Annotated in this window: 55 protein-coding genes and 2 pseudogenes (2 of these 57 cut by a window edge); 26 read left to right on the top strand and 31 right to left on the bottom strand. The window is 40.6% G+C overall.

What is annotated here, in order from left to right; translation table 11 throughout:
* The 7 genes from ACFO6W_RS12530 to glpA form a co-directional block, all read right to left on the bottom strand.
* Nucleotides 1–624: the 5' portion of a M28 family metallopeptidase gene (locus ACFO6W_RS12530; protein ID WP_379996905.1), read on the bottom strand. It extends 378 nt beyond the left edge of the window; 624 of the gene's 1,002 nt are visible here — the first part of the coding sequence; it begins with the start codon at nt 622–624; its stop codon lies off the left edge, out of view.
* 56 nt (nt 625–680) lie between these two features.
* The gene (locus ACFO6W_RS12525) at nt 681–1,094 is read right to left on the bottom strand and encodes a DUF1634 domain-containing protein (protein ID WP_379996903.1); all 414 of its coding nucleotides are present in this window, start codon (nt 1,092–1,094) and stop codon (nt 681–683) included.
* Between the two features lie 5 nt (nt 1,095–1,099).
* Nucleotides 1,100–1,948 carry a sulfite exporter TauE/SafE family protein gene (locus tag ACFO6W_RS12520; protein ID WP_379996901.1) on the bottom strand — a complete coding sequence of 283 codons (849 nt, stop codon included), beginning with the start codon at nt 1,946–1,948 and terminating at the stop codon, nt 1,100–1,102.
* A gap of 969 nt (nt 1,949–2,917) precedes the next feature.
* Entirely contained in the window at nt 2,918–3,094 is a 177-nt protein-coding gene (locus ACFO6W_RS12515; RefSeq protein WP_379996899.1) for a hypothetical protein, read from the bottom strand.
* A gap of 342 nt (nt 3,095–3,436) precedes the next feature.
* Nucleotides 3,437–4,651 carry an anaerobic glycerol-3-phosphate dehydrogenase subunit GlpC gene (glpC, locus tag ACFO6W_RS12510; RefSeq protein ID WP_379996897.1) on the bottom strand — a complete coding sequence of 405 codons (1,215 nt, stop codon included), beginning with the start codon at nt 4,649–4,651 and terminating at the stop codon, nt 3,437–3,439.
* A gap of 32 nt (nt 4,652–4,683) precedes the next feature.
* On the bottom strand, nt 4,684–5,940 hold the full coding sequence (gene glpB / locus ACFO6W_RS12505) for a glycerol-3-phosphate dehydrogenase subunit GlpB (protein WP_379996895.1): 1,257 nt from the start codon (nt 5,938–5,940) through the stop codon (nt 4,684–4,686).
* Nucleotides 5,930–7,579: an anaerobic glycerol-3-phosphate dehydrogenase subunit A gene (gene glpA / locus ACFO6W_RS12500; protein ID WP_379996893.1), complete on the bottom strand. Its 1,650-nt coding sequence runs from the start codon at nt 7,577–7,579 to the stop codon at nt 5,930–5,932. Before glpA ends, glpB begins: the two co-directional genes overlap by 11 nt.
* Before the next feature lie 183 nt (nt 7,580–7,762).
* Here glpA and ACFO6W_RS12495 point away from each other — a divergent pair, with 183 nt between their 5' ends.
* The gene (locus ACFO6W_RS12495) at nt 7,763–8,305 is read left to right on the top strand and encodes a glutathione peroxidase (protein ID WP_379996891.1); all 543 of its coding nucleotides are present in this window, start codon (nt 7,763–7,765) and stop codon (nt 8,303–8,305) included.
* A gap of 221 nt (nt 8,306–8,526) precedes the next feature.
* Here ACFO6W_RS12495 and ACFO6W_RS12490 read toward each other — a convergent pair whose 3' ends face one another.
* From ACFO6W_RS12490 to folB, 5 genes are all read right to left on the bottom strand, one after another.
* Nucleotides 8,527–8,907: a hypothetical protein gene (locus tag ACFO6W_RS12490; RefSeq protein ID WP_379996889.1), complete on the bottom strand. Its 381-nt coding sequence runs from the start codon at nt 8,905–8,907 to the stop codon at nt 8,527–8,529.
* A gap of 51 nt (nt 8,908–8,958) precedes the next feature.
* Complete coding sequence (locus ACFO6W_RS12485; protein WP_379996887.1) at nt 8,959–11,613, bottom strand: T9SS type A sorting domain-containing protein; 2,655 nt, start codon at nt 11,611–11,613, stop codon at nt 8,959–8,961.
* 411 nt (nt 11,614–12,024) lie between these two features.
* Nucleotides 12,025–13,542, bottom strand: a complete 1,518-nt coding sequence (locus tag ACFO6W_RS12480) for a DUF4301 family protein (protein WP_379996885.1) — start codon at nt 13,540–13,542, stop codon at nt 12,025–12,027.
* Between the two features lie 64 nt (nt 13,543–13,606).
* On the bottom strand, nt 13,607–14,134 hold the full coding sequence (locus ACFO6W_RS12475) for an RNA methyltransferase (RefSeq protein WP_379996883.1): 528 nt from the start codon (nt 14,132–14,134) through the stop codon (nt 13,607–13,609).
* 5 nt (nt 14,135–14,139) lie between these two features.
* Complete coding sequence (gene folB / locus ACFO6W_RS12470) at nt 14,140–14,493, bottom strand: dihydroneopterin aldolase (RefSeq protein WP_379996881.1); 354 nt, start codon at nt 14,491–14,493, stop codon at nt 14,140–14,142.
* 198 nt (nt 14,494–14,691) lie between these two features.
* On the opposite strand from folB, the gene ACFO6W_RS12465 reads away from it, so the two are divergent.
* The 6 genes from ACFO6W_RS12465 to ACFO6W_RS12440 all read left to right on the top strand — a co-directional run bounded on the left by ACFO6W_RS12465 (nt 14,692) and on the right by ACFO6W_RS12440 (nt 20,484).
* Nucleotides 14,692–15,036, top strand: coding sequence for a bactofilin family protein (locus ACFO6W_RS12465; protein ID WP_379996879.1), 345 nt, complete (start codon nt 14,692–14,694; stop codon nt 15,034–15,036).
* A 140-nt stretch (nt 15,037–15,176) separates the two neighbouring features.
* Nucleotides 15,177–16,955, top strand: a complete 1,779-nt coding sequence (locus tag ACFO6W_RS12460) for an aminopeptidase P family protein (protein ID WP_379996877.1) — start codon at nt 15,177–15,179, stop codon at nt 16,953–16,955.
* Nucleotides 16,945–18,372 (top strand): TlpA family protein disulfide reductase, encoded by a 1,428-nt coding sequence (locus ACFO6W_RS12455; RefSeq protein ID WP_379996875.1) that lies wholly within the window; start codon nt 16,945–16,947, stop codon nt 18,370–18,372. The genes ACFO6W_RS12460 and ACFO6W_RS12455 overlap by 11 nt, the downstream gene beginning before the upstream one ends.
* Complete coding sequence (locus ACFO6W_RS12450) at nt 18,359–18,877, top strand: gamma carbonic anhydrase family protein (RefSeq protein ID WP_291109108.1); 519 nt, start codon at nt 18,359–18,361, stop codon at nt 18,875–18,877. Before ACFO6W_RS12455 ends, ACFO6W_RS12450 begins: the two co-directional genes overlap by 14 nt.
* A 58-nt stretch (nt 18,878–18,935) precedes the next feature.
* On the top strand, nt 18,936–19,373 hold the full coding sequence (locus ACFO6W_RS12445) for a GNAT family N-acetyltransferase (protein WP_379996873.1): 438 nt from the start codon (nt 18,936–18,938) through the stop codon (nt 19,371–19,373).
* Nucleotides 19,374–19,491: 118 nt separating this feature from the next.
* A complete protein-coding gene (locus ACFO6W_RS12440; RefSeq protein WP_379996871.1) occupies nt 19,492–20,484 on the top strand; it encodes a polyphosphate kinase 2 family protein in 993 nt (330 codons plus the stop codon).
* A 237-nt stretch (nt 20,485–20,721) separates the two neighbouring features.
* Here ACFO6W_RS12440 and corA read toward each other — a convergent pair whose 3' ends face one another.
* Together corA and rsmA are read right to left on the bottom strand one after the other, a co-directional pair.
* Complete coding sequence (gene corA / locus ACFO6W_RS12435; protein WP_379996869.1) at nt 20,722–21,666, bottom strand: magnesium/cobalt transporter CorA; 945 nt, start codon at nt 21,664–21,666, stop codon at nt 20,722–20,724.
* Nucleotides 21,667–21,694: 28 nt separating this feature from the next.
* Nucleotides 21,695–22,495 (bottom strand): 16S rRNA (adenine(1518)-N(6)/adenine(1519)-N(6))-dimethyltransferase RsmA, encoded by an 801-nt coding sequence (gene rsmA / locus ACFO6W_RS12430; protein ID WP_379996867.1) that lies wholly within the window; start codon nt 22,493–22,495, stop codon nt 21,695–21,697.
* A gap of 232 nt (nt 22,496–22,727) precedes the next feature.
* On the opposite strand from rsmA, the gene ACFO6W_RS12425 reads away from it, so the two are divergent.
* The 5 genes from ACFO6W_RS12425 (at nt 22,728) to ACFO6W_RS12405 (ending at nt 27,961) form a co-directional block, all read left to right on the top strand.
* Nucleotides 22,728–23,741, top strand: a complete 1,014-nt coding sequence (locus tag ACFO6W_RS12425) for a lysylphosphatidylglycerol synthase transmembrane domain-containing protein (RefSeq protein ID WP_379996865.1) — start codon at nt 22,728–22,730, stop codon at nt 23,739–23,741.
* Between the two features lie 30 nt (nt 23,742–23,771).
* Nucleotides 23,772–24,098 carry an HTH domain-containing protein gene (locus tag ACFO6W_RS12420; RefSeq protein ID WP_379996863.1) on the top strand — a complete coding sequence of 109 codons (327 nt, stop codon included), beginning with the start codon at nt 23,772–23,774 and terminating at the stop codon, nt 24,096–24,098.
* A 60-nt stretch (nt 24,099–24,158) separates the two neighbouring features.
* On the top strand, nt 24,159–24,338 hold the full coding sequence (locus ACFO6W_RS12415; protein ID WP_379996861.1) for a hypothetical protein: 180 nt from the start codon (nt 24,159–24,161) through the stop codon (nt 24,336–24,338).
* 853 nt (nt 24,339–25,191) lie between these two features.
* Entirely contained in the window at nt 25,192–25,512 is a 321-nt protein-coding gene (locus tag ACFO6W_RS12410; RefSeq protein WP_379996859.1) for a hypothetical protein, read from the top strand.
* A 994-nt stretch (nt 25,513–26,506) separates the two neighbouring features.
* Nucleotides 26,507–27,961: an aminoacyl-histidine dipeptidase gene (locus ACFO6W_RS12405; protein ID WP_379996857.1), complete on the top strand. Its 1,455-nt coding sequence runs from the start codon at nt 26,507–26,509 to the stop codon at nt 27,959–27,961.
* A gap of 68 nt (nt 27,962–28,029) precedes the next feature.
* Here ACFO6W_RS12405 and ACFO6W_RS12400 read toward each other — a convergent pair whose 3' ends face one another.
* Both ACFO6W_RS12400 and ACFO6W_RS12395 read right to left on the bottom strand, forming a co-directional pair.
* Complete coding sequence (locus ACFO6W_RS12400; RefSeq protein ID WP_379996855.1) at nt 28,030–29,106, bottom strand: family 10 glycosylhydrolase; 1,077 nt, start codon at nt 29,104–29,106, stop codon at nt 28,030–28,032.
* 52 nt (nt 29,107–29,158) lie between these two features.
* Nucleotides 29,159–29,842 carry an SIR2 family NAD-dependent protein deacylase gene (locus ACFO6W_RS12395; RefSeq protein ID WP_379996853.1) on the bottom strand — a complete coding sequence of 228 codons (684 nt, stop codon included), beginning with the start codon at nt 29,840–29,842 and terminating at the stop codon, nt 29,159–29,161.
* Nucleotides 29,843–30,014: 172 nt separating this feature from the next.
* On the opposite strand from ACFO6W_RS12395, the gene ACFO6W_RS12390 reads away from it, so the two are divergent.
* From ACFO6W_RS12390 to ACFO6W_RS12355, 8 genes are all read left to right on the top strand, one after another.
* Entirely contained in the window at nt 30,015–30,599 is a 585-nt protein-coding gene (locus tag ACFO6W_RS12390; RefSeq protein WP_379996851.1) for an FKBP-type peptidyl-prolyl cis-trans isomerase, read from the top strand.
* Between the two features lie 21 nt (nt 30,600–30,620).
* Complete coding sequence (locus ACFO6W_RS12385; RefSeq protein ID WP_379996849.1) at nt 30,621–31,637, top strand: FKBP-type peptidyl-prolyl cis-trans isomerase; 1,017 nt, start codon at nt 30,621–30,623, stop codon at nt 31,635–31,637.
* Between the two features lie 121 nt (nt 31,638–31,758).
* Nucleotides 31,759–32,223: an Lrp/AsnC family transcriptional regulator gene (locus ACFO6W_RS12380; RefSeq protein ID WP_006799740.1), complete on the top strand. Its 465-nt coding sequence runs from the start codon at nt 31,759–31,761 to the stop codon at nt 32,221–32,223.
* A 182-nt stretch (nt 32,224–32,405) separates the two neighbouring features.
* On the top strand, nt 32,406–33,020 hold the full coding sequence (locus ACFO6W_RS12375) for a PASTA domain-containing protein (RefSeq protein WP_379996847.1): 615 nt from the start codon (nt 32,406–32,408) through the stop codon (nt 33,018–33,020).
* A 2-nt stretch (nt 33,021–33,022) separates the two neighbouring features.
* Nucleotides 33,023–34,090: an RluA family pseudouridine synthase gene (locus ACFO6W_RS12370; protein WP_379996845.1), complete on the top strand. Its 1,068-nt coding sequence runs from the start codon at nt 33,023–33,025 to the stop codon at nt 34,088–34,090.
* Nucleotides 34,091–34,203: 113 nt separating this feature from the next.
* Nucleotides 34,204–35,187 (top strand): D-alanine--D-alanine ligase, encoded by a 984-nt coding sequence (locus ACFO6W_RS12365; protein ID WP_379996843.1) that lies wholly within the window; start codon nt 34,204–34,206, stop codon nt 35,185–35,187.
* Nucleotides 35,188–35,198: 11 nt separating this feature from the next.
* Nucleotides 35,199–36,347 carry a hypothetical protein gene (locus ACFO6W_RS12360; RefSeq protein ID WP_379996841.1) on the top strand — a complete coding sequence of 383 codons (1,149 nt, stop codon included), beginning with the start codon at nt 35,199–35,201 and terminating at the stop codon, nt 36,345–36,347.
* 76 nt (nt 36,348–36,423) lie between these two features.
* Nucleotides 36,424–36,996, top strand: a complete 573-nt coding sequence (locus tag ACFO6W_RS12355; RefSeq protein ID WP_379996839.1) for a hypothetical protein — start codon at nt 36,424–36,426, stop codon at nt 36,994–36,996.
* Here the strand turns inward: ACFO6W_RS12355 and ACFO6W_RS12350 are convergent.
* Together ACFO6W_RS12350 and ACFO6W_RS12345 are read right to left on the bottom strand one after the other, a co-directional pair.
* Nucleotides 36,993–37,592 (bottom strand): ribonuclease HII, encoded by a 600-nt coding sequence (locus ACFO6W_RS12350; protein ID WP_379996837.1) that lies wholly within the window; start codon nt 37,590–37,592, stop codon nt 36,993–36,995. The genes ACFO6W_RS12355 and ACFO6W_RS12350 overlap by 4 nt on opposite strands.
* Before the next feature lie 28 nt (nt 37,593–37,620).
* On the bottom strand, nt 37,621–38,865 hold the full coding sequence (locus tag ACFO6W_RS12345; RefSeq protein ID WP_379996835.1) for a metallophosphoesterase family protein: 1,245 nt from the start codon (nt 38,863–38,865) through the stop codon (nt 37,621–37,623).
* Between the two features lie 1,672 nt (nt 38,866–40,537).
* Here ACFO6W_RS12345 and ACFO6W_RS12340 point away from each other — a divergent pair.
* The 4 genes and pseudogenes from ACFO6W_RS12340 to ACFO6W_RS12325 all read left to right on the top strand — a co-directional run bounded on the left by ACFO6W_RS12340 (nt 40,538) and on the right by ACFO6W_RS12325 (nt 44,522).
* Complete coding sequence (locus tag ACFO6W_RS12340) at nt 40,538–41,455, top strand: endonuclease/exonuclease/phosphatase family protein (protein ID WP_379996833.1); 918 nt, start codon at nt 40,538–40,540, stop codon at nt 41,453–41,455.
* A gap of 22 nt (nt 41,456–41,477) precedes the next feature.
* The gene (locus tag ACFO6W_RS12335; protein WP_379996831.1) at nt 41,478–43,028 is read left to right on the top strand and encodes a glycoside hydrolase family 10-like protein; all 1,551 of its coding nucleotides are present in this window, start codon (nt 41,478–41,480) and stop codon (nt 43,026–43,028) included.
* A gap of 36 nt (nt 43,029–43,064) precedes the next feature.
* A pseudogene (locus ACFO6W_RS12330) lies at nt 43,065–44,210 on the top strand (THUMP domain-containing class I SAM-dependent RNA methyltransferase); the annotation flags it as partial.
* Nucleotides 44,211–44,246: 36 nt separating this feature from the next.
* A complete protein-coding gene (locus ACFO6W_RS12325) occupies nt 44,247–44,522 on the top strand; it encodes a DUF4884 domain-containing protein (protein WP_291108800.1) in 276 nt (91 codons plus the stop codon).
* A 3-nt stretch (nt 44,523–44,525) separates the two neighbouring features.
* Here the strand turns inward: ACFO6W_RS12325 and ACFO6W_RS12320 are convergent, their stop codons facing one another.
* The 7 genes from ACFO6W_RS12320 to ACFO6W_RS12290 form a co-directional block, all read right to left on the bottom strand.
* Nucleotides 44,526–45,125, bottom strand: a complete 600-nt coding sequence (locus ACFO6W_RS12320; RefSeq protein WP_379996828.1) for an aminotransferase class IV — start codon at nt 45,123–45,125, stop codon at nt 44,526–44,528.
* The gene (locus ACFO6W_RS12315) at nt 45,122–46,099 is read right to left on the bottom strand and encodes an aminodeoxychorismate synthase component I (RefSeq protein ID WP_379996826.1); all 978 of its coding nucleotides are present in this window, start codon (nt 46,097–46,099) and stop codon (nt 45,122–45,124) included. The genes ACFO6W_RS12320 and ACFO6W_RS12315 overlap by 4 nt, the downstream gene beginning before the upstream one ends.
* Nucleotides 46,100–46,209: 110 nt before the next feature.
* A complete protein-coding gene (locus ACFO6W_RS12310; protein ID WP_379996824.1) occupies nt 46,210–46,590 on the bottom strand; it encodes a hypothetical protein in 381 nt (126 codons plus the stop codon).
* Complete coding sequence (locus ACFO6W_RS12305) at nt 46,580–46,960, bottom strand: phage holin family protein (protein WP_379996822.1); 381 nt, start codon at nt 46,958–46,960, stop codon at nt 46,580–46,582. Before ACFO6W_RS12305 ends, ACFO6W_RS12310 begins: the two co-directional genes overlap by 11 nt.
* The gene (locus tag ACFO6W_RS12300; protein ID WP_379996820.1) at nt 46,950–47,153 is read right to left on the bottom strand and encodes a YtxH domain-containing protein; all 204 of its coding nucleotides are present in this window, start codon (nt 47,151–47,153) and stop codon (nt 46,950–46,952) included. The genes ACFO6W_RS12305 and ACFO6W_RS12300 overlap by 11 nt, the downstream gene beginning before the upstream one ends.
* 231 nt (nt 47,154–47,384) lie before the next feature.
* The gene (miaB, locus tag ACFO6W_RS12295; RefSeq protein WP_379996818.1) at nt 47,385–48,755 is read right to left on the bottom strand and encodes a tRNA (N6-isopentenyl adenosine(37)-C2)-methylthiotransferase MiaB; all 1,371 of its coding nucleotides are present in this window, start codon (nt 48,753–48,755) and stop codon (nt 47,385–47,387) included.
* Nucleotides 48,756–48,876: 121 nt separating this feature from the next.
* Entirely contained in the window at nt 48,877–49,158 is a 282-nt protein-coding gene (locus tag ACFO6W_RS12290) for a hypothetical protein (RefSeq protein ID WP_379996816.1), read from the bottom strand.
* A gap of 274 nt (nt 49,159–49,432) precedes the next feature.
* Between ACFO6W_RS12290 and ACFO6W_RS12285 the strand changes: the two genes are divergently transcribed.
* Both ACFO6W_RS12285 and ACFO6W_RS12280 read left to right on the top strand, forming a co-directional pair.
* Nucleotides 49,433–50,236: a metallophosphoesterase family protein gene (locus ACFO6W_RS12285; RefSeq protein WP_379996814.1), complete on the top strand. Its 804-nt coding sequence runs from the start codon at nt 49,433–49,435 to the stop codon at nt 50,234–50,236.
* Nucleotides 50,217–50,858, top strand: a complete 642-nt coding sequence (locus tag ACFO6W_RS12280) for a hypothetical protein (RefSeq protein WP_379996812.1) — start codon at nt 50,217–50,219, stop codon at nt 50,856–50,858. Before ACFO6W_RS12285 ends, ACFO6W_RS12280 begins: the two co-directional genes overlap by 20 nt.
* Nucleotides 50,859–51,086: 228 nt before the next feature.
* Here the strand turns inward: ACFO6W_RS12280 and ACFO6W_RS12275 are convergent.
* The 6 genes and pseudogenes from ACFO6W_RS12275 to ACFO6W_RS12250 all read right to left on the bottom strand — a co-directional run.
* A pseudogene (locus tag ACFO6W_RS12275) lies at nt 51,087–53,151 on the bottom strand (dipeptidyl-peptidase 3 family protein).
* A 1,252-nt stretch (nt 53,152–54,403) separates the two neighbouring features.
* Nucleotides 54,404–55,525, bottom strand: a complete 1,122-nt coding sequence (locus ACFO6W_RS12270) for a universal stress protein (RefSeq protein ID WP_291108779.1) — start codon at nt 55,523–55,525, stop codon at nt 54,404–54,406.
* A 77-nt stretch (nt 55,526–55,602) separates the two neighbouring features.
* A complete protein-coding gene (locus ACFO6W_RS12265) occupies nt 55,603–55,857 on the bottom strand; it encodes a DNA-binding protein (protein ID WP_291108777.1) in 255 nt (84 codons plus the stop codon).
* Nucleotides 55,858–55,935: 78 nt separating this feature from the next.
* A complete protein-coding gene (locus ACFO6W_RS12260) occupies nt 55,936–56,631 on the bottom strand; it encodes a phosphatase PAP2 family protein (RefSeq protein WP_379996809.1) in 696 nt (231 codons plus the stop codon).
* 25 nt (nt 56,632–56,656) lie between these two features.
* A complete protein-coding gene (locus tag ACFO6W_RS12255; RefSeq protein WP_379996807.1) occupies nt 56,657–57,481 on the bottom strand; it encodes a tetratricopeptide repeat protein in 825 nt (274 codons plus the stop codon).
* Nucleotides 57,482–57,487: 6 nt separating this feature from the next.
* On the bottom strand, nt 57,488–57,671 hold the 3' end of the coding sequence (locus ACFO6W_RS12250) for a BatD family protein (protein WP_379996805.1). 1,652 nt of this gene lie beyond the right edge of the window; 184 of the gene's 1,836 nt are visible here — the last part of the coding sequence; its start codon lies beyond the right edge, outside the window — the gene reads right to left on this strand; its stop codon occupies nt 57,488–57,490.

Raw genomic sequence — 57,671 nt, 5'->3', positions numbered from 1 at the left:
ACAATCAGCCACAAAATATTCCGAACCCAGCAAACCCAGTTCTTCCCCGTCCCAGAAAGCAAATATAACCGTTCTCTCCGGCTGCTGACCTGAAACGACAAAAGCTCTTGCTATCTGCAACACGGCTGATACCCCGGAAGCATTATCATCGGCGCCGTTATATATTTTATCTCCCGCCAGACTCTCATCCACTCCCAGATGGTCGTAATGAGCGCCGACAATCACATATTCGTCTTTCCTTTTACCTTCAATATATCCCAGAACGTTTTTTAACTCCAGCTTTCGGTAGGCCCTTTCCTGCTTATATTTAGCTATAGAATCGGGATTTACGGAAAATCGCGCCCGTGTCTGGCGCTCGCGGCTATATGCCTCGAACGGCTGGAAATAAGAACCGGCATTCAGAGGCTTAACACCCATATCCTGCAACAGAGATTTGATATACTCCGCAGCAATACGGCTCCCATGCCTGCCCGCTTCCCGCCCCTGCAAAGCATCACTGGCTAGGAAACCGATATAAGCTTCGGCGCTTTCCTTGTTGATACTGCCGAGTCCTGCATCTTTTCCCGGCTGCCCGAGAACAGACAGAGATATAAAAAAAACGGTTATAAGAAATATTTTATCCATAAAGAAGATAGCATTTAATGATACATTATTTCAATCTGACTTGATTATTGCATACTTCAATGCAGCCCTAAAAGCATATTAGCTACAATAATACACAAAACAATTAAGGTCACCACCACATACATGTAGTCTTTTTCTATCAGAAAGCCAATTACGGAAAAGGCAACCCGTAATATAGGCGTCGCAATCAGCACACATACCCCCAATTGTATAATAGCCGCGCCATCGAAAGACAAAACACGGGGAATTATTGTAGACAATTCCCTCAGATAATACTCCACTCCGGGGAATGGCTGCCCGTCCGGAGTCGGTTTGTAATGTTCCATAGACACCCCGTGATTCTGGAAAAGGTAAATAATACCTCCCAAAAGCGTAATGCCACAGGCAAGGGTAACTCCATAGCGAAGCAGTTTTCCTATAAAGAGCTCCATATCCCTTTCGGCCCAAAATTCTTTTGTAAATATATTCATACCCTTTATAGTTTACCTGTTATACCATTATATATCATCGAAACAGCTAGCAAGAAAATCACGACACTGAAAAGCAGGCGTAATTTTTTCACATTCGTCTTAGGCAGTATCTTGGACCCGAAGAATGCCCCCAATAGCACCCCTACAACGATAGGCATTGCCAGTCCCGGATCTATATATCCGCGTTGCAGGTAAATAACCGCACTCGCGGCAGCTGTTACACCGACCATGAAATTACTTGTTGTGGTAGATACTTTAAAAGGTATCTTCATTGCAGTATCCATTGCCAGCACTTTCAACGCTCCCGAGCCAATACCTAACAGTCCGGACAAAACTCCCGCCAATGTCATCAGTGAATAACCACCCACTACATTATGTACATTATATTTTTCTATTCTGCCGTCTTTTGTGGGATAGGAACCGTTAAGCTTCAGTTTTTCCCCGAGCTTATCACCCGGCGCGGCATAATCGATATTCTCTTCCTTTTTGCTGATAGAGCGTACTGCCGAAAAAATCAACACACAGCCGAATATGACGGCAATATATACTTTATCGAGATACATTGCCACTATAGCGCCGATCACAGCTCCGGTGGTAGTCGCTATCTCGAGGAACATCCCTATACGTACATTCGTTATTCCTTCTTTGATATAAGCCGCCGCCGCACCCGACGACGTAGCAATCGATGTAACTAAAGCCGCGCCTATCGCATAGCGCATATCTACGCCAAACCCCAGAGTAAGCAAGGGGATTACCACAACTCCCCCACCCAATCCTGTCAGTGAGCCGATAAACCCGGCAAAGCAAGCACCGAAAAAGAGGATGATGGAGAACACTTCTAAATTTAAATCCATTTCATTTATTTTTTATGAGTGTAAAGATACTATTTCGCAAGCCAATTCAATTAACAAATTTACAAATTAGCATATTAGCAAATGATGCGAAGCGACTTTACAGTTAACAGTTAGCAGTAAACAATATTCTCTCGCAAAGATGCAAAAAGGTAACAAAGGTAACAGATATATCAGTGAACAGTGAACAGTAATGTAGCTTTCTCAACTTATGACTTACTATTTATTACTTAAAATTTACGACTTGTTAAAAAGGTAACAAAGGTAACAGTCTTTTTAGCCTTTGTGCCCTTTGTGATTCCCTTCGTGTACTTAGTGGTTAAAACTCTTCCACAAGGGGCACCCGCTCGCGCAGACGTCCCGTCTGTGTGTTGCGTAGCAAACATTTTCGCCCTGTCAACAAAACACGGACTGGAAGTCCGCGCCAGCAGGGGACTTACTACTTATTACTTAAAATTTACTACTTGTTAAAAGGTAACAAAGGTAACACTATTTTACAGTCAACAGTTAGCAGTCATCAGTCAACAACTCATAAGATGTAAAACTTTGCACCTTTGCGTCTTTGCGTGAAACAAAACAGGGAGTCAGCCGACTCGTAACTTGTAACTGCCCTAGGGTGAAGAAATAACATTCGCCGAAGCGAAGGCAAGGCAAACCCGTAACTATTTCAAAAAAGTTACAAAAGTTACACTTTTTCCGCTATTTTTTATCTGTTACTTTTTTCCCCTCTCTGTAAGTCCCCTTGGGGCAGGGGCCTATCAATACATCAAAGAGCTATCAGCTAAAAGCTATATCCTATAGATAAAATACTCCATTCCTATTCATATAAACCAGCATCTTTTTTTTATAAAAACAAAAAAGATGCATCCAATGAATACATCTTTTTTGTGAACGGAACACCTGAATTATAAAAACAGGTATAATCTATTCATATAATCATCTGTAAAAAGACTGACTTCCCAACCTGTTTTCTTACAGTTTCTTAATTATCTGAGTAACATCAACAAGGCTGAAAGCTTCCCTGAAAATCTTCAAGATCTCATTGTAGGTAGAATACTCAGCTTCTACTTCAAAACTCTGAACACCAAACGGACGGCATTCATTAATTTTGGCCTCATGGCTACTTCCAATATTGTAAATTCTTTCCATAACTTATTTTTTTAAGAGAAAATAAAACAGCAGCATAACTTATTTTGAAACATAAAAATTCATCGATACTTTATTTTATTTCACTGTATAAACAAATATAACGATAATAACATATTTTTGCAAACTTTTGTTTCATAAAAATTCATTTTTAACACCACAGTTCCAATAGCTTTCCAATAAAACAGACAAAATACTATATATCAAATAATTAAAACATGAACGAATTAACCGGCATTAAAAAAAACAACTATCCAAAGCAAAACTACATTTCAAATCAAAACTTTTATGATTTCGAAAAGAAACTTTGACAGAATTCTATCGTAACTTTATTCGAAACCTTAATTAACCCAAAGCCTTTGCTAAAATCGAAATAGGATGTTCACTACGTTTCGTCGTAGACATTTCTATCTGCCATTTGCATGTTTCGCAATCGGTAACTACATAGTCAGCATCGCTTGCTTCTATCTGCCCGAACAAAGGCGCGCCAATATCCTGTGATGTCTTATAATTTTCTTTCTTAAAGCCGTAGGTCCCGGCAATACCACAACATTGCGAATCAAGAACTTTTAATTCTATATTCGGGATCAATTTCAGTAATTCTATCGAATAGTACGACCATCCCAGTTTTTCCATATGGCAGGGCGTATGATAGGCCACCTTTATTTTTTCCTTACCGAATTTCAACTTCACATCAGTTATACTTAACAGCCGGTATATATAACGGGTCGCAAGCTCCACATTATCCCTTACATCGGATGTATCGATATCCAGCAAATGAGGATATTCGTCCCGTATGGTAAAAGTGCAGGTCGAAGAAGTTGCCACCACAGGAATATTCTTTTCCAGTACCGATTCCCTGATAGAAGCCATATTCACCTCCGCCTGTTTCTTAGCCTGACCTATAAGACCGTTGGAAATCAATGCCACTCCACAGCACTTCTCTGTCCTAAGCAGCTGAACGCCGATTCCGAGTGCATTAAATACCTTTACGAGATCTTTTCCCAGTTGCGGATTATTATAATTGGCATAGCAGCCATGAAAATAGCTGACCTGCTCCTTAAATTTCTTTTGCTTATCCGCCTGCTTTTTATACCAGCTTTCGAATGTACCAGACGAATATTTCGGAAAAGTACGGTGATGATCTATCTTCAAAGCAACATCCAGTACTGACTTCATCGGCTTTAGTCCTAAAGCCAGATTCACGATGGGTGCAAGGGGAGTAGCCAGCGTACCTACAATATCCGTATTGGCCAGAATATAATCCCTCAGTTTCGGTTTTTTCTTACTGTATTTTATCCGTGCCGACTGGATAATATCGCCAATCTTCACATTCGAAGGGCATGCCACTTCACACCTTTTGCAATTGATGCAATACTTCAATGCTTCGTCATAAAAGTTCGATTTTTTCAGACGCAGACGTTCTCCGTCAGGTCCGGCCTGCTTAGGTCCGGGATAAGCGGGATTTACAGCTGCTACCGGACAATATACCGTACAGATGGTACATTTGATGCATTGTTCGAAATTATTATCGCTCATGTTATGTTGTTGAAGATTCATGACCGTCCTCCTTCCAGGTCTCAGACCTTTTTTTACTTACTCATTATTTTATCCGCTATAAACAGGGCGCTAAGGATGGAAACCCCTGCCCCACTACCTTCTTTTATAGGATTGAATCCTTCCAGAACCGCGCCGGAAACATATAGATTCTCTATAACTTTGCCTTTACGCAAAGCATTGAATGTTTCGTTTGTCTTTACGCCAAATTCCTGATAGTTCTGTCTGTCGAACATATTTCGGTTGTACCAGTCTTCCCTGCCGGGATTATAAGACACATCCAGATCGAACACAGGTTCGTAAACCCGGGAACGCGTCGCGATCAGCCCCTGGCTGAAATAGCTCCCTGTTGCCAGGACTATATTCCCGGCATTGAAAGGGATATTACCGTGGTTGTAAGAATAAACCCTCATCACCCTGTTATCCTCCACATCAGCCCCCTTTACCGTATCGCCCAACATATATACACCTCCCAGATGAATAAAATAATCGTGCATATACTGTTGCGTGTGTATTCCTATAACAGACGGCGGCAATGTCGGGATCAGGAATACCGGCTTACCTGCAGCCTTCCTCAAGGCGGCAAGTATATTTGTATTTTCCAATCCGAAACATGCCGGAAAAATGATGGCATCACTATCCGGCGCCGCCTTGCCTGATATCCTTATCAATTCATCTTTATTGGACTCTTTATCGAGTATCCGTGCAATATTCGTCGAACGCAGTTCACTCGGATTGCGGCGGAGATAATCCAGACCGGGCAGGCTAAACAGGTGAACATCGCTCTTCGTCCCTATTTTAGCAAATTCATCCGCTATAAACCGAGGATAGAAATCAAGGAATCCGGCAATATTAAAAATCGAAACTTTCTTCCACGGCAATTCCCGTTCCGATTTACTGACAGCAAAATCAGATGCAGACAGCCAGGTAGGTTTCAATGTTCCCATAGGAGTTATCCGGTAATGGTTTTCCATAGAATCACCCCGAACAGACAAGCCGATTCCCGTGAGAAAAGCTTCTAACTCACCCGCCAACTCACAAAATTTATTTTCACCTAATTTTGCGTATGGATGACAAGGTGACATCCGGATCAAATCCTTTACGGATCTCCGGGGATTGGTCACCGCTTCGCCATCCGGCAATACATTCAACAAGTCGAACGAACCTGATGAGAAATGCAGCGCACTCTGCCCCGAAGAAACAATTGCGCACCGGTGTCCTTGCTGCAATAAACGTATTCCACATGCAAGGCCGGATAACCCTCCTCCTATAATTACAGTATCAAACTTCATCCTGTCCTTTTTGCTTTTGTGATAACTTCAATCCGCACACACTCTCATATACCCAGTTTGTATATTCACTTTCACGTAATGTATCACCCCATGCTATGGGATAAATACCTTTCCAGCGTTCATTCAGAAAGTAAGCCAGATCTTCTTTGGCAGTCTTTGTACACAATTTATCCGTATCGCTCATAATACCGGCGGCACGGCAGGCACACAGTTCCCCCTGACATGTCCCCATCCCCACACGTGTACGGCGGCGAAGGTCAACCAGGTTGGTCACATTCAGTTCTTCCAACGCGTACTTCACCTCCCCGACTGATACTTCTTCACACTCACAGACCAGACTATTATCATCTTCCGTATTACCCGACAAATTACCCGCCATATCACCATGACGGTAAATAGCGGATTTACGCTGTGCCGTGGGAAGTGATATTATTTTTTTACTTATATCTTCCATTTTCTCCCGTGAACCGGGCAGATTCTCTTCGGCAGTAGTACATTTATTCGTTACATTCAATTTTTGGCACACCAAATCCGTAGCCCATTCTGCCATCAGGCGATAAGTCATTAATTTACCTCCTGTAATAGTGATATATCCTTCCAAACCGTCACGTTTAGCATGATCAAGCAAGACAATACCCCGGCTTACACTGCGTCCTGTAGGATCATTATCTGAAGCAACCAAAGGCCGTACTCCTGCATAAGCCCGTAGTATCCGTGTACGGTTGAGTATCGGGGCTAACTTTTCCCCTTCGCGTATAAGCGTATCTACTTCCTCCGGAGTTACCACCATATTATCTATCTGGTCGTACGGAATATTGCTCGATGTAGTACCTATCAGCGATATTGTATCTCCGGGGACGAGTATATCGGCATCAGCAGGCTTGCGGCACCTGTTCAGCACCATATTGTTTATCCGGTGTCCAAAAATCAATAAAGCCCCTTTGGCCGGAAGCATATTTACTTTTATATCTGCAAACTCAGATATATGTTGCCCCCAAATACCGCCTGCATTTACTACGACAGAAGCATATAGTTCTTTTGTTTCTTTCGTTTTATGATTAAAAGTCTTTACCCCCACAATCCTGTCCTGCTCACGGATCAACCCTACAACTTCGTGATATGTATAAACCACAGCCCCGTAATTCTTCGCATCTATCATATTAGAAGCTGTTAGACGAAAGGGATCGACAGATCCGTCAGGAACTTTTACAGCTCCTATAATATCCTTATTAGCAGATGGCTCCATCAAAAGCGCCTCCTCCGGATCTATTATTTGCGCGTTGATGCCCGCCATAGTACATGCCTCGACAAACTTAGACTGGTAGGCAATATCATCTTCAGGAAGAGTAAGGAAGAGCCCGTTTGTCTCCTCTATACAATGGCTTGCTATCCTTTTCAGTACCATATTCTCTTTGATGCATTCCTCGGCCGACTCCAAATCTGTGACGGCGTAACGCGCGCCACTGTGAAGCAACCCATGATTGCGTCCGGTGGCTCCTGTCGCTATATCAAATCTTTCCAGCAACAGCACATGTAAACCCCGGCGGGAACAATCGCGGGCAACCCCGGCTCCGGTAGCGCCTCCTCCGATGACAATAACATCGAACAAATTTGCCGAATTAGGATGATTAACACTCATGGATTAGTTTTTTTAATTTCACTATACAAAAAAAAGAAAATTTCGGAATATTTGAAAATGTTTTCGAAACTATTTGAAATATTTCGAAACTTATTTTCATAAGGGAAACATAGACGATCGCCTGTCCGCTAAACTTTATTGGTAATTATTTGTTTTATTTATTGACTTATAAATACAAAAGGTATGAAACAACTGACACTTGCTTTATTTTTTAGCTTAATAATGATATCCATGGTTCAGGAAGACAAAACAGTGTATGATTTCAAAGTGACGGATATCGATGGAAAAGAATTCGACTTTTCATCATTGAAAGGGAAAAAGATTCTGGTTGTAAATGTAGCTTCCAAATGCGGTTTAACTCCTCAATATACAAAGCTACAGGAATTATATGAAAAATATAAAGATAAGGATTTCGTCATCGTCGGTTTTCCGGCCAACAACTTCAATGGACAGGAACCGGGTACAAATGAAGAAATAAAAACATTCTGCACACTAAATTACAATGTATCTTTTCCAATGATGAGCAAAATAGATGTAGTAGGAAAAAGCAAAGCTCCAATCTACAAATGGCTTACAGAAAAGGCGGAAAATGGTAAACTGGACGCAGAAGTACAATGGAATTTTCAAAAGTTTATGATTGACGAAAACGGACATCTGGTAGGTTTTGTTCCTCCTCGCGAAGATCCGTTCTGTGATAAGATCGTGAATTGGATCGAACAGAAATAATTAGTATTAATATTTTATTGGCGAGGGGCTCGTCGCCGAGGAACAGAGTGTCAGCTTTTACTTTTGGGCAACAAAAGGAAGCAAAAGTCCGGGAGACCGTGGCAGGAATGAGCTAAGGTTTCCGGCATAAATGAGGACAATTATTACGTATAAAAACAGAGGGGTATCCGCTCATACGGATACCCCTCTGTTATATTTATATATCTATATAAATTATATTTCTAAAGGTTATTTCGTCGTCTGGAAGTAGTCGCGCCCTTATATACCATATACAAAATCAATATAGACAGAATAATAGGTAAAGAGATATCTCCGACAGGCGCACCGACATTGCCCGTATTAGACCATTCTCCTTCACCCGGCATATATGGATCTTCCCATTTATCCATGACACTCCTAAAACCGCGGGAAGGCGCAGCCAAAGCCGAGGTTTGAACATCACTGGCTATGGACCTCTTCTCTACCTTCAAATATTCGGTTGAAGGCAGATCTTTTGTTATAACCGGAGTTTCAAACGCCTCCTCAGCATGGATGGATATTGAGGGGAGCGCTAAACAAAAGAATAACGTCAAAAATATTAATATTCGTAGTTTTGTTTTCATCTATCTTTATTTTACGTACGTCTGTGTAATAACTAGCTTATGCTCTTGTATTTAGTTTTGTAAATTTACAAATTTCACAGTATGATTTCTTTTACCTACAATTTTCACAATATATGTACCAATGCTCAAAGGCTTCACATAAGTCCATGGCTGCAATACCTCGGCTATTTTTGTCCGTCCCATCAGCCGCCCCTGCATATCATAAATGATGACATCACTGTTCACATCATTCTCCTTTAAGCCGGAGATATATAATGTGGATGAACTATAATAACAGGATATCGCTGTTTCGTCAGGTCCTACCACTGTTCCTTCAGTATCATAGAAGCGAAGGATAAAACGATTGTCATTAATCCCGCTCTTTGTATTTGACGCGGTTTCCGAAACAAAAGTATATTCAGTATCGGGTGTTACCTTTATAGTCTTATTATTAAGATATCTATCAATCAACCATACTCCCGGTACAGACTCGAGTTGATTCAATCCGTAGAATTTCAAGGTCATCTCCTGAGTTGAAGCCGGAGGCATAAAATACAGGGCTAATTCCTTGGTCTGTGTAGGAACAGCATTTCCCAGCAGGTTTTCCTGATCACTCGATTTAGTATAAACAATCGCTTTGCTTTGCTCGAACAAGGTCTTGGTCGGCTTACCGTTTACTTCATCTATATATGTTTCAAATGCCACGGATAGACCTTTCCTTGTATCGTATGAATCTTCTTTATACTGAGGTTTAGCATTATCATTAAATATAACAGTAGTTCTGTCGGCTGTCCCGTCATTAGCAGCAGCCTCCACGATAAACCAGTCTTTCATCAGAGAGTTGTTGCCGCTGACGGCGGATGCCTTGGTAGCCTCCGCGCTTTTCGCAAAACGGGTTACTCCAAAAGCCTGCAACTCCGGACCAAGCTTTATTGTTACAGGTTCACCTGCCTGTAAGCAAAACATCTGCATAGGCGAAATCACATGAGATAATGGATCAATAGAAGGAAGCGATGCGTTTCCAGTCCTATCGGGCTGAACACCATACACAGCCGATGCTCCGTCATGACTCACAAAGTCGTAAGTTGTACGGTAATTGTATATATTTTTAGTTGGATCATATTTGACTAAGGCCTGATTTATCATCCAATATTTAGGTCTCACATTTACCCCGGACTGAGATGGATCTAATCCTATCTTCACCGGCTTTGAGGCATCAGCAGAAAATATAGTAGACACAAATCCCGTAGTCACAATGTCTCCACTGGCAGCTTCAGGTGTTTGAGTTACACCATCGGCTTCATAACCTAATAACGGATTCAAACTTATCGGAGCCATAAACGGATTACCTAAGAAATTCAATCCCGGTTCCAAATCCACTGTTATTTGATTACTACCGGTAAAGATATCAGTATTGAACTTCTCATTCTCCATCAGTTCGTATCTGGATCTGTCTTTACCATTTTCTATCCATTTAGGATCATTCAAACCATTCACTGGTAATGCCGGATTTGCATAAGCATTACCCGAACTGAATTCAGTTACATCATACAAGAAACGACTGAAGCCTTCCATTGCTTCATCAGGCGCAGCCAAATCATAGAAGATCTTCCGGTTAAAAGTATATCCGCCTCTTGCACGTTTGGTATCCTTTATACCCTTAGTCGGAGAGTTAAAGAAGTTCCACCTGTCATTAATATTATCCGGTCCGGTTGTATGGTCCGCATGTGAAACTTCCATACTGATGAAATACCCGCGCCCGGATTTCATTCTAAAGAAAGGATCGACTATCGGCCCTTCATACGAAGTAATACTGCTTCCGTTTGGCTTAGTCAATGTATGATAGAACATGTAATCGGCACCCAGCTCCTTGAATGGAGGTGAAAATCCCGTCAGTTTATTCCAACCTTCTGCAGTCCTAAGTGAACCGCCGAAAGTAGCAGGATCTGTAATCTTTTCACTGCTAAAGTGTCCATCGTCCGTGCTTGCACTGCCATCTGATATAAAGTTATACAACTTCAAATTCACCTGACTATAGGTTGCTAAAGCCACAGGATTTGAGGTCATCGTTGGATATACATTTTTAATTCTGGCAAAACCGGTATTTATTATTTGCGGGTCAGTAACCCCGTCGGCATCCACTGCCAAACGATTATCACCGTTTGCGCGGATATAATTAACATATATCGCGGCCGATACATTAACCAACAGGTTATTATTCGTTTTATTCTCTATACTGATTGTAGGAAATTCTATCCATTTACTCTTTTTCTGCAAATAGGTATCCCATGTATAAGAATTCCATTCACCCGTACCGGTCCCTTGTACCTCTTTATCTCCAGTCCCATATATATGTTGCTGCGTAGTACCTATAAAAGCAATAACGCCGTCCTTTTCATCGCTATCTGTTTTGTCAACGAAAAGCTGCGGAGCATCTTCTGCTACCGGAGTTGCCAGGGTACCAGGATCTTTTGCATTAATAAAATTTCCGATTATTTCCGTACGCCCTTTTTGTACAATCGCTGAGCCTGTAGCAAATTTAGCGGACCCGCTAATATATAATGTAGTAGACGGACTTTCACCTTTATCCGTAGCAATTACGGCATCAGGATATTTGACATACGTTTTACCTTTGGAATAAAATATCACCTTATTAGGATCAGATGACTGCCCTTTAACGAACAAAGGCAGAAAAAATAATACGACTAATATTAATCGAAGTTTCATTATTGTAGTTTTATTAAAGTCAGTCAAAATCAAAACATTATCCTAAAAAAACCATAGGGGGAAGACCGTTTATAAAGTTTTATGTACCTTCAAATTTCTCACAAAGATAATGCTTTTTTCTTAAATATGAAGATTTTAAGTTTTTTTTATAGTTAAAAGCGCCCGGGCTTCACCACATATTTAGAATATCCTTTCACCAGCCAACGATAAAGGGCGCAGCAAAAATATATTGTCATTACAGAATGTCTATTTTCCGGTAACACATTGCTAACACAATTATTACTCCGGCATATCGCCTATTTATCTTAAACCCCATGACAATACCACGGATCAAAGGAAACGGCAACCATAAAGCACTCTGTCAGAGCAGCATAAAAAAACATCGCGACCTACTGCCAACCGGCGTAACAATCACAAATGACGGCCCCTCAGAAGATCGTTTACTGTTTTAACAGGGTTAAAAGTTTCAATCGGAACTTCTACAAATATTGTATTCCAATCCGACATTGCCCCGTTCCATAATCCGGGCAATTCCAAAGCCTTTAATTCCTTACCATTTTTCGATTTGACAGATATAAATCCGGTATTATAATCCACATAATCTTTCAGATTGAAATGATACCCCCTGTAGTCTTTTACGCTACATACTATATCTACAGGATTGAAATGTGTTCCACTCTTGAACATCTCTTTCTTTTTCTCGTCCGACATGTCGATCTGCGAACTTTCAAGTATCTGGGGAGAAACCGTTTTATCCGTATTCACCGCCAAAAACGGGCCTCCGCCGGGTTCACCGACATTCCTCACCATACCGCAAACACGGCATGGCCTGTCCAGTTTACGCTTTAGATAAAGTACCAGTTCCGCATCTTCCAGAAATTTCGTATCCGGATTCTTTATATTCAGTACATCCTGTATAAAATGCAGAATTTTCAATAATTCATCATGCGTATATTTTCCACAGTCTATAAGCTTCAAATACTCAAAAACTTTTTGCTGAGTCTCTACCAGCACGCCAGCCAGTATCTTTTTATATTTAGTTTCAACTTCTTTATATTTATCCGGAACCGTATTATCTATATTCTTCACGAAGATAATATCCGCATCCAAATCATTCAGATTCTCGATCAACGCGCCATGCCCCCCGGGCCTGAACACGATCTTATCATTATCTCTGAACGGTTTATCATCCGCGTCTACAGCAACAGTATCTGTGCTCGGTTTCTGCTCGCTAAAACTTATATTGTAAGTTACAGATAATTCCTTCTCAACTTTCCCTTTCTCTGCACCTATTAGTTTCTCAAACAAATTCCGGTGTTCCGGAGAAACTGTAAAATGAAGATTTATCTCTCCCTTATTATTCCGGGCATACAAATAACCTTCCTGCAGATGCTCTTCGACCGGAGTCCGTGAAAAACCATTATAACGATGAAATTTCAGTAAGCCTTTCGGTAAATTTCCGTAATTCAAGCCTTCCGGCTTCATCAGATTCTTTACAACCGATTTATAATCGCCACTTGCCAGCAATGTTTTAATATCTTTCCCTTCGTTTTTAAGGCAAACTGCATCTAGTTCTTCGTAGAACGCAAATTTCTCAAGTCCCTCAAAAAAAGCTTTTTCGAATGCGGACGCGGGTGCGTTGTATGGCGCATCCAAAAACTCAAACAGATCTTTAAACATCCTGCTCGCAGCACCGGAAGCGGGGACAAACTTCATCACTTTACGGCCCGAAGACGCGTATGTATTCCATGCATCTAAATACTTATGCTCTTCACCCGCGGCAATTACCATTATCCCTTTTTCTACCGAGGCAGGGGCTGATATTTCCAGAAATGGAAATCCCTTTTTGAAACTGTCAATTTGTTTTTGAAATTCTTCCGGGGAAATTCCTTTTTCCTCAAGATAAAGTTTATCCGATTCTGTCATCATAGCCTTACGTTATACTTCTATATTATTAGAGTGCAACTGCAAAACTAACAAAAATATTGCAAAGTCACCGCAACTGTTTAAAAAATTCCCATATGACAACACCCGCCGCAACGGAAACATTCAATGAATGTTTTGTCCCATACTGAGGAATTTCAATACAGCAATCGCATAGGTCTACAACCTCCTGCCGGACACCTTTCACTTCATTTCCTAATACGACAGCATATTTTTCTGTTTTGTCCAATACCAGTTCATCCAGCATAATACTGCGCTCAGCCTGCTCTATAGCACAAATAGTAAAGCCTTTGTTTTTCAACGCCCTGACAGCATCCTCCGTATCCCCGCAATATATCCAATCCACAGAATTTTCGGCGCCCAGAGCGGTTTTATGTATTTCCGCATTTGGCGGACAAGCGGTTATTCCACATAAACAGACCGCTTCTATCAAAAAGGCGTCTGAAGTACGAAAAACCGATCCGATATTATTCAGGCTCCTTACATTATCCAATACAACAACCAGCCGGGTTTTCTCTGCGTCCTTAAATTCGTCTATCGAAATCCGGTTAAGTTCCGTTATCTTTTTTACCCTCATAGACACTAATCAATAAGAATAACACTTGCATAGTCCAGCTGCGCTCCAATAGGCGGATTACGCTTCGAGAGTCTAAGCTCGATACTTTCTATCTGAGTATATTTATCCTTTAGACGATCTATTATACGTTTCGCTGCATGCTCCAGCAATTTTGACGGTATAGCCATCTCATTTTTAACATCTTCATAGATATCCGCATAACTTATCGTATCATCCAAATCGTCCGTCAATGAGGCTTTCTCCAGATTCACCCCGATTTTCAGATTAATGATATAAACATTACCTACTACAGTCTCCTGGCCAAAAACGCCATGATTGGCATAAATAGTCAGATTTTCCAATAATATAAAACTTTTCACAATTATATTGTATTTTGATTATTCGATTGGCAAAGATAGGTAAAAAGATGGATTCGGATTGACTCGCCGAACATGTAAAAGACATGTTATAAACTATTAAAACAGTGACTATTTTTATTTAAGAAATGGATAGTTCTGATGTTTTTTAACTAAGTTTGTTTCCTGATAAACCTAACGAACTAATTTAAAATGGCAAAAATGAAAGAAGGCATAACAACGGCCAACACTCACAACATCCTTACACCGGGCACGCGGATAACAGGTGACATCAGTGCCGAAGAAGATTTTCGCATAGATGGTATAATAGAGGGGAATATCAGTTGCAAAGGGAAAATAATAGTAGGAAACAATGGAAAAATATCCGGGAATATAGACTGTACAAATATAGAAATATGGGGGTCGATAAATGGAAACATCTCATGCATTGAAAACGTTATACTAAGAGCATCTTCATTCCTGAAAGGCGACATAAAAACGGGAACGATAGAGATAGAACCCGGCGCGCAATTTGACGGCGGCTGTTCAATGTATAAAGGACAATAAAAAATTAATAATAAAGGGTGAAAAAATAATTAGCAGATTCGAATATTAGCAAATGATATTGTCGCTTATACTCCATTTGCGAATTTTCAAATATGCTAATTCGCCAATTAGCTGCTTCTAACTAATAACTATATAAACATATGAGCAATACAATTCATAAAAGGCTGAACGCTTTACGCAGGTTTATGGAAGAGAAAGGATTACATGCCTTTATTATTCCCAGTACAGATTCTCACCTGAGCGAATACCCTGCGTCACATTGGGCTTCAAGAGAATGGATAAGCGGCTTTACCGGGTCGGCCGGAACAGTAGTTGTAACCCGCGAGAAAGCCGGATTATGGACTGATTCGCGCTACTTCCTTCAGGCGGCAAGTGAACTGGATGGCACAGGAATAGACCTGTTCAAAGATGGCCTGCCTCAGACTCCCGCCATTGATGAGTGGCTGGCCTCTGAACTGGGAGAAGGTGACTATGTGGGTATAGATGGTAATGTATATGCCGCCAAAGAGGCTTTTAACCTGACTAAAAAACTAAATATGAAAGGCTTGCATCTGATCAGCGATTATGATCCTTTCGATGTAATTTGGCACGACAGGCCTGAAATCCCAAAGAATCCGTTCTTTGTGCTTCCCGAAAAATATACAGGAGAACCGGCTCACAAAAAAATAGCGCGCATATGCGACTCTGTCGAAAAAAGCGGAGCCGAATCTTTGCTTGTAGCATCATTGGATACCATTGCATGGATTTTCAATATCCGGGGCAATGATGTAAAATGTAATCCGGTGACCGTTAGCTATGCCTGTATTTCGCGCAAGGAAACCGTACTATTCATCGATCCGAAAAAACTGTCCGATGAAACTACAAGTTATCTGAAGGCAGAGGGAGTAACAATTGCCGAATACTCCAAAGTATATGATTATGTATCAAAAATAAAAACATCTGTCTGCCTCGACAGCAGTAAAATAACTTTCAGCCTGTATAATACAATCCCCACAGAAAACAGGATCATAGATATCCCATCTCCTGCCGACCTGATGAAAAGCATCAAGAATGAAGCGGAGATACAAGGATTCAACAACGCTATGGAACGTGATGGCGTAGCCTTGGTTCGTTTCTTCATGTGGCTCGAAAAAGCTGTACCTGAAGGTGGTGTTACAGAAATAATGATTCCTGAAAAACTGGTAGAATACAGAAGCCGGCAAGATAACTTCGTAGGAGAAAGCTTTGATACCATTTCAGGCTACGGGCCAAATGGTGCTATCGTGCATTACCACGTATCACCTGAAAGTTCGGTTGAGATCAAACCCGAAGGTTTTCTGCTGGTAGATTCCGGCGCACAATACTTTGACGGCACTACCGACATTACCCGTACCGTAGCTGTAGGCCCGCTTACCGGGCAAATGAAAAAGGATTACACCATGGTATTAAAAGGCCATATCAGCCTTGCCACTGCCGTTTACCCGCAAGGAACACGTGGAAGCCAGCTGGATATCCTAGCCCGTAAATCCATGTGGGACAACGGAATAAACTACCTGCACGGAACAGGGCACGGCATAGGCCATTTCCTCAATGTACATGAAGGTCCTCAAAGTATCCGTATGAACGAGAACCCTACAACACTACAGATCGGCATGGTTACATCCAATGAACCGGGACTATACAGAGCCGGAAAATATGGTATCCGCACAGAAAACCTTATACTTACACAGCATGAGACCTCTACGGAGTTCGGAGATTTCTATTCGTTCAAAACTCTTACTCTTTGCCCGATAGACACAACTCCCGTGATAAAGGAAATGCTGACGAAAGAAGAAATCATATGGCTCAACGAGTACCATAAATCAGTATATGACCGTCTCTCCCCTCTGCTAACTGAGGAAGAAAAAAGCTGGTTAAAAGAAAAGACAAATGAAATATAGTGTATTAATCTTTATAAGCCTCCTCTTTGCTTTCAAAGCGGAGGCTCAAAACAACACAAACAAATACGAAGCAGGCTTCAACCTCAACGTAAACATTCCATCCCAAAAGAATAATATGTTATATCTGGGCTATTATTGGAAAGGTACTACCTATGCCCGGGATTCGGTACAATTATCAGCAGAAGGAAAAGCCAGGCTCAGCCTTTCGGAAGAACCGGCAGCAGGACAATATTTTATTTTTATAAAACCGGACTTCCGTATTGATCTCCTTATTGATAAAGGAGAAAATGACATCCAACTATTCATAAACGAGAAAGACTTTACAAAAAGCACAGTAACCGGCAGCAACAATACCAAATTATTGTGGACATACCTGAATAACATTCAGAAAAGAGATATAGAACGAAGCAAATTGGAAAAACAACTTGAAGACTCATCCATTACCACTCAAAAAAGAAAGAATCTGGGTGTGGAGATTCAAAAACTAGATGAAAATACTCAGGCTTATATCCAGAAGACAATAAAAGACAATAAAGGCAACTGGTTTGGAGTTTTCCTGAAAGGGATGGAGTCTGTTACATTACCTTATAAACAGCCAAAAGACGGGAAAGAATTCCAAGAAAACAGGGAGTATGGCAAACGGCATTTCTTTGACAATGTAGACCTCACCGATCCCCGCCTATGGTCGACCAACTATATGGGCAGCTATATAGACACTTACATACAACACTGGGTGGATCAGGTCCCGGATTCGTTGGCAGATGCAGCAAGCCGGCTGGTAGCAAAAACAAAAGGGAATGAATTTTGTTTTAAAGAAATGCTGTCGAAACTTACAAATGAATCACTAAAGAGCCTGAGAATGGGTGACGAAAATATCTGGGCACGTCTGGCCGAAGATTATATTTTCGACAAAAACCTAGTGTGGATCGATAGCGCCCAAAATTCGGAATTACGGAGACAATACGAGCTAATCAAAAATAACCGCATCGGGATGAAGGCTCATAATCTCACTCTGCAAACCCTTGAAGGCGAGACAATCAACACCAACGACATCGACGCCGCATATCTGCTCTTATATTTTTACAACACCGATTGCGGGCATTGTCAAACAGCCACTCCTGAGCTTCACGACAAAATATATACAAAATATAAAGACAAAGGGCTTAAGGTAGTAACCATAAACCTGAACAATAATAAAGAAGAATGGACAAGATTCGTACAAAGCAAGGATATAAGCGATTGGATCAATTGCGCCGACCCGGAATATAAGTCCCGGTACTGGACATATTACGATACATCGGGTGTTCCGGCCGTCTTCGTTCTAAATAAAAATAAAACAATCATAGCAAAGAAAGTAGACGAACAGAATCTGGAAAAACTTTTCGATTTTTATATAAATAACAATGGCATTAATTAAAGAAGTTAGAGGGTTTACACCCGAAATAGGAAAAAACACATATCTGGCCGAGAATGCAACAATCATCGGCGATGTAGTTATAGGAAATGATTGCAGTATCTGGTTCAGCACCGTACTGCGTGGCGATGTAAATTCCATCCGCATAGGGGACCGGGTAAATATCCAGGACGGCAGTGTCCTGCATACACTATATCAGAAATCGGTAGTGGAGATTGGTGACGATGTTTCAGTAGGGCACAATGTAGTCATACATGGGGCCAAAATAGAAAACGGGGCATTAATTGGCATGGGAGCCATCGTTCTCGACCATGCTGTCATCGGTGAGGGCGCCATCATAGCGGCAGGCTCAGTTGTACTTAGCGGTACACAGGTAGAGCCGGGTAGTATTTATGCCGGCGTACCGGCCAAATTTGTCAAGAAGGTAGATCCCGAGCAGGCTAAAGAAATGAATCAGAAGATCGCAAAGAATTATCTGATGTACTCGGGATGGTTTAAGGAAGAGTAATAGCTTGGAAATATCGGTAAGGGAAATAAAAAGAGAAGAGCTCTTTGTTCTTGAAAGTATGCTGTATGAAGCAATTTATCAGGACGAAGGCTCCGCGCCTTTACCATACGATGTAATCAAGAATCCGGGAATAGACGCTTATATACACGATTTTGGAAAGCTGAAAGATGACTATTGTCTGGTAGCCGTCCTCAACGACAAAATAATAGGTGCAGTATGGATACGCATTCTGGCAGGAGAAGTAAAAGGCTTTGGAAATGTAGATAATGAAACTCCTGAATTTGCAATCTCATTACTCAAAGAATACCGGAATCAGGGCTACGGCACACTGTTAATGTCAAGGATGATAGAATACCTTCGCAAAGAAGGCTATAAACAAACATCCCTGAGTGTAGACAAGAATAATTATGCTGTGAGAATGTATAAAAAACTGGGATTTGAAATTATACAGGAAAAGGAACATGATTATTTGATGGTATTGAAGCTGGATAAATAGAATATATAAGATAGACCCAAGGCTGTAGTAACAGCCGCATTAAACATATGACAACTTTTATGGTTTGTATTTTGTTAAATTACAATACACAAGTATAAAATTCTAAATAAGAACCATTATGAAAAAAGATGTTCTGAAAAAAATAATCGCTAAGCCCGGAGAAAAACATAAAGTCTCCGATTATCAAACAGACTTCACTGCCGGATTGAATAAAGACGAAGCAGAAAGACTACTGACTGAAAACACAGAAAAACTGGCAAAGCTCCAGGATAAACTCTATGCTCAGGACCGCTATTCCGTACTTGTTATTTTCCAGGCAATGGATGCCGCCGGAAAAGACGGTACAGTAAAGCATGTGATGTCGGGCATTAATCCGCAGGGATGCCAGGTATATTCTTTTAAACAACCATCAGCCGAAGAACTCGACCACGATTACCTGTGGAGAATCTATAAATGTCTGCCCGAGCGCGGAAGGATAGGCATATTCAATCGTTCGCACTATGAAGACGTCCTGGTTGCCAAAGTACATCCGTCAATAGTACTGAACGGGAAACTACCCAAAATCAATAAAATAGAAGACGTTGACGACAAGTTCTGGAAAAAGCGGTACAGGCAGATCAATGATCTTGAACGCCATCTGACCGAAAACGGAACGGTAATACTTAAATTCTTCCTTAATGTATCACACGAAGAGCAGGAAAAGCGTTTTCTGGCAAGACTCGACGATGAATCAAAAAACTGGAAATTCTCTGCATCGGACCTCAAAGAACGTGAACACTGGGACGATTATATGAAAGCATATTCCGATATGCTTACCCATACATCCACCGACGATGCCCCGTGGTATGTAATCCCGGCCGATAATAAATGGTTTATGCGATATGCGGTAGGGGAAGTTATCTGTGACAGGATAAACGATTTGAAATTACATTATCCCGTATTAACGGAAACCGCTAAGCAAGAGTTAGAAGCAGCGAAAAAGATTCTGGCACCTCAAAATACAGAAGCCGAAAAGCCCAAAGCTTCGTCAAAAACGCCAAAGGCTACGAAAATAAAAACAATAAAGGACAAGCAAGCCGCTAAATCCGACAGGAAGATAAGAAAGTCGTAGAGGAACAGAATAGAAAATCCAAAAAATAAGAAGAGGCTGTGTCAAAAGGGGAACAGCACTGTCAATGTGCTACCTTCTTTGTCATCCTGAGTACAACGAAGGATCTCAACCCTGTGAAACGAGATGTTTCACTCCGTTCAACATGACAACCAACGGTCACAGGAGCGTAGCGTATGTAAATAGAAAGTGAAAAATACTTTTGACACATCCTCTTATATCATAGAATTATGGATATAATCACAGCCATTTCTTCTTCTTGAAATAGATCAGAATTACAGCCACGGCGAATATCATCAACCCTATCGAAAAGACATAGCCATACTCCCATTTCAATTCTGGCATATCGCCAAAGTTCATCCCATATATACTGGCAATAAGCGTAGGCGGCATAAATATGACAGAAATAACGGTAAACATCTTGATAATCTTGTTCTGCTCGATGTTCACAAACCCGAGGAAAGTATCCTGTAAGTAATCCAGACGGTCGAAGCTGAAACGGATATGTTCAAGCAGTGAATTTATATCTTTAATAAGGATGGTAATCCTGCCATGCAGCTCCTTCGGCATCAGTTCACTTTTCAACATACTGGACACAGCACGCTGCTTGTCTATAATATTTTCACGCAGCATCATTGTCTTTTCCTGGAGGTTTTTGATCTCCATCAAAAGTTCCTCATCCGCTTCCTGAATACTGATACTATTACTGAGCGTCGTAATCTCCTGTGTCATATCCTCCACCATATCCGCGTCTATTTCGACCCGCGTCTCCAGTATGGCCACAAATACATGATATCCAGTCGGATAAGTCTTCGGATTAGCCGATATTTTCTTTATTGTTTCGTGGAAAGAAGTCAGGTCCTCGCCACGTACAGTTATCAGTATATTATTCTTCAGGATAAACGAAACCGGCTCCCGCTCAAAATTACTCAGCAGGAAGTTCGAATTCACGACCAGAGAATCCGCAGTTTCCATATAGCGGGACGACATCTCGATTTCGACCATCTCCTCCTCTTCCTGTATATAGATCTTCAGATAATCTTCCAGTTCATTCTCTATTTCCTCATCTACATTGTTCAGGTCGATCCAAAGGAAGTTTTTGATGGGTGTAGTTTTCAGGAATTCAATGCTACGGCTCATTCTTATAGCATTGTCTTTATGGTAAAATAGTTTTACTTCCGACATGAGCGCTTTCTTTTAAAGGGTGTGTACTCTATTTCCTCTCGTCTTGTCTCCCGGGCAAAAAAGCAGCAACAATATTTGTCAGCCTTTCGAAATCTGCAACCGAGAGCCGTTCGGGTCGCTCATCAAAAACCGGGTCTGTATATGCATCGCAATCTTTTCCGAGCAATGGTTTCATCGAGTTCCTCAATGTTTTACGGCGCTGATTAAACCCTGTCTTAATAACTGTTTTAAATAATTTTTCATCACAGTCCAAACTCTGACGTTTGTTTCTGACAAGTTTCACCACTGCCGATTTCACCTTCGGAGGAGGGTCGAACACCTTCTCACTCACCGTGAAAAGATATTCAATATCGTACCATGCCTGAAGCAGTACACTTAATATACCATATGTCTTGCCACCGGGTTTGGCGGCGATACGTTCAGCCACTTCTTTCTGTAGCATTCCCGAACAACATGGTATCTGGTTTTTATAATCGAGTACTTTAAAAAATATCTGTGAAGATATGTTGTAAGGATAATTACCAATTACGCAAAACTGGCTATTATATATTTTCAACAAATCCAGTTTCAGAAAATCATCTTCAATAATATGTCCCCGCAAGGCAGGATAATGCTCGTTAAGGTAAGGAACAGAGTCGCGATCCAGTTCCACGACGGTAAGTTCCTTTCTCTTCTCTATCAGATATTGAGTAAGCACTCCCATTCCCGGCCCCACTTCAATAACAGGCACATCTGGAAAATCGTCGAGAGTATCCGCAATACGACGGGCGATATCCAGGTCCTTCAAAAAGTGCTGTCCTAAGAATTTCTTTGCTTTAACTACTGCCATGCTTAACAATTATGATTATCTTTGCAGGCGCAAAGGTAGTGTTTTATTACCAAAAATTTGCTTGTACTTCTACTATTATATAAGGGAGCTTCTAAAAATCTGATTTTTCGAGGCTTGCTCCTGAGTCAAAAACAAAGTTTACAGACGTAGACGTGCATTTTGCAGAAAGAGCATAATGAAGAAAAAACAGTTTCAAGAAATCCTCTAAAGATAATACAATTTTACAATACAAATGGAAGAATCGACAGAAGTAACGACACCTAAGAAGAAATCTTTACTCAACACTTTGGTGAAGATAGTACTGCCTTTGGTACTGGGTATTGCCATTGTTTACTACCTTATCAGCAAAATAGACCCTGCCGAATTGTGGATTGTCCTCAAAAATGCCAATTGGGCCATTCTGTTGTCATCCCTTGTATTTGGCCTATTGGGTAATATCATAAGAGGTTACCGGTGGGAATTATTTATCCAACCGTTAGGATATACGCCTAAATTATCGACCCTTATATATGCTATACTTGGCGGGTACGCAGTAAACTTTGCGATACCCAGAGCCGGAGAAATCTGGAAATGCGGCATGGTTGCCAAAGAGGAGAAAATTCCTTTTACGAAACTATTCGGCACCATGATACTCGACCGTATATTCGATATGATAACAGTTATTGTCATTTGCCTTGTAGCATTCCTTATAAATATGCAGTTCTTCATTACACAACTGGAACAAAGCAAATCGACTCTTGATATCATCCTGATGATTGTGAAATCACCTGTTCTCTATATAGCATTAGTCGCCGCTGTGGTTACAACATACATAGTCTTCAGGTTCTTTAAAGAAAATATAATCGTAAAGAAGGTAAAAAGTTTCCTGTCGGGCATGGTAAATGATATGAAATCCATATGGCGGATGAAAACCAAGGGGCGCCTCCTGCTCTGTTCTATTGCCATCTGGACATCTTATTTCTTTTATTTTTATATAACATTTTACGCTTTTGATTTCACGGAAAATCTGGGTATTACGGCCGGACTGATAACATTCGCGTTAAGCAGTCTCAGCATGATCATACCGTCCAACGGAGGCTTAGGTCCCTGGCAGATAGCGGTAGTAGCCGCATTGATGCTATATGGCGTCAGTGAATTAAATGCGACAGCTTTCGCTACCGGGGTATTTGCCCTGCAATCTATCATATGGGTAATTCTTTGCGGATTATTCGGAATAGCCGCATTGGCTTTAAAGAAACAGAAATAACCATTAAAAACCTTAATACATCATACGAATATGAAAATATCAGAACACATAGAGCGATTGAAACTAATACAGAAACTGATACAAGAAGAAAAGACCGGGCACCCCGACGAACTGGCTAATAGATTAGGCATCAGCAGAGGTACGTTATATAGCCTGATCGACGAGTTACAATCTTATAATGTATCGATCAGTTATTCAAGAAAGAAACAAAGCTTCATATATAATGATGATACCGCTCTTGAGATTAAATATTCCATCAAATTGTTGAATAAAGATGAATTAACAGAAATTAGCGGAGGATGTTCCACTTTTTCTCTTCCGTATAAAAAATTATACGGAAGGACAATATCTTTGTAAAAAAATAAGCTAAACCGGTTTGCTTTTGGAATTTATTATTAATTTTAAAAGTATTTTATTATGAAAAATTTAGATTTGGAGGTTTGCGGAGTAGAAGAGTTAGATACTCGACAAATGGAACAGATTAATGGAGGTAGTAGTGATTTTTGGACATGGCTTCGTATCGTATCTGAACTTATAACAGATAGTCGAACCGGCATGGGATTAGGAGAAGAAGCTACATTTACTGCTGGCAGATAATAGTATTTTATCAATTGTGTACTGATTCCCGAATCAGCTGACTGGATAAAAGATATTTAACTTACAACGGAAACAAAAATAAATATTCTTGTTTCCGTTTTTTGTCAGACAAAACCTTTCTGGTATAGTTATTACTTTTTTGTACATTTGTTATATAAGTCATAAAATAATAGCATGAAATCATTTGATAAGAACAGATTATTTCTATGGCATTATTCATTTGCTATTTTGTTTCTCTTTCTGGCTGTATATATTCAGAAAAGTATTGGTTATGAGAATCCTAATGAGATGCTGAAGAAGACTTTCTATCTTTACTTTATGGTTATTATCGGAGCGCCTGTTATTGAAACTGTTCTAATCCAATTGGTTCCTTTCAAAATTCTCCAATTATTGAAAATAAAAAATTATTTCATTATTCTTTTTTTATTGACTCTATTATTCTCTGTCCTTCATAAAAGATTCTATGATAACATTATTATTTTTCTGATGTCTACTGTTTCATGTGGTGTAATTATCAATTATTTTTTACAAGTAAAGAAACGGGAAAATACAAAAAGAGCTGTTTTGAAAACCATCATATTTCATAGCCTGTTTAATACATCAATAATAATATTAGACATTATATACAATAAGTTTTTATGCACCTGAATATAAGATGATTAAAAACACAATTCTCCAAATATCTAATTTTTAGGGTGTAAAAAAATATACTTCATAAGCATCTGATAATCACATAAAATAAACCCCTATTCAATATAAACTCCAGTAATGATAATGTCGATATAATATGATAACTTAGCTCATGGCGTTACACCCTTATATCCTTTACTTTCAACTTTTAAATAATAAACACATGAAAAGACTATTATCTTTGAGTTTCTTTTTCTTTATACTAAGCTTTATACAAGTATTCAGCCAAAAAGACATGAAAATATATTTTGAAGCGAAATGCCATGTGGTACTGAACGAGTATAAAAATAAGTTTGATTGTGACTCAAGTATAATCAGCAATTTCAAAGCTGACTATACTATTGACATGAGTAAAATAGCACAGGAAAAGCTTTTCAAGAAACCTCCTTCGGAGATAATCGCGTTTTTCAACACTGATAACGGGAAAAAGTACAGATGCTATATCAAAGGTTACAGAAACCGGAATGATCTTCTACTGAAATAATTCTTGTTACAAAAAAGTATGAGGGTGTGTCAAAAGTAATTTTTACTTTCTATTTACATACGCTACGCTCCTGTGACCGTTGGTTGTCATGTTGAACGGAGTGAAACATCTCGTGTCGGGAGGGTCGGGATTCTTCATTGCATTCAGAAACAACGTTCGGCAGAGCAAAGCGGAGCCAATGACAAAGAGGGCAATAATTTGATAGTGCAATTTGGCTTTTGACACACCCTCTTTTTTACTCTTTCATCCGTTGATTAAGAATAAACATTCAATCTATGCATTTATGTATCCATATTCTTGTCCGGATTTATTATTGAGTCAGATCGAAAGCAAGAAAATAGAATAATAGTTATTTACGCCAATTAACTTTAGCAGCCAAGTGTTACCTTATTTGTACAATTTTATCTATATATTGGCTGATAGCTGGAGCTCTTTGAAAGAATGAAATGGCCCCCTAGATCCCCCAAGGGGGACTTATAATGAGGGTAAAAAGTAATAAGTGAAAAAGTGTTACCTTTTAACAGTTACAAGTTACTTCGCCCTAGGGCAGTTACGAGTTACGAGTAGACGAGATACAAAATACGAGTTGTTTACTGTTCACTGTTTACTGATATATCTGTTACCTTTGTTACCTTTTAACAGTTACAAGTTTGTCTCGCCTTCGCTTCGGCGAATGTTATTCCTGCGCCCTAGGGCAGTTACGAGTTACAAGTTGGCTGGCGTTTTGTTTCACGCAAAGACGCAAAGTTTTACATCTTACGAGTTATTGACTGATGACTGTTTACTGTTAACTGATATATCTGTTACCTTTTTTATAATGGCGGACAATATTATAATCCCAGCAGATCACATTATATATAATAAGAAGAAGAACGACAAAACAGATTGTAAGCAATGCATCCGGAAATAATCTAAAAATATCTGTTATGCTGATTATCCGCACTGATATTTTCCTATCTTTGTTACTATTCGTAAATTTTAAAACATAATCATTATGTCGAAAGAAATACTTAAACTAAAACCGCAGCAATTGTGGAAGCACTTCTATGATTTAACCCAAATTCCACGCCCTACAGGGCAGATGAAAGAAATTACAAAATTTGTAATTGACTTCGGGAAATCGCTAGGGCTCGACGTTAAGCAAGACAAGACAGGCAATGTATTAGTCACTAAGCCTGCAACAAAAGGTATGGAAAAAGCCCCTGTGGTAATCCTCCAATCCCATCTGGACATGGTTCCTCAAAAAAACTCTGATGTAAAGCATGATTTTACGAAGGACCCTATAGAAACTGTAATAGACGGCAACAAAGTAAAAGCCAAATCGACCACTTTAGGTTCTGACAATGGTATAGGGGCAGCTGCTATGATGGCTGTTCTGGAAGATAAAAAACTGAAGCACGGCAAAATCGAGGCTTTATTTACCGTAGACGAAGAAGTAGGCATGGTAGGTGCTATAGGATTGAAGAAGGGATTCCTTTCGGGTAGTATCCTGCTGAACCTCGATACAGAAGAAATAGGAGAACTGTGTGTTGGTTGTGCCGGAGGTGCGGATGTAAATGCAGATTGGGAATTCAAAGACGCAAAAACTCCGAAAGGCGACATAGCCTATAAAATCACATTAAAAGGACTCAGAGGAGGTCACTCCGGAACGGAAATACATTTGGGCAGAGCCAATGCTAACAAGCTGATGTTCTATTTCCTGAAAGAAGCCGTGAGCAGTTATGAAGTACGTCTTTCGGCAATCGACGGAGGCTCGCTGCGTAATGCGATCCCCCGCGAAGCCGTCGCTATAGTGACACTTCCCGAAGAGGACGAAAAAGACTTCCTGAAGCTTGTGAAATCGTATGAAAAGATATTCAAGGAAGAATACAAGGCCGTAGAGCAAAACCTGTCATTCAAAGCAGCCAAAACAGACTTGCCGAAAACACTCATACCGGAAGAAATACAGGATAGCCTGATTAATGCGGTAGTTGGGTGCCAGAATGGTGTGATCAGCATGCTTACCGATTTTGAAGGTATCGTTGAAACTTCTACCAACCTTGCTTCCATCAAATCCGGACCGGGACATATTGCAGCAAAGATGCTAGCCCGCAGTTCTTCGGAAACCCGCAAAGATGAGATTTGCTCAAGCCTGGAAAGCGTATTTGCTCTTGCAGGTGCGAAAGTCTCCATCGAAAACGGTTATCCGGGATGGCAGCCTAATGCCCAATCGGACACATTGAATATGATGGCCAAACTGTACGAGACCATGTATAAGGAAAAAGCGCATGTTGTAGTTGTACATGCCGGGCTGGAATGCGGTATCATATTAGGCAGCACTCCGGGACTGGACATCGTATCCTTTGGGCCTACAATCCTGAACGCCCACTCTCCTGACGAGTTTGTGGAAATAGATACAGTGGCTAAGTTCTACGATTATCTGGTAAAAACACTGGAGAATATTAAATAGAATAATCATATATAAAAAAGGCGAATATCTACAGATTTCGCCTTTTTATACTCTTGCCGACCCGGGCTTTATTCCGGCTTCGTCCTGTACTTGGCCAATATAGCAAGAACATCATCGTTTAATTCTCCAAAAATAGAAACGCCGCATGCTCCATTTTCCAGTGCATATTTTATCCCTTCTTCCAGTTCGCTGTTATTTTTGAAATCCGGTAAAAACAAGCCTGCATACAGAGGAAAACGCCCGTCGATACCGCGTATGCCCTGCTTAGTAGCGTCCCCTATCCAAGGTACATCTTCTTTATAAAACCCATGATAGATCATCGGATAAACCGCATCCAGAGGCCAATTTGTCCAGTCCTGACGGACAAGGCGCTTTGCGACATCAGGAGTAGGAAAAACAGCTGCGGTAAGCGGCTTGTTATATGCTTTAGCGACGTCTCCTATCTTATTAACAATACCTGTGACCGCGTCATACCTGAAAGTACGCCATGAAAGGCTCTCCTGTGGATATTGAATGCTATCCAGGTCTTTATGGTACTCTTCTTTAAACTTCGCCTTACATAAATTACAATAACAGTAATCGTATTCCGGCAATTCCTCCGTTTGCACAATTCCATAGACCTGCCATAAATTAACAGCCAATACCACATCACTGAAACGGACATAATCCATATGGATGCCATCTACATAATCCTTAGCTAATGCATTTTTCACATCAGCCACCAGAAAATCAGCCACCTCGGGGCGAGAAGGACACATCCACCGGTAATAATCCACATATGGCGGATGGTCGGCACAGGATTCTCCCTTTCTGTTTACAGCCGCCCATTCAGGATGTGATTTCAGGGCATCGCTCCTATTCATTATCCACATCCATCGGTGCGCTTCGAGCCCCTGTTTCTTTGCCGCACGGTAATGCTTTTCGCTATCGGCTTCAAAGAATATACCTGCGATTCCGGCATCATGGTATTTCTTATATTTTACAGCTAATTCTTCCTCCGTATCTTTCTCCTGAGGATTGATCCACACCCAGTGTTTATAGGTAGAATCACATTTTGCCCTTTCCTTTTTCGATGAGTCGCAACTAAAGAAAAAAGATAAGAGGCACAGGAGCGCGAACAAATATGCTACAGGTTGGTTTCTCATTTATACTTCTGTTTTAGTTTATACATTAAAAAGGCTTATATCATAGAAAGCATTATTTAAGCAACTTACGTAATTCCTCAACTCCCTCCGATGCTCCTTTCTTTATAAAATGAATATCTTGCTGATATACCTTTACTTCATTCGGGTCTATCAGATAAACAGGAGTGTCGCGGCGAATATAATTCAACAATCCGGCAGCAGGATACACATTCAGAGAAGTACCTATTACCACGAGGATATCGGCAGTCCGGACTACTTCTATAGCTTTTTCTATCATCGGCACAGCCTCTCCGAACCAGACAATATGCGGACGGAGCTGTGAACCTTTTTCGCATTTATCCCCCACTCTAATCTCAGCATTATCGGGAGTAAGTGTATAGATAAGAGAAGGATCGGCCGTAGAGCGCACCTTATCCAGTTCACCATGCAGATGCAAAACCGTCGTGCTGCCTGCCCTTTCGTGCAGGCTATCCACATTCTGAGTAATGATCGATACTTTATACTCTTTTTCCATTTCGGCCAGACCTATATGCCCCTTATTGGGCTTAGCTTCGAAAGCCGCTGTCCTCCTCGCATTATAAAAATCGAGAACAAGTTGCGGATTACGCCTGAATCCCTCAGGAGTAGCTACATCTTCTATCGAATGCTGCTCCCACAATCCTCCGGAATCCCTGAATGTGGATATACCACTCTCAGCACTCATTCCAGCACCTGATAAAACAACAATATGCTTCATAAATATTAAAAAATGTAAGTATAACATACAAATATAGTTTTTTCGCCTATAAACTTTATCAATGTATCGTGAAAAGAATTACTTTTGTTGGCAAATAAAAATAAACAATTAATCTTTGTTATCAGATATCTATCATTCTGATTTACAATATTAATTAAAAATGAAAATATATATGGATAAAATCAGTTACGCTCTGGGACTAAGTATTGGTAACAACTTCTTAAGTTCCGGTATCAAAAAAGTGGATTTTGAAGCTTTCTTGAAAGGGATGCAGGATGTAATAAACGAAGCTCCGCTTGCTATGTCATACGATGAAGCAAAAGAAGTAATGAACGATTATTTTACCAGACTGCAGGGAGAAAGACTTGAAGTAAACCTGAAAGCCGGAGAAGAATTTTTAGCGATCAACAAAAACAGGCCGGGAGTTGTAACTCTGCCAAGTGGACTCCAATACGAAATACTGAAAGAAGGAAACGGCTCCATGCCGAAAGCTACAGACCAGGTAAAATGCCACTATCACGGAACCCTTATCGATGGCACTGTATTCGACAGTTCTGTAGAACGCGGCCAACCGGCAACATTTGGTGTGAACCAGGTGATTCCGGGTTGGGTAGAAGCCCTTCAATTAATGCCCGTAGGTTCAAAATGGAAACTTTTTATCCCATCTAACCTCGCTTATGGAAAAGCAGGAGCGGGACAATCTATCGAACCTAACTCGACTTTGATATTTGAAGTAGAAATTTTAGATATTGTTTAATAATAATTATTTAGTTAAAACATGAAAAAAATTCAAGTTGTTGCCCTTGGTGCTTTTGTAGCCGTAGGAGCGTTGTTTACATCTTGTGGAGGAAGCGTTTCATCAGAAGCTTCATTGAAAACCGAAAATGATACTATTTCTTATGCTTTTGGAGCAAGCCTTTATGACCAGGGGCTTTCTATGCACCTACAACAATTAGGTGTGGTCAGTGATACTACAGGTCTGAGTTCTTTTTACAAAAGACAAATTGAAGCAGAGCAAGACTCTTTCAAAAAAGACTCATTACAAAAAGTAATGAAACACAAGCTTGACTCTACTGTAAAAGTAAACGAAAGAAATATTGCTGAGTTCCTGAAAGGATTGAAAGAAAGCATCGATGCTCCGGATTCTAAATCCGCATACTATGCAGGAGTATCGGTAGGTGGACAAATCTCGAAACAAATGTTCCCCAATCTGATCAGTCAGATGTACGGTCCCGATTCTAAAGAAAAGATCAACACCAGCGCTTTCATAGCTGCTATGGCTACCGCTCTGAAAAAAGGCAAATTTGCCGTAAATGATCCGGCTTCTCTTTTCCAGGTAAAGATGCAGGAAGTACAAGCAAAAGCTCAGGCAAGACAAGAAGAAGAATTGAAAAAACAATATGCGCCTCAGATAGAAGCAGGACAAAAATTCCTTGACGAAAATAAAGCTAAAGAAGGTGTTGTGACTCTTCCTGACGGACTTCAGTACAAAATAGTAAAAGAAGGTACAGGAGCTAAACCAACAGCAACAGATGTAGTAAAAGTACATTACCACGGAACTCTTCTCGATGGCACTGTATTCGACAGTTCTGTAGACAGAAAAGAACCTGCTACATTCAATGTCAGCGCAGTTATCAAAGGATGGACAGAAGTTCTTCAGCTAATGTCTGTAGGATCTAAATGGCAGGTTTACATTCCTTACGACCTAGCTTATGGCGCACAGGACAGAGGAACTATCAAACCTTTCTCCACTTTGATTTTCGATATCGAATTATTGGATATTGAAAAAAAATAAGTCAAAAAGTAAGATTTAGATAATATTTTGGCACATCCAATGTAAATTTTCGAGCAAAAAGTCTTGTTTTTATAAAAAATATCCTATATTTGGATTAAAATAACGATAAAACGCTCATATTATGCAGAAAATTGACAAACTTGATAAGAAGATACTGGAGATTATATCTCAGAATGCGAGGATTCCATTCAAAGATGTAGCTCTTGAGTGTGGTGTCTCCCGTGCTGCCATTCATCAGCGTGTACAACGCATGATCGAGATGGATGTGATAGTAGGTTCCGGTTATTTTGTAAATCCAAAGGTATTGGGGTATAACACTTGTACGTATATCGGGGTAAAGCTGGAAAGAGGCTCCATGTACAAGACTGTAATCCCTGAACTGGACAAGATTCCTGAAATCGTCGAATCTCATTTTACAACAGGACCATATACTATTCTTATCAAACTGTATGCCCGCGACAATGAGCATCTGATGGATCTGCTGAATAACAAAATACAGGATATACCGGGTGTTGTAGCTACCGAAACTATGATTTCTCTTAGCCAGGGAGTTAAACGCCAGATACCAATATCTAAATCGGAATAAGAAATAATTCTTTCCTTATATAAAAGGATAGTCATTCTTTGGCTATCCTTTTTTTGCACTATCATCTTTAGCTTATAATAACATAAATATGTAATGTAAAAGAAGCAAAACCCGTATTTTTTTAATATTTTTGCATCACGTTCAATATGGAATAGGTCTGCGACCTTACTTAATTTGTTTACATGGAGAAAAAAAGCTTTGTTTCGAGATTTCTTACCAATATCTATGTTAAGAATATATTGTTGATGATTGCCGCAGGACTCGTTCTGGTGATTATCATATTATTCTTTTTAAACAGATATACCAAACACGACGAATCTGTCATTGTACCTGCCGTAAAGGGATTGCAGGTAGAAGATGCCGAAGGTATTCTGAAAGCGGCAAATCTCCGATATGAAGTCGTGGATTCTATCTTCACCACAGGAGGTGTTCCGGGAGCTATTACGGAACAAACCCCAAAAGAACAATCGAAAGTAAAAGAAGGACGCACCATTTTCCTTACTATTCAGGCCAAAGGTATTCAAATGGTAGCTATACCTGAACTAAAAGACTACTCGCGCCGTCAGGCGGAAGCCCAGCTTAATTCACTCGGATTTAATAAGATCATCATAGACGAAGTTCCATCGGCATACGCCGGCATCGTTATCTCAGTTTCATATAAGGGGCAAACGTTGTCTCCAAATCAAAAAATACCGAAAGGTTCTACCCTGAGGATGACTGTTGGCGCCGGAGGAGAAGTTCTTGAAGACAGCATTCCCGATGCAGATACTAATGTAGATGAATCTTTCTTTCAATAATAATGAACGATTCTTTTGACAATATAGAAGACCTTCCGGAAGATGAATTAACCGAAGGACAGGAAGATTCAGGCCTGTACGAACATTACCGGTTTGTAGCCGACAAAGGGCAGGGCATGATACGTGTAGATAAATATCTGGCAATGCATATTGTCGGAGTGTCGCGCAACAGAATACAGCAGGCAGCCGAAGCAAATTGCATCCTGGTCAATGAAAATCCCGTAAAATCGAATTATAAGATAAAACCACTGGATGTTATATCTGTCGTGATGAACCGTCCGCCACGCGAACTGGAAATCATACCGGAAGATATACCGTTGGATGTGGTTTATGAAGATGACGATCTGATGGTCATAAATAAACCGCCGGGACTTGTCGTACATCCCGGATTCGGGAATTACCAAGGTACTATGGTAAACGCCGTAGCCTACCGTCTGAAAGATACACCCGAATATGACGCCAAAGACCCGCGTTTGGGAATTGTCCACCGCATCGATAAAGACACTTCGGGGCTGATTGTGGTAGCCAAGAATGCTTATTCAAAAGCACATCTATCCGCTCAGTTTTTCAACAAAACCACAAAGCGCCAATATGTGGCACTTGTCTGGGGTGCAATCGAAGAAGACGAAGGACGAATAGAAGGCAATATCGGCCGCGATCTGAAAGACCGTATGCTGATGACTGTTTTTAAAGACGGAGACCATGGTAAACCGGCCATCACACATTATAAGGTACTCGAACGCCTTGGTTATGTATCATTGGTACAATGCCGTTTGGAAACGGGACGTACACACCAGATACGTGTACACATGAAATATATAGGCCATACATTATTCAACGATGAACGATACGGTGGCCACGAAGTACTGAAAGGAACTCATTTTGCAAAATATAAGCAGTTCGTTCAGAATTGCTTCAATATATGTCCGCGCCAGGCGCTACATGCGCAGACTCTGGGTTTCATACAACCCCGTACCGGGGAAGAACTCATGTTCGAAGCGCCTATACCGGATGATATGAGCCAGCTGCTCGAAAAATGGCGGGGATATATAGCCAACAGGGAAATATAAAAAGGAACGAAGAAATTTAATACAACAATAATTAATCATAACTATCTGTTGTTGTTTCATATATAAAAGTAATAAATAGGTCTTTGACCTTAACTATCAAGTTTAATCGACCAATGAAACGAAACATCGCCATAGTATGGGGAGGATATTCTTCCGAAATAGTAGTATCGGAAAAAAGCATGTCCGGCGTCTATTCTTTTTTGAATAAAGAAAAATACAACATCCACAAAGTTAAAATAGTAAGAGAAGGCTGGACTGTCGATGCAGACGGAGAGATATATCCTGTCGATAAAAACGATTTCAGCTTTACACATCCGCAAAAAGGCGAAAAGATAAAATTTGATTTTGCATTCATCATCATACACGGTACTCCGGGCGAAGACGGCCGCTTGCAAGGCTACTTCGATATGCTCAATATCCCCTATTCCACCTGTGGCATGATGGCCTCTTCTTTGACCATGAACAAATTTGTCTGCAATAATTTCCTTAAAAACTTTGGAATAAGAGTCGCAGATTCCTTATATTTGAATAAAGAAACAAGATGCAGTATAGATGACATCGCTGCAAAGCTGGGATTTCCTATGTTTGTAAAGCCAAACACAGGAGGTTCGAGTTTTGCTACAACTAAAGTAAAATCGATAGAACAACTACAAAAAGCTATAGACATCGCATTCGGCGAAACTCCCGAAGTTATTATCGAGAACTTTATCAGCGGACAAGAAGTCACCTGCGGTTGTTATAAAATAAAGGATAAAGAAGTGGTCTTTCCTATTACGGAAGTAGTCACTCCTAATGAGTTTTTTAACTATGAAGCCAAATATGAGGGCCAGGTAGAAGAAATTACCCCTGCCCGCATACCGGATAATATGACAAATGAAATACAGCGATTAACTCGCAGAATATATGATATGGTAGGAGCTAAAGGTATTATCAGAGTAGATTTCATTATTTCTGACACCATACCGTACTTACTGGAAGTAAATACCGTTCCCGGCATGACACAGACAAGTTTCATTCCTCAGCAGGTAGCTGCAGCTGGATTAAACATTACTGATGTGCTGACGGAAATTATAGAAAACGAATTTAACGCGAATTGAATTTACATGCCATGAGTAATAAATTTGATGACATAGCACCTCTATACGATCATGAGGTGGAACAAGCCATTCAGGATATACTGGTAGATCCGGGGTTTCAGCACGCTGTAAAATATATAATACCGAATATAGACTGGGATGAATTTTCAGCGGAAATGCTGAGATATAAATCCAAAGAACAGTTTCAGTCGGAAATGATATATCCGGTTGTAACTATGCTGGGTATGAAGGTAGCAACCAGTATTAAAGGCGACAAATGGGAAACTATCGACAAATCGGTACAACACCTCTTTTTATCCAATCACAGGGATATTGTTCTGGATGCCGGATTACTGAACATCCTGCGTCATAAGGAAGGATTCAAAACAACCGAAATCGCCATTGGCGATAATCTGCTTATCCATCCGTGGATAGACAAGTTGGTAAGGCTCAACAAAAGCTTTATAGTAAGACGGGGACTTTCTATAAAAGAGAGGCTTACCGCATCTAAACACCTATCCGAATATATCCACCATGTAATATCTTCCAAAGATGAATCGGTCTGGATTGCCCAGCGCGAAGGCCGTGCAAAAAATGCAGATGACCGTACACAGGACAGCCTGTTGAAAATGCTGGCGTTATATCCCGAAGATAAACCGTTTATTGAAAGCCTGAAAGAACTGAATCTTATACCGCTTTCCATTTCATATGAATATGACCCGTGCGATTATCTGAAAGCCAAAGAATTTCAGCAAAAACGCGACAATCCTGATTTTAAGAAATCTCAACGAGACGATCTTCTGAATATGGAAATCGGCATACTGGGACAGAAAGGGAACGTGATATTCCGCTTCGGGAACTGTATCAACCCCGAACTGGACAAGATTACAGAACCGGACAAGCGTTTGCAGCCCGAACTGGCCGCTAAAATCATAGATAAGGAGATACATTCCAATTACGAGATATATCCTTGTAATTACATGGCCTATGACATGTTTTACAAAGTGGATAAGTTCAACGAAAAGTACACAGCCGGGCAGTTGGATGATTTTAAAACTTACCTGGATAAACAAATAAGTAAAATAGATCTCGACTATATCGACTATGACTTTGTGTGGGATAAGATGCTGGAAATGTATTCTAATACATTAAAAAATTATCTGGAAGCCACACAATCGTAAAATGGAATAGCATCTCTCATATATTTTGAGTTCTCAAATATATTCCTATATTTGCAACACACAAATGACTCAAACTATGAAGAAATTTATATTCTATATTATATGTTTTATATTCCCTATCCTGTGCTTTTCTCAAGTAGTAAAGCTGGGTGAAGATTTCGTGGACGTACCCGTCATCGATGGAAAAGTGACATTTTTAAAAGAGATTCCTTCAAAAAAGAATATTTCTACAGATGCTAATTACAAGATACTGAAAGAGTGGGCTATTATTAATTATGGCAAAGATCCTTTTATCTCAAGTGTACGCCACGATACAAAGAATAATGAATTTATAGCTAAGTCGAGGATCGAACTACTTCTGCCTGCCAACTCGAAAGGTGTCCGCGAAAAAATGGTTATGAGGTACCGTATAAACGGATTCCTGTTTCAGGACAAATGCGTACTGGAAGTGACTGACATATCTTATTTGTATGAAAACCAGGCGAATGACAAACTACTGCCCCGTGTAATACGGGCGGAAGACTTTATTACCGACAACGCTGTTGAACTGAATGACAATATACGGGAATTCAGAGTAAATACACGCAAGAGTACACTTTATTTCATGAATGAAATCTCAAAAGACTTCGAAGGAAAATTTGGTTATTAAAAATCCAGTTTCAGCTGCTTTTCCGTAAGGTTAAACGTAAGCCGGTGATAGGGAGTCACCCCATATTCCTTTATAGCATTCCGGTGTTTCTTCGTAGGATAACCTTTATTATGATCCCAGTCATACAAAGGATACTCCCCATGTAATTCCGCCATATAATCATCCCTGTATGTCTTGGCCAGAACAGATGCCGCCGCGATAGGCAATAGCTTTCCATCTCCTTTTACCACACAGGTATGGGGCACATCCTCATACTTCCTGAACCTGTTGCCGTCGATCAGTAAATGTTGCGGCCTGATCTTCAATGAAGCCACAGCCCGTTGCATAGCAAGGAAAGACGCGTTGAGTATATTTATCTTGTCTATCTCCTTATGATCAACGATCCCGACAGCCCAGGCTAAAGCTCTTTCTTCGATAAGGGGACGCAGCTTATACCGCTCTTTTTCTGTCAACTGTTTTGAATCGTTTAGTTCTTCACATTCAAAATCCTTTGGCAGTATCACCGCGGCAGCAAATACAGGCCCGGCAAGGCAGCCCCGTCCGGCTTCGTCGCATCCGGCTTCGATCTGGTCTGGATATAATGATAATTGGAGCATAGTTCAATAAGTTTTTCGGTTTCTTCTGTCAGAAAGTAATCCGGACATTATTATCCGCGGGTGGAAAATCGACATGTAATTCTTCTATATCCATTGGCGAGTCCATTACTTTAGATAATCTGAGCATCGATTGTTTCAGTTTTTCATCCGGTTTTTCATCTCCATACAGGTGTAACACAAATACCTGGGACAATACGTCCGCAAATTGTTTTAATACATCATCCGGCAGGTTATAACCCATCCCTTTCAGCTTTTGGATAGTCAGTTTATGCGATAAAAGCTGCATACGTTGCTTATCATCGGATGCCAGTGTCGGGTTATCCGGTAGCGAAGTTACATTTTTTGTTTTTATATCCATACCTTTTTCGCTCAATTCAACAAAGCGATAAGAAAACGGGTAGCCGGATAATGTCCCTGTCTCAATATCATAAATCGTATTTCCCTTATCAGAGGTGAAAGCCGAAATATCGTTCGAATGGAAATGCCCCGTAAAAATAGCTTTCATACCCTTATCTGCAAAAAGATTTGCAAAGCGTTTCCAGTCATCGACCAGATAATCTTTGAAAAATATAGACTGGTATACGATGTGTTCTGTCAGTCCCCAGTGCATCATACCTATTACATTTACATTTTGTAGCCTGGCTTCATCTAAAACTTCAACAATCCACTTTTCGGTATCAGCAGAGATCTTTCCGCCCGAAATACTCCGCGTCTTATATTCTTTATATCTTGCCGCATCTATAGCCACAAGCCATGTATTGGCATCCAAAGAAGCCACATAGCTCAACGATGCCGTATCTCTCAGTAAAGCACTATTGTATCCGCATGAAGCGTAAATATCAGTAAAATCTTCCGGAGTAACGTTCGGTACCGGTAAAGCCTTATTCCCTTTAAACTCTACTGCACCGGGCATATTTATATCATGGTTGCCGGGGATAACGAATACTTTTACACCTTTATCCTGTAATGGTTTCAGTTTATTTACAAAATCGAGATGGCTTTGTTTTTCCCCGTCCTTTGTCATATCTCCACTCACCAGCAGCACTTCTATATCGCTGTGAAGGTAGTCATCCAGGACTTTATCCAGGACTGCGGGGGCGTCTTTAATATTTTTCCCGCTCACCTGTATATAATCCTGCAAGGCATAACCATCGTCCATCAGTTTTTCCGAAAGATAATGCGTATCTGTTATCACACCTATCTTTATCGGTTTACCGGCCAATAATGAAGTTGTGAAAAGGAGAAAAAGTATATAGGGTAAAATCCGTTTCATTTGTATTTTTTTAGTTATAACAAAAATAAGGTATTTATGTTAAACAGGGCAAACCTCTAATAAGTTTTAAATAATACAAAACATTTATTCCTGCCCTGGTTATACACTTGACAGTTAACAGTATCTCTTGCAGAGACACTAAGGCGCAAAAGGTAACACTTTTTTCAGTCATCAGTTAGCAGTAAACAGTAATGTAGCTTTCTCAACTTACTACTTATTACTTAAAATTTACTACTTGTTAAAAAGTAACAAAGGTAACAGGGATATCAGTGAACAGTAAACAGTCAGCAGTTAACAACTCGTATCTTGTCTACTCGTAACTTGTAACTGCCCGCAGGGTGAAGAAATAACATTCGCCGAAGCGAAGGCGAGGCAAACTTGCAACTGTTAAAAGGTAACAAAGGTTACACTTTTTTACTTATTACTTATTACTTTTTACCCTCATTGTAAGTCCCCCGAGGGGAAACAACGTTCGGCGGAGCCAATTTAGGGCGCCATTTCATTCTTTCAAAGAGCTCCAGCTATCAGCCAATATATAGATAAAGTTCCGGTAAAATATTTCACAGGATATGCGAAAAAACTGCGGATCGTCACGACCACAGAGGCTACAGCAATAAAATAATGAATCTCATGTTATCGATAACATACGAAACCTTTTTCTTTTAAGCAAGAGCCGGCTCCTTACATCCGCTACCGCACAATTGTATCGTGTGGATGAATGATTACGGATTTAAAGTAAACGCTCTGCCTGCAATGATTGGAAGTGTCAATCCCATCGAAGGTCAAGCAAAGCACCTTTCACAGGCTCTAATACCATACCCATCGTCGCCTGAATCGTAAGCAGTGCCGCAGATGACGACCAGCAACATTAAAACAATCGTAACTTTTAGTCGGTCCGGTTTCTTTAGTTCGATTATTCAAATTGTCATTTGTAAATAAAAAGGCTGTACAGCCATAGATAAGCTGCACAGCCAAAAGAAAGTCTGCATGAAGATTGGAATAGCCTGCCGGACGGACATAACAGCGGGATACCGGTCACGGCAGGATATTTGTGCATTTTGGAAATTCATTTCGTAAGCTACGCGCGGGTGCGCACAGTAGGAGGCTGGTGTATATGTTTCTTTCTTTTTTCTCCCTAACAGAATAAGGCTAAGCACCAAATTTTCAGGATAAAAAATGACAGAAAATATTATAGAATTATTACTTATACCTGGTGTTGTCATACGCCGGAAAGATGAGCCTGTTTTATTTTATTGTTAATGGCCGGAGTAAATATACATAGGCAATTTTGTGTTTTTTTTGAAGATTTTGAAAATAAAGGGTAGAAATATTTGTTGAAGTGCACCGGCCTATGGAGGTGAGACAGCATTCATTTGCCAATAAACATGCTATCCGTCATTATCTTTTACAGAATATAAAAGACATCTTAGTTATTATTCCTACTTTTGTAATTACTTATTAAATAAAGTCGTCCGGACTTTTTATTTTTGTATTATTTTGTCATTGGCTCCGCTTCGCTCTGCCGAACGTTGTTTCTGAGGTACGAAGGATCTTGTTTTATGAGATGTTTCACTACCGTTCAACATGACGAAGAGAATAAAAACAGATTAAAAGAAACTTTTTTGAAAAGTCCAGACAGCTTCAATATTATTACTTCGATATAATTTTCCTTATGAAAAAAATTATTTCCTTATCGGTTTTCATTTTTTTATGTGTGGGTTTTATCTGTTCGCAGGATTTAGTAGTGGGCAGTTACAATATCCGTTACAATAATCAGGGCGATGCAGAGAAAGGAAACGGATGGCAACGCCGTTATCCTGTAATTACAAAACTGATTTTATTCAACGACTTTGATATTCTGGGCACACAGGAAGTGCTTCACAATCAGTTGGAAGATCTACAACGCGAATTGCCTCAGTACGGATATGTGGGAGTAGGCCGTGATGACGGGAAGACCGCCGGGGAATATGCTCCCATATTTTATAAAAAGGACAGGTTTGAGCTGTTGAAATCAGGGCATTTCTGGATGTCCGAACAAACAGACTTTCCGAATAAAGGCTGGGACGCCGCCCTGCCACGTATCTGTACTTGGGCCCAATTTAAAGATAGGAAAAAGAAGAAAAAAATATGGTTCTTCAATCTGCATATGGACCATGTAGGCGTAGAAGCCCGCAGGCACAGCGCCCGGCTGGTACTGAAAAAGATAGAGGAAATGTGCGGCAAAGATGCAGTAATACTGACAGGCGATTTCAATGTGGATCAGACCCACGAAAGTTATAAGCTATTGGCTAATTCGGACATCCTGTTCGATTCGTATGAGAAAGCCGGAGTTCGCTATGCGCTCAATGGCACATTCAACGCGTTCAAACCCAACCTGATGACTAACAGCCGTATCGACCATATATTCGTAACCGGCAAATTTGTGGTTGACCGCTATGGCGTACTTACCGATACGTACCGTGTTCCGGTAGAAAACAGTAAAGAGCTGCATGTCGGTGATTTTCCGAAAGAAGTATTTTCTATGGAAGCCGAAACCCGTTTGCCATCAGACCATTATCCGGTGAAAGTTTATTTACGCTATAAAAAATAAATACATATTTTAAACAGACTCCATGAATAAAAATAAGGTACTCCATCTGTTCCTGATAGTTGCTGTCCTATCTGTATTGTCCTCCTGTAAAACCCGGCAACAACGTGTCTCATTTACTGACATAGCCCATCCCAAAAGGGAATTTAGAGGCGCATGGCTAAGTACGGCCTGGCAAACAAGATACAGGACAATGACAGTATCACAGCTGAAAACATATTTTATAAAAACGCTGGATGAACTTCATGCCGAGGGGATCAACGCCGTTATTTTCCAGGCACGTCCTTATGCTGATGCATTCTATAAGTCGGAACTGGAACCCTGGAGCGCTTTCCTTACCGGAACGCAAGGTGTAGCTCCCGAAGGAGGATTCGACCCTCTGGCATTCCTTGTCGAAGAATGCCACAAACGCAATATGGAACTGCATGCATGGCTCAATCCTTACCGCGTATCGGCCAGCGAAAACGATATGTTCGCAAAAAGCCATATATATTATAAATACCCTGAGAGGTTTGTAAAATACGGCGGTAAAGTCTATTTTGACCCGGGCATCCCCGCCAACCGCAAATTTATCTGCGATGTGGTAAAGGATATTGTAATGCGCTACGAAGTGGACGCCATACATATGGATGATTACTTCTATCCTTACCCTATTGCCGGAGAAGGATTCCCTGATGACAACAGCTTTAATACATATGCAAAACAACAGGGATTCTCCCAGAATCAACTGGCCGACTGGCGACGCAACAATGTGAATTTGCTGATACAGGACATAAAAAATACCCTGATGACTTCAAAACCATGGGTAAGATTCGGAATCAGCCCGTTTGGTATTTACCGCAATAAGAAAAGCACGCCCGACGGTTCGGGTAGCGATACTAATGGCCTGCAAAATTACGATGACCTGTATGCTGATGTAAAGCTATGGGTAAAAAATGGCTGGATAGATTATAATATGCCCCAGGTATATTGGGAAATAGGCCACAAGACAGCCGATTATAAAACCCTTATTAAATGGTGGGCATTCAATAATTACGATCAGCACCTTTATATCGGTCAGGATGTAAAACGTACAATGGATGCTAATACACAGCCTTCGGGAGATAACCAGCTGAATGAAAAGATGGTGCTTTCACGTAGTTTCACAACTGTACATGGCAACTGCTTCTGGCCCGCTTATGAGTTGTTGGATAATTATAAGGGTATCGCTACCCAATTGAAAAATAATTACCACAAATACCCTGCCCTTATCCCGGCATATAAGCATATGCACAACAAAAGCCCCAAAAAGGTAAACAAGGTGGAGGAATCCTATACAGCGACCTCTCATACATTGAGCTGGAAAAGTAATTCGGACAAATACGATCCCGAAACAGCGCAATACTATGTGGTTTACCGTTTTGCGAAAGGAGAAAAAGAGAATCTGGACAACCCTCAGTATATTGTCGCCATAACACGGGATAACAGCCTTGTATTGCCTTACGAAGGAGGAAAAAAGGAATACAAATATGTAGTTACCGCAGTAGATGCCTTCCACAACGAATCGAAAGGTAAGTCGAAAAAGATAAAACTATAAGCCGATAAGCAAACGATGATAAAGAAAGAGTTTACAATGATAGCCAAAACGATGGCCGGCCTTGAGGATGTTCTGGCGGAAGAGCTTACCGGACTAGGTGCAAACAATCTGGAGATAGGTAAACGCATGGTTTCCTTCGATGGCGACCTGGCAATGCTCTATAAAGCAAATATACACTGCCGGACAGCCCTGCGCATACTTCGTCCAGTATTTGAATTTAAGGCTAAAAATACAGATGAAATATACAAGAGGGTAAAGGCGATGAACTGGTACGAACACCTGACAGAAGACAGTACCTTTGCCATTGACGCCATCACTTTTTCCGACTATTTCACCCATTCTAAATTTGTCGCCTATCGTGTAAAGGATGCCATTGCCGACTACTTTATGCAAAAAACAGGCAAACGTCCGTCCGTGGATACAAAGAATCCCGACCTGCTTATCAATTTTCACGTTGCACACGACAAATGCACCTTATCTTTCGACAGTTCGGGCGAATCATTGCACAAAAGAGGATACCGTGTAGCCCAGACAGAAGCACCTTTGAATGAAGTGCTGGCAGCGGGGATGATACTTAAAACAGGATGGCGGGGTGAATCCGATTTTGTGGACCCGATGTGCGGTTCCGGGACACTGCTTATCGAAGCCGCTATGATAGCCATGAATGTACCTCCGGGTATATACCGGCAGAATTTCGCTTTCGAAAAATGGAAGAATTTCAATGCAGGCCTTTTTGAGACCATATACAACGACGATAGCGGAGAGCGCGAATTTAATCACAGGATATATGGTTCGGACATCTCTCCGGAAGCTATCGATATAGCTGCACAGAATATCAAAAGCGCAGGACTGGAGCGCCGCATCGATCTTGAGGTGAAGCCATTTGAGAAATACATACAGGCTCCTGCCGAAAAAGGGATATTGATTACGAACCCGCCGTATGGAGAGCGTATAAAACCGGAAGACCTGAGCGGATTATATGAAATGATAGGCGAACGCTTCAAGCATGTATTTATGGGTTATTCGGCATGGGTACTCAGCTATAAGAAGGAATGCTTTGATAAAATAGGGCTGAAACCATCTAAGAAAATACAGCTTGTTAATGGTTCATTGCAATGTGAGTTCCGCAGATATGATATATTTGCAGGAAAGAAGTACGATTCGAAGAGAAAAGACGATGAGTAGGAACAGAAGTCTAACAAAATAAAGAATACAGATATGAAAACACTCTTTACCTTATTTTTGACCGGCATAGCGATCATAAATTTATCTTCGTGTTATTCACAGCGGCCTGTTGCCAGCAGAGCCTCCGATAATAATCAGACTTATAAGGTAGAGTACCTTTTCGAACATGAAGGTTGTAAAGTATACCGTTTTTATGATCGGGGCAACTATGTGTACTTCACTAACTGCACGGGAGATGTTACTGCTATTTCGACTGATTCGACTAAAACCAGAGTGGAGACTATTGTAAAAAGTAACTTATTGAAATAGGCTCTATATCAGGTCAGAAGTATCGAGACTTACATCATCTTCAAGGTCTATCATCGTATTGATTATGTATAGCCTTGAATATTCTTTCATGTCCTCTGCTTTGATCTCTTTCTCTTGTATTATGCCCTGTTCAAGCAATAACCTGCGCTTGGTCCCCGCCAGCAGATAAGAAGCGGGAGTGTATAAGCCCGAATCATTTCTGAATACGACATTACTGAATGATGTATCGGTTATGCAGCCACTCTTTACTATTAAGATATCATCACAATCGTCTTTTTGGGAGAGAAGATTATCTATATCGTGCCTGTCCGCATATTTAAAGGAATAGTCGATGGTATCATCAAATACCAATTTAAGTTTCCGGATTGTTCTGAACTTGTAGTGTTGATATTCAACACCTATCATATGACTGGAATATATTATACGGCATTTTACTATTCCATTCCTGTATCCGAGTGGAATATCGCCTTCTGATAAGTCAACCAAAGTCGGCTTCGCAAAAAAGGTCTTTGACGTACGAAAAATACGTTCCTGATGAAAAGGCAGGTTACAGAACTTACCGTCCAGTATTTTTAATGCTTCGGTAAAAACAGGTTGTCTCATATTATCGGTAAATAGATTTTACTTAATACTTCTTTGTATTCGCTCTCACAATTGCTATAGGCTGTTATACCTCCACCGCTCCGGAAATAGTACCGGCCATCTTCCTCTTCTATGAAACGTATCATTACTGCCGTATCGAGTTCTTTTCCGTCATAATAGCCGAATATTCCGGTATAGTATCCACGGGACTCGTTCTCAGCCTCTCTGATAATATCCAAGGTTGCCGGTTTTGGTGCGCCTGATATAGACCCGGCCGGAAGCATTCCGAAAATGATATCTCCCAGATTATCAACACAATCACCCTGTAACCATCCTGTGATTTCGGAACTCACCTGCAAAATATCGGTTCTGTTGGTCTTTATCCGGTCTATATACCTGAATCTGCTGACTTGCACATTATCGGCTACAATACTAAGGTCGTTACGCAACAGGTCCACGATCGTATTGTGCTCTGCCGTCTCTTTATAGTCGTTCAGGATTATCCGCGCGGCGTCGGGAACAGAGGCATCTATCGTCCCTTTCATCGGGTTGGTAGATATAATTTTATCCGATATTTTCACAAACCGTTCCGGAGAAAAGCAGACGAAACGACCGGGCAATAACAGTTTATAGGGAGCATTACTATATGCGAAAATATCAGGAAATGATAAATTGGTGGATATGGGAGTCTTTATTGTCAGGTTAGTAAGATAGGAGTAACCTCTCAATAGACCTTGGTGAACAATATCGAATTTCGCTTTATAGGTATCATAGGTAAGAGGTTGCGGGCTAAATTGAATGTCGTTTTCAATCTGTTTTTTTACGGGAGAATTACCCTGCCCTCTTATATCGAATAATATCTCTGCCTGCTCAAAAGGATTTTCTAAAAAAAAGCCTTCAGTCAGTTCAAAGTTAACAGCAAAGAGAAATGGCCGTTTCGCGTTGCCGTGCACATTCATCTTGTGCTGTATATCTTCAACTCTTTTTGTAAGCATTTTACTTATACGCCGGGAAGATAAGATTAATATGAATTATCCAAGAACAAAAAACAAGAAAACGGCTCTTCGCCACTCCCTTGTTTCCTGCTATTTCTTTTTCGGTTGGATCAATCGTCGTCATCGTCGCAGCCTCTTCGTTTTTTCCTTTTTTTACCCGAGAAAATAGACTTTATCTTTCTGATGACAAAACGTAACAGCATTGGTTGCACTATTTCCCACACAACAGGATAATAAGCCATCAGGGTTCCCAATAGGCCACTGTGTGCTACTCCATCCGAATCCGTATCTTTAGATTTGGACTTCTCTTTGGGGCCGAACCCGAATTGACGAAGTACCGTATTCACGGCGCTATGAAAAAGGAGTGGACCCGCATTATCGGAAAGATACGTCCAGTGTTCACCCAGACGTTCTTCACTCTCGGCGCACTCACGCCTCGCTATTGCTTTTTCCTGACGGAGTTCTTCTAATGGTGTTAATTTATTTCTCATCATTATCCTCCATTCCTCTGAAAAAGTTTATAGTACTATTCAGTATAGATTCTTTTATCTTTCTCCTGAACAGAAAAACTACCAACAGAACAAACAAAGAAAACAGGGCCATAATACCGAATCCGGCCGCCAGACTATTCAGGAGTTCACCTATAAAAAATGCCAGCCCGATCAGCAGGAAGAACATAAGTACAGCGATAATAGACAGAACTATTAAGCCATATCCTACCGCAGAAGCAGAGAGACTCAACTTCTCAAAAGCATCCAGCTTGAACAGCCGGATTCTTTTATTGATATAGCTTAATAGTTCTAATTTGATTTCTTCAACCAGAGTATTTAAGCTTTTGTCTGTTTCTTTATCATTCAACATCGCTCCTCAACTCATCTATTTTTTCCCGGCCTCTGCCTGCTGCATGTCTTACATTGCCTTTTACCTTATCTACAAGGCTGTTTATGTCTTTTAACCATTCTTCTTTCTTATCAGAAGCTGCAACATAGCCCACCGCAGCACCTAATGCCGCACCTATGGCTAAAAATAATAAATTAGAGCCAGTTTTATTCATAATTCTTTAAGTTTTTAAATTAATCCTTTTTTCTATAACAAATATTTCCTTTCTATGTTTTCCAAAACGGACAACTAATATAGTTACTTTTTGAAAAAGCAGGAAAAATCTTTAATAAAAATAACTAAACTATGTATATATTTCAGAGTTACAGAGCTATTTAGCATATTGGTAAGTGAAACAACGAAAATAAGTTAGAAATTAAAATGCATTATTAGCCCTATTTATAACTTATATGGCCTCGCCAAATAATGTAGCCGAAGTATTCCCTGTAATTCTGACAGTTACAAAATCTCCGATGCGATGGCTGCCTTTATCAAAGATAACCACTTTATTTTGAGAAGTACGTCCAAACAGTTGTTCCCTCGAACGTTTGGAGAATCCTTCGACCAATACCTCAAACTCTTTGCCGACATCTCTTTTATTACTTTCAAGGGAACATTCGTTCTGTAATTCTATAATTTCCTGCAAACGCTTTATTTTAACATCTTCGGGCACATCATCTTCTAACTTTCTGGCAGCAAATGTTCCCGGACGCTCCGAGTATTTAAACATAAAGGCCGAATCGAAGCAGACTTCACGCATCAGTGACAAAGTCTCCTGCTGGTCTTCTTCTGTTTCGGAATGGAATCCGCACATTATATCCGTAGAGAGCCCGCATCCCGGAATAATCCGTTTGATAGCCTCTATACGGTTCAGGTACCACTCTCTGTCATACTTACGTTTCATCACATTCAGCATACGGCTGCTTCCCGACTGTACAGGCAGGTGGATAAATTTGCAAAGATTATCATACTTCGCTATCACTTCCAGCGTTTCATCGGTCATATCCGTTGGGTATGAAGTGGTAAAGCGGATGCGCATTTTTGGGGCTTCAAGAGCTACAATTTCGAGTAAACGGGAGAAGTCTACCACCGTACCATCTTCATTCTCATAGCGGTACGAATTTACATTCTGCCCCAGCAAAGTTACTTCCTTAAAGCCTTTGTCGCGTAAGTCGGCAACTTCGTTCAATATACTTTGAGGCAAACGGCTACGCTCACGTCCTCTGGTATAAGGCACAATGCAGTACGAACAAACCTTATCACATCCGCGCATAATGGATATAAAGCCCGAAATATGATTTCCTCCGATACGCAAAGGTATCACATCCTTATATGTTTCGGTTTTTGATAAAACGACATTGATTGCTTTTTCGCCACTTTCGGCGGCACCCACCAGATTAGGCAGGTCGAGATAAGCATCGGGACCGACCACCACGTCTACATGATGCTTGTCGTGCAGTTCTTCTTTCACCCGCTCTGCCATACATCCGAGAACCCCGATGATCATATTGGGCTTCTTCTTTCTCTTAAGGGCATTGAAAAAATCGAGGCGCTGAATAACCCGTTGCTCGGCATTATCGCGAATCGAACATGTGTTTACAAACACGGCATCAGCATCTTCCAGCTTGTCCGTCATAGTATAACCATCCATCTGCATTACAGATGCAACAACCTCGCTGTCCGCCACATTCATCTGGCAGCCATAGGTTTCGATGAACAGTTTTTTCTCTCCGGCTTCAGTCATGGATTTAAAGTCCAGTCCTTTTTCGTTGTTCATAGAAATATAATTTTAATAAATAATAAAATAAAAATGATTTATCTCAAATCGTTTCAGTCTGGCAAAAGTACAAAAAAAACGGAATACTGATGCGGTATTCCGTGCAAGCTATGTTAAATATCTACTTCTCCTCTTCTACGATAAACCAGCGGGCGCTGTCTTTCTCTCGGACAGCGGCTTGTCCCGGTTGTAAATCAGGCAATTTGCGGAGGGCAGGCTCCATCTCCAGCATTTCGTCTACAGAAACGAGATAGGCGTCTTCATCATCAGTCACATCCTCTTCACCGAAGAGCTGCCAGTCTCCGTCTTCATCATATAAAACGAAGGTAACGGGCGAACCGTTAGTCAGTACATAACTGGTCGTTAATACCGATTTGTTTTTTTGTTCTTCTTTAAATTTCATGTTGTATTATTTTAGAATAAAGATAGGAATTATAATCCGATAATACTTCGTTCCCATAATCCGTTATAAAAAATATGAATAACGCCTGAATTTCTTTATTTATCATACACCCGCCAGGAAAAGAGATTTTAGCCGCCTAATATGTTAACATAACCGCACATTTAGTTAAAATAAATGTAAAAAACAGCCCGCCGCAGTATATTTTCTGCTTACCGGATACTAAAATCTATTATTCCCCGTAACCTTGCACCTGCTTTACTATTATTAAGTTTTTATGAAGAAAATATATATCCTCTTATTTACCCTTCTTACTTTCACCGCATGTGAAATGATAGAGTACCACCCCTATGACGGGCGTATAAAAGGAGAAACGGGAATTAATGCAAAAAATATTGCACGTATAGAAGAGTTCTGTAAGGGAAAGGAGACGATCCGTTTTGTAATGACCGGGGATACGCAACGCGCCTACGACGAAGCCGAGGATTTTGTGAAAGCTATAAATAAACGGAACGATGTCGATTTCGTTATTCACGGCGGAGATATTTCTGACTTTGGCCTCACTAAAGAGTTTCTGTGGCAAAGGGATATTATGAATAAGCTGAAAGTGCCTTATGTGGTACTTCTGGGAAACCATGACTGTCTCGCAAACGGCATAGATGTCTTCCATGAAGTATTCGGTGAGGTGAACTTTTCATTTCTGGCAGGCAACACTAAATTTATCTGTCTGAATACAAATGCCCTTGAATTCGACTACTCGCATCCTGTTCCCGATTTTCAGTTCATAGAACAGGAATATAAAGACGAAAGGGAAGAATATGAAAAGACAATATTTGCAATGCATGTACGCCCTTATTCGGAACAGTTCAATAATAATGTAGCCAATGTTTTTCAACGATATATAAAGGAATTCCGGAAATTGCAGTTTTGTCTGAATGCACATGATCACTGGGCGCAGGTAGACGACCTGTTCAACGATGGAGTGATGTACTATGGTACACCAAGTGTGGACAAACGCAAATATTTACTGCTGACTATAAAGCCTGACGATACATACGATTATGAAGTTATTGAATTTTAAGAATACACTATATCTGTGCCTTGTTGCAATGCTTATCACCCATTCTCTTTCTGCCCAGAACGATTACGACAGGCGTATTGAGAAATATAAATCGCAATGGGAGAACCTTATTCCCAATTATACCAAAGTGCAGTATGCCGGCGGAATGGGGCTGATATCATTAGGCCTGGGATGGGATTACGGAAAAAACAATCAGTGGGAAACGGATATATTCTTCGGATATCTGCCAAAATATTCGACCAAGCGTTCTAAGATAACGTTTACCCTGAAGCAGAACTTTATTCCCTGGAAGAAGGAACTGAATAAACATTTCTCGATAGATCCCCTGGCTACCGGACTGTATGTAAATACGATCTTCGACGGGGATTTCTGGGTAAATGAGCCGGACAAATACCCGAACAGTTATTATTCGTTCTCTACAAAGATGCGCTTCAACATCTATCTGGGTCAACGGATCACGTATAACATTCCGCCGGACAAACGCTTCTTTGCCAAGTCCCTCACTTTGTTCTATGAAATAAGCAGCAATGACCTGTATATCGCCAGTGCTTTCACGAACAGTTACCTGGGACCAAAGGAATATCTAAGATTATCATTCGGATTGAAAATGCTGATGTTCTGATATAAAAGAAGAGGCTGTCTCAAAAGGGGCACAGTACTATCAATGTGCCACCCTCTTTGTCATCCTGAGTGTAACGAAGGATCTCGACCCTGAGAAACGAGATGTTTCACTCCGTTCAACATGACAACCAACGGTCACAGGAGCGTAGCGTATGTAAATAGAAAGTGAAAAATACTTTTGGGACAGCCTCTTTTTTATATTCATTCTTCTCTCATTCAGGATTCCGAATCAATCGTTATATGTCGGCAATGTCGAAAACTCTTTCGAGTAGCGTATCATCTGTTCCGCATAGCCTTCGGTATAAGAGATTTTCACATCGGTCATCTTACCGTCCTTATCCTGTACCAATTGGAATACCGGATTCACAAAACCTTTGTATGGTTTCATATTCAATGTCTTGTAACGCTCCAGCACTTCTTTATGCAATTTCTGATCAACTTTTACCGCATAATTCGCTACAATAGCTTTTGCCCCATTGAAATCGCCTTCCGATTTGATTCGTTGGATTTCGGCAAGTAAATCGCCGAATAATGTGCGCAATTTGGCATAATCGTTTACTACAACATATGTTTTGCCATCTTTTATTTTATATTCGACAACATTTTCAGCTTTTCCTTTTTCATAAACCCACCTGGCTATCAACTGGCGGTTACGCATATGCGCTTCCTCGATGTCTTTACCGGGTTCGATACGTACAAGTTGTGTCATCAGGCCATTCATCATAAACTTATAGTATTCTGCTTTGTAAGCGTCCGCATTCGGGATAATGCCCAACTCTACAAGTTTGGCATCGGCAAGGAAATACAGTCCGAACAGGTCGGCACGGGCTTCTTCGATGGTAGAACTGAATTCTCCCAATGCATTAGGATCAACCTCGGGCAGTAATTTTCCCGAACCATGTCCCAGACATTCGTGGAGATCGGTATGTAAAACATCGGTAATGAAGCCATATTCCTTTATCATATTCACCTCAGCGTCAGACCACATAAACTCTTTACCAAATCCGGTATGCGCGCCTGCCGCGTCGTATGCTTCCATGATATTTTCTATTGTCACCGACTTGGAACCATGATCTTTGCGTATCCAGTCCGCATTCGGCAAATTGATGCCGATAGGCGTCGCAGGATAGCAGTCTCCGCCAAGTTGAGCTACGGTGATTACTTTGGCAGATACGCCTTTTACTTTTTCCTTTTTGAAACTTTTGTCCACAGGTGAATGATCCTCAAACCATTGCGCGTTTGAACTGATAATCTCGGTACGTTTTGTCGCTTCTACATTTTTGAAGTTTACAATGGACTCCCAACTGGCTTTGATACCAAGCGCGTCTCCATAAACTTCCGTGAAACCATTTACAAAATCGACCTGTGAATTTAAATCTTCAACCCATGCCACAGCATATTGATCGAACGTTTTCAAATCACCGGACTTATAATATGAAATAAGTTTTGAGATCACATTCTTTTGCGCGTCATTCTCGGCTACAGCCTGAGCTTTTTCGAGCCAGAAAACTATTTTTTCGATTGCAGGTGAATACAAGCCGCCGACTTTCCAAACCTTTTCGACCAGTTTTCCGTCTTGTTTTACCAAACGGCTGTTGAGCCCGTAAGATATAGGCGTAAGGTCGGTTGTATCTTTCATTGCCCCGTAAAATCCCTGGACTTCTTTCTGGGTAACTCCTTCTCCGTAATAATTATTGGCAGAAGTAAGGATGAGATCTCCTCCCGACTGGTTCACTTTCTTTGCCATTACCTTAGCGTCGAACATGACAGGCGTAAGCATCTTTATAAAATCATCTACGGACTGACCTTCTTTTACCGGAACAAGTTCCGCCGGTAAGTTTTTTACCTGCTCCGCGAAAAATTCTTTAGAAAAACCCGGCAGGAATTTTTCCTCGCCGTAGTGATGGTGTATCCCATTAGAGAACCACACACGCTTGAGATATACTTCAAACTCTTTGTAATCAGCCGAGCTCTTATCTCCTTTATAATTTCCATAGATAGCCTCCAGCGTGCGGCGGATAGCCAGGTTATACCGGTTGTTCTGGTCGAAAAGAATATCCCGCCCTTCGACAGCAGCCATAGAGAGATAATAAACCAGTTCTTTTTGCTCCAAAGTCAGATTGTTGAATCCGGGAACGTAATAACGCAGGATTTCGAGGTCGGCAAAAGCATCTATTGAAATCAGCAGGGACAGTGTCCGCTTCAGCCTGCTTCTCCGGTGCTTTTTGCCCCCCTCCGCAGCCGGCAAACATCATTGATAATCCGGTCATAGTTATTAATATTGTTTTTTTCATTTAATTATATAATTTAAATTCTTATCTATTGCCTATTGCCTGTCGGCTCACTCTTTTATTTCGCCCATATGCAGGTGTGATGTCATCAATAACAATTGAAAAATCGGGGTTTATTGATGTTTCCATTACAATCAATGAATTATTTTTATAAATAACTGTAAAATTACTGTTTTTTTGGAGTTTGATGTAATGATTTACTTTTAATTAGGCTAAAGACTTTTCTCAAACTTTATCTATACTATTTTTAGTGTACTGGTTTACAAGAAAGGGAGTTCTTTGAAATGTTGGATTTAGAATTTAAAGATTCAAGGTTTAATGATTTAGAAAAAGTTACGAGTTACAAGTTGGCTGGCGTTTTGTTTTGTTTCACGCAAAGACGCAAAGTTTTACATCTTACGAGTTATTGACTGATGACTGTTTACTGTTTACTGATATATCTGTTACCTTTGTTACTTTTTATATAGTGTTCTTTGTGTAAATATTTGTGCCCCTTGTGGTAAAGAGTTTTCAACCACTAAGTACACGAAGGAAATCACAAAGGGCACAAAGACTAAAAAAGTGTTACTTTTGTTACCTTTTTTTAAGAGTTACGGGTTTGCCTCGTCTTCCTCCGCTCGCGCAGACGTCCCGTCTGTGTGTTGCGTAGCAGACATTTTTGCACTGTTAACAAGACACGGACTGGAAGTCCGCGCCAGCGGGGGACAGGGCTGTTAAGTTCTCCGCTTTGTTCTGTTATTCTCTGCTGTCATCCTGAGTGAAACGAAGGATCTCCTTCTATTTAGGAGATGTTTCACTTCGTTCAACATGACAAAGAGAATATAAGATTCAGAACTTAACAGCTCTGCCCTAAGGGGGGGACTTACAGAGAGGGGAAAAAGGAACAGATAAAAAATAGTGGAAAAAGTGTAACTTTTGTAACTTTTTTGATATAGTAACGGGTTACTTCGCCCTAGGGCAGTTACAAGTTACGAGTAGACAAGATACGAGTTGTTAACTGCTGACTGTTTACTGTTCACTGATATCCCTGTTACCTTTGTTACTTTTTAACAAGTAGTAAATTTTAAGTAATAAGTAGTAAGTTGAGAAAGCTACATTACTGTTGACTGTTAACTGCTAACTGATGACTGAAAAAAGTGTTACCTTTTGCACCTTAGCGTCCCTGCATGAAATACTGTTTACTGTTTATAAAAAAATCTATCCGTTAACATCAAAGATAACGAATAGATTTATATGCTATTATATACTTAGTTTTCTAACCTCTTAACACCAGCAAAGGTGTATCGGAGTGAAACAGCATCTTACGCGAGATACTCGGACTAAACATACGGGCAAAGATATTCCGCTTACTGGTGGTCAGGGATAATATCTGTATTTTATCATTCTTTATATATTCATCCAGGCTTTTGAGCATATCATTGGTGTCGATCAACTTATAGTCGAGGTTCAAGCCCGGATATTGCTTACTGAAATAATCTTTGATTCCGGCAAGTTTTATTTCGTCCCAGCGGTCACCTTTCTTAACGGCTATATGAGTAAGTACAATCTGTACATCGCTATATGGTTGCAAGAGTTTTGCCAGCAAATCGAATGAGATCAAATCTCTCTGACTGAAGTTTGTAAGGAATGCCATTTTCTTCACTTCCCTCAAATCCGAGAATGGTGTGTTTTCCGGAATTGCAATTAACGGAACGTGAGTCATTTCTATCACCTCCGCCGTTACACTGCCGATGAGGTCGGCATCTTTCTGATCCTTGCCTCTGGTGCCCATAAGTATCAGTGTCGGCTTATATTCTTTGGCAAAAGTCACTATCTCTTCTTCGGGCAAGCCCTCGCGCAATACATAAGAATAGTTTACCGAAGGGAATTCCCCTTCCGAAACCTTCTGGTCTATCGTATTGCATAGTTTCTGGATATTTTCCTTTACTTTCTCTATAATATTCTGGAATTCCTTTTCTTCCTTTCCCTGATAGGCAAATGCTTCGGCCATCGGTAGTGCAGTAGGATAGTAGGGATTGAAATATACATGAAGTATCTTTACTTTCGCGTTGAGATCACGAGCCAGGTTAAAGGCTATCTTACATGCTTTAAGCGAATAATCGGAGAAATCGACCGGAATAAGGATGCGTTTGCGTCCGTCATCAGTCCTGTATGTTTCTTCCTCATCGTAGCTGAATAAGTGACGACTCTCCACTACGCTCAGGGCTTTGGGCAGATCGGATTCTTTGATACGGATACGAACGCCGGGTGATACTCCCGGATTATCCAAATCCACATCATTGATATGGACTTCAATATTCTCACCTTCCAATACGCCTTTCAATATCTGGGCTTTTTCGTTTGTGTGAATCGCAAGTGTTACCAATTTATCTCCCATTGCTGTATATATTTATTTGTTGTTGTACTTATTTTAAAAGAGATGAACACTTTTGGCATTCATCTCTGTATTTTTTCTTAAGCTTCCTTCGCTTCCATCATCTCTAAAGCCATGTCCAAAATAGTGGTATCATCGAGTGAAACATAACCTCCGTCCGGCCCGGGTTCTATATGTACGCCACAACTTTGCCCTTTTTCGTAGCTATATCCCCCGAAGTAGTTCCAAACCGTTTCTACAGGAATTTGTAAAGTTTCAGCTATCTGATGTATGCTTCCATCCGGTAAACTATCCTTGATTTTGCGAAGCTCTGAAAATGTAATAACTCTAGTCATACTCTCTAAGTTTTAAATGGTAAATGATTAGGAATATGTTCTAAAGTTATAAAATTCTTTTTTGAAAAACAATGGATTTTATGAAGGAATATCAAATATTGCGCTATATATAGCAATTGATGCTATCGTGAGCAATATTGCGCCAATAAGTATCTTTGCTCTTTCTTTGCTATAGACAGGTATTCTAACCTCCTCTTTAGGAACTTTCAGAATATACCGGCGAGAGGTTAAATAAACATAATACACCAAAAAGCCTATTAAAGCACCCCAAACAGCACCTCCGACAACATCGGAAATAAAATGAACTCCCAGATAAACACGGGAATACGCTGTAATGGTAGCCCATATTATCATTGTAATAGTTAGATATCTGTACCGGAACAACAGGGAGGTGAAAGCTACAACTCCGAATCCATTGGCTGCATGATTGGATATAAACCCGTAACGTCCTCCGCGATATCCTTTTACTACTTCCACAAAGGCTTCAAAATCGGGATGATGTGTGGGCCGCAATCGCTCAAAATAGGGTTTGATAAGGTTCGCCGAAACAAAGTCACATAAAACTCCGACTAATACGGCACAAATAAGAAGCAACAGGGCTTCCCTCCATTTTATTTTATACACAAATACGGCCAGACCGGTTATAGCTAGAGGTAACCAGATAAGTTTACCGCTATATATCCACATAAATGTGTCCCAATAGTCAGTATGATGCTCGTTGAGCCATAGAAATAAATTCCGTTCGTATGGCAATATCTTTTCTACAAGGCTCATCAGAAGTTTCTCATTTTAAAGCAAATTATATTACTTCCAGCTTTTCGCGCTGAATCCAGCCCACACTGCCATTGTCTATTTCTATTTCGAGCCAGTTGCGGTCTTCTTTTGTTATATATACTTTTGTTCCGGAGTGTAATATGAATAACTCTTTGCTGTTAATATCCGGAGAACTGACCACGGATGCCGAACCGGCCATGATAACAGCGGTATCCCTGTGTTCGATCTTGTTCTTCTGTCCGAACGAAAATACATTTGCGAGTATGACCAAAACCAATGCCACTATTCCTATATAGAAAGCCGTTTTCTTCATGAAGACATAGCGGCTGAAGAAAAACATGGATAAGCATCCCATCAGTAAAAGGAATGAGACTACTGCTATGACGGCCCAGGTATTCGAACTGAATAAGTTCTGGACAGCCCTGAACCATATGTTGAGAAAGAATGTATCCGCAACCAGTATTTTATCTTCTATCTTTGTCGACAGATATTCAATATTGTGACGGGTATCCCTGTCCCCCGGATCGAGCAACAAGGCTTTTTCATAGTTCAGGCGGGCATGCGCCAAGTCATTCACCCTGAAATAAGCATTGCCTAAGTTATAATACAATTGGGCTGACTCCAGCCCTTTTTCCAATTGTTCATTCTTCCGGGTTTCCAGTATTTCAATGGCCTTACGGAAATCACCTTCATTGTAGGCTGTTGTAGCCGGGTCGGAAGAAGTTCCGGGTTGCTGTTGGCTTCCTGTCACAGTTGCCGGCGAATCACTCACAACCGGGACCGAATCCTGTGCATAAGCGACAGAATATATAGCGAATATGAATAGGCAAGATAATATGATTCGTTTCATCAGACCTTATTTTATTTTCTTAATTGTACTTTCCATTTTACCGATAGCATCTACTGTATTGTTGTACAGGTCATCCATTGCGTGCCCGGATTCGGACGGAGCATAACGGGCAAATTCCCCTGTATCCAGTATATTAATAAACTGGCTTATAAGATCATCGCCCACACCGTATTTCAATAATTCAATTTCA

Source organism: Dysgonomonas termitidis, assembly GCF_042654545.1.
GTDB lineage: Bacteria > Bacteroidota > Bacteroidia > Bacteroidales > Dysgonomonadaceae > Dysgonomonas > Dysgonomonas termitidis.
This window is presented reverse-complemented; position numbering and strand designations above follow the sequence as displayed.

Coding starts and splice junctions, on each gene's coding strand:
- ACFO6W_RS12525 (WP_379996903.1), bottom strand. CDS start 1,094: ATGAATATATTTACAAAAGAATTTTGGGCCGAAAGGGATATGGAGCTC.
- ACFO6W_RS12520 (WP_379996901.1), bottom strand. CDS start 1,948: ATGGATTTAAATTTAGAAGTGTTCTCCATCATCCTCTTTTTCGGTGCT.
- ACFO6W_RS12515 (WP_379996899.1), bottom strand. CDS start 3,094: ATGGAAAGAATTTACAATATTGGAAGTAGCCATGAGGCCAAAATTAAT.
- glpC (WP_379996897.1), bottom strand. CDS start 4,651: ATGAATCTTCAACAACATAACATGAGCGATAATAATTTCGAACAATGC.
- glpB (WP_379996895.1), bottom strand. CDS start 5,940: ATGAAGTTTGATACTGTAATTATAGGAGGAGGGTTATCCGGCCTTGCA.
- glpA (WP_379996893.1), bottom strand. CDS start 7,579: ATGAGTGTTAATCATCCTAATTCGGCAAATTTGTTCGATGTTATTGTC.
- ACFO6W_RS12495 (WP_379996891.1), top strand. CDS start 7,763: ATGAAACAACTGACACTTGCTTTATTTTTTAGCTTAATAATGATATCC.
- ACFO6W_RS12490 (WP_379996889.1), bottom strand. CDS start 8,907: ATGAAAACAAAACTACGAATATTAATATTTTTGACGTTATTCTTTTGT.
- ACFO6W_RS12485 (WP_379996887.1), bottom strand. CDS start 11,613: ATGAAACTTCGATTAATATTAGTCGTATTATTTTTTCTGCCTTTGTTC.
- ACFO6W_RS12480 (WP_379996885.1), bottom strand. CDS start 13,542: ATGATGACAGAATCGGATAAACTTTATCTTGAGGAAAAAGGAATTTCC.
- ACFO6W_RS12475 (WP_379996883.1), bottom strand. CDS start 14,134: ATGAGGGTAAAAAAGATAACGGAACTTAACCGGATTTCGATAGACGAA.
- ACFO6W_RS12465 (WP_379996879.1), top strand. CDS start 14,692: ATGAAAGAAGGCATAACAACGGCCAACACTCACAACATCCTTACACCG.
- ACFO6W_RS12460 (WP_379996877.1), top strand. CDS start 15,177: ATGAGCAATACAATTCATAAAAGGCTGAACGCTTTACGCAGGTTTATG.
- ACFO6W_RS12455 (WP_379996875.1), top strand. CDS start 16,945: ATGAAATATAGTGTATTAATCTTTATAAGCCTCCTCTTTGCTTTCAAA.
- ACFO6W_RS12450 (WP_291109108.1), top strand. CDS start 18,359: ATGGCATTAATTAAAGAAGTTAGAGGGTTTACACCCGAAATAGGAAAA.
- ACFO6W_RS12445 (WP_379996873.1), top strand. CDS start 18,936: ATGCTGTATGAAGCAATTTATCAGGACGAAGGCTCCGCGCCTTTACCA.
- ACFO6W_RS12440 (WP_379996871.1), top strand. CDS start 19,492: ATGAAAAAAGATGTTCTGAAAAAAATAATCGCTAAGCCCGGAGAAAAA.
- corA (WP_379996869.1), bottom strand. CDS start 21,666: ATGTCGGAAGTAAAACTATTTTACCATAAAGACAATGCTATAAGAATG.
- rsmA (WP_379996867.1), bottom strand. CDS start 22,495: ATGGCAGTAGTTAAAGCAAAGAAATTCTTAGGACAGCACTTTTTGAAG.
- ACFO6W_RS12425 (WP_379996865.1), top strand. CDS start 22,728: ATGGAAGAATCGACAGAAGTAACGACACCTAAGAAGAAATCTTTACTC.
- ACFO6W_RS12420 (WP_379996863.1), top strand. CDS start 23,772: ATGAAAATATCAGAACACATAGAGCGATTGAAACTAATACAGAAACTG.
- ACFO6W_RS12415 (WP_379996861.1), top strand. CDS start 24,159: ATGAAAAATTTAGATTTGGAGGTTTGCGGAGTAGAAGAGTTAGATACT.
- ACFO6W_RS12410 (WP_379996859.1), top strand. CDS start 25,192: ATGAAAAGACTATTATCTTTGAGTTTCTTTTTCTTTATACTAAGCTTT.
- ACFO6W_RS12405 (WP_379996857.1), top strand. CDS start 26,507: ATGTCGAAAGAAATACTTAAACTAAAACCGCAGCAATTGTGGAAGCAC.
- ACFO6W_RS12400 (WP_379996855.1), bottom strand. CDS start 29,106: ATGAGAAACCAACCTGTAGCATATTTGTTCGCGCTCCTGTGCCTCTTA.
- ACFO6W_RS12395 (WP_379996853.1), bottom strand. CDS start 29,842: ATGAAGCATATTGTTGTTTTATCAGGTGCTGGAATGAGTGCTGAGAGT.
- ACFO6W_RS12390 (WP_379996851.1), top strand. CDS start 30,015: ATGGATAAAATCAGTTACGCTCTGGGACTAAGTATTGGTAACAACTTC.
- ACFO6W_RS12385 (WP_379996849.1), top strand. CDS start 30,621: ATGAAAAAAATTCAAGTTGTTGCCCTTGGTGCTTTTGTAGCCGTAGGA.
- ACFO6W_RS12380 (WP_006799740.1), top strand. CDS start 31,759: ATGCAGAAAATTGACAAACTTGATAAGAAGATACTGGAGATTATATCT.
- ACFO6W_RS12375 (WP_379996847.1), top strand. CDS start 32,406: ATGGAGAAAAAAAGCTTTGTTTCGAGATTTCTTACCAATATCTATGTT.
- ACFO6W_RS12370 (WP_379996845.1), top strand. CDS start 33,023: ATGAACGATTCTTTTGACAATATAGAAGACCTTCCGGAAGATGAATTA.
- ACFO6W_RS12365 (WP_379996843.1), top strand. CDS start 34,204: ATGAAACGAAACATCGCCATAGTATGGGGAGGATATTCTTCCGAAATA.
- ACFO6W_RS12360 (WP_379996841.1), top strand. CDS start 35,199: ATGAGTAATAAATTTGATGACATAGCACCTCTATACGATCATGAGGTG.
- ACFO6W_RS12355 (WP_379996839.1), top strand. CDS start 36,424: ATGAAGAAATTTATATTCTATATTATATGTTTTATATTCCCTATCCTG.
- ACFO6W_RS12350 (WP_379996837.1), bottom strand. CDS start 37,592: ATGCTCCAATTATCATTATATCCAGACCAGATCGAAGCCGGATGCGAC.
- ACFO6W_RS12345 (WP_379996835.1), bottom strand. CDS start 38,865: ATGAAACGGATTTTACCCTATATACTTTTTCTCCTTTTCACAACTTCA.
- ACFO6W_RS12340 (WP_379996833.1), top strand. CDS start 40,538: ATGAAAAAAATTATTTCCTTATCGGTTTTCATTTTTTTATGTGTGGGT.
- ACFO6W_RS12335 (WP_379996831.1), top strand. CDS start 41,478: ATGAATAAAAATAAGGTACTCCATCTGTTCCTGATAGTTGCTGTCCTA.
- ACFO6W_RS12325 (WP_291108800.1), top strand. CDS start 44,247: ATGAAAACACTCTTTACCTTATTTTTGACCGGCATAGCGATCATAAAT.
- ACFO6W_RS12320 (WP_379996828.1), bottom strand. CDS start 45,125: ATGAGACAACCTGTTTTTACCGAAGCATTAAAAATACTGGACGGTAAG.
- ACFO6W_RS12315 (WP_379996826.1), bottom strand. CDS start 46,099: ATGCTTACAAAAAGAGTTGAAGATATACAGCACAAGATGAATGTGCAC.
- ACFO6W_RS12310 (WP_379996824.1), bottom strand. CDS start 46,590: ATGAGAAATAAATTAACACCATTAGAAGAACTCCGTCAGGAAAAAGCA.
- ACFO6W_RS12305 (WP_379996822.1), bottom strand. CDS start 46,960: ATGTTGAATGATAAAGAAACAGACAAAAGCTTAAATACTCTGGTTGAA.
- ACFO6W_RS12300 (WP_379996820.1), bottom strand. CDS start 47,153: ATGAATAAAACTGGCTCTAATTTATTATTTTTAGCCATAGGTGCGGCA.
- miaB (WP_379996818.1), bottom strand. CDS start 48,755: ATGAACAACGAAAAAGGACTGGACTTTAAATCCATGACTGAAGCCGGA.
- ACFO6W_RS12290 (WP_379996816.1), bottom strand. CDS start 49,158: ATGAAATTTAAAGAAGAACAAAAAAACAAATCGGTATTAACGACCAGT.
- ACFO6W_RS12285 (WP_379996814.1), top strand. CDS start 49,433: ATGAAGAAAATATATATCCTCTTATTTACCCTTCTTACTTTCACCGCA.
- ACFO6W_RS12280 (WP_379996812.1), top strand. CDS start 50,217: ATGAAGTTATTGAATTTTAAGAATACACTATATCTGTGCCTTGTTGCA.
- ACFO6W_RS12270 (WP_291108779.1), bottom strand. CDS start 55,525: ATGGGAGATAAATTGGTAACACTTGCGATTCACACAAACGAAAAAGCC.
- ACFO6W_RS12265 (WP_291108777.1), bottom strand. CDS start 55,857: ATGACTAGAGTTATTACATTTTCAGAGCTTCGCAAAATCAAGGATAGT.
- ACFO6W_RS12260 (WP_379996809.1), bottom strand. CDS start 56,631: ATGAGCCTTGTAGAAAAGATATTGCCATACGAACGGAATTTATTTCTA.
- ACFO6W_RS12255 (WP_379996807.1), bottom strand. CDS start 57,481: ATGAAACGAATCATATTATCTTGCCTATTCATATTCGCTATATATTCT.